Origin of the sequence: Rugamonas fusca, from assembly GCF_014042365.1 — a bacterium.
GTDB classification, from domain to species: Bacteria; Pseudomonadota; Gammaproteobacteria; order Burkholderiales; family Burkholderiaceae_D; genus Rugamonas; species Rugamonas fusca.
The window spans coordinates 114490-170866 of sequence record NZ_JACEZS010000001.1; the positions used below are offsets into that span (position 1 = coordinate 114490).

Below are 56377 nucleotides of genomic sequence, written 5' to 3' on the forward strand. Positions count from 1 at the left end.
GACGGAACCGGGCGCCGGCTCCGACCTGCAGGGCATCAAGACCTCCGCCGTGCGCGACGGCGACGATTACATCCTCAACGGCTCCAAGACCTTCATCACCAACGGCTGGCTGAGCGACCTGGTGATCGTGGTGGCCAAGACCGATCCCACGGCCGGCTCCAAGGGCATCAGCCTGTTCGTGGTGGACACCACCATGCCCGGCTTCAGCAAGGGCAAGCGCCTGCACAAGATGGGCATGAGCGCGCAGGATACCTCGGAACTGTTCTTCGACAACGTGCGCGTCCCGGCCCGCAACCTGCTGGGCGAGGAAGGCCGTGGCTTCTACTACCTGATGAAGGAACTGCCATGGGAGCGCCTGCAGATCGCCGTGACCGGCATCGCCGCCGCCCAGGCCGCGCTGGACTGGACCATCGCCTACACCAAGGAGCGCAAGGCCTTCGGCAAATGCATCGGCGACTTCCAGACCGTGGCCCACAAGCTGGCCGAGATGAAGACGGAAATCGCCGTCGGCCAGGTGTTCGTGGACCGCTGCCTGGAGCTGATGAATGCCGGTAAGCTGGACGCCGAAACGGCCTCCATGGCCAAGTACAATATCTCCGACCTGCAGTTCAGCGTGATGGACCGCTGCGTGCAGCTGTTCGGCGGCTACGGCTACATGCATGAATACCCGATCGCCCGCGCCTGGGCCGACGCGCGCGTGCAGCGCATTTACGGCGGCACCAACGAGATCATGAAAGAACTGATCAGCCGCACCCTTTAATCTTCCAACCGCAAGGACCGACGACATGGAAGCATACATCTACGACGCCGTGCGCACGCCGCGCGGCAAAGGCAAGAAGGACGGCTCGCTGCACGGCACCACCCCGGTGGAGCTGGCGGCAACGGCGCTGCGCGCGCTGCGCGACCGCAATGAACTCGACACGTCCAATGTGGACGACGTGATCCTGGGCTGCGTGACGCCGGTGGGCGAGCAGGGCGCCTGCATCGGCCGCGTGGCCACGCTGGCGGCCGAATACGACCAGAGCGTCTCGGGCGTGCAGGTCAACCGCTTCTGCGCTTCCGGCCTGGAAGCGTGCAATATGGCGGCCGCGCTGGTCATGTCCGGCCAGGCCGATATGGCCGTGGGCGGCGGCGTGGAAGCCATGTCGCGCGTGCCCATGGGCGCCGACGGCGGCGCCTGGGCCGTGGACCCGCGCTGCGCCATGCCCGGCTACTTCGTCCCGCAGGGCATTTCGGCCGACGTGATCGCCACCCTGTGGGGCTACTCGCGCACCGATCTTGACGCCTACGCCGTGGAAAGCCACCGCCGCGCCCAGCGCGCCGTGGACGCGGGCTGGTTCGCCGGCTCCATCGCCCCCGTGCGCGACATCAACGGCCTGCTGGTGCTGGACCGCGACGAAACCATCCGCCCGCAGACGAGCATCGAATCGCTGGCCGCGCTCAAGCCATCGTTCGCCGACATGGGCGAGAAATACGGTTTCGATTCCGTGATCCGCCAGCGTTATCCTGAAATGGAGCGCATCAACCACGTGCACCACGCCGGTAACAGCTCGGGCATCGTGGACGGCGCGGCCGCCGTGCTGTTCGGCAGCGCCGAAGCGGGCGCCCGTTCCGGCCTCAAGCCGCGCGCCCGTATCCGCTCGTTCGCCACCATCGGTTCCGAGCCATCCATCATGCTGACCGGCCCAAGCTACGCGGCCGAGAAGGCGCTCAAGCGCGCCGGCATGAACGCCTCCGACATCGACCTGTTCGAGCTGAATGAAGCCTTCGCCGCCGTCGTCCTGCGCTTCATGCAGGTGATGAACGTGCCGCATGACCGCATGAACGTCAATGGCGGCGCGATCGCCATGGGCCATCCGCTTGGCGCCACGGGCGCCATGATCCTGGGCATCCTGCTCGACGAACTGGAACGGCGCGACCTCAATACCGGCCTCGCCACCTTGTGCGTGGGCGCGGGCATGGGCATCGCCACCATCATTGAACGGATTTAAGGAGAGCGGCATGATCAATTTTGAACTCGACGCCCAGGGCATCGCCACGCTGACCTGGGACATGCCAGGCCGCAGCCAGAACGTCATCAACGGCGAGAGCTGCGCCGCGCTGTTCGCCGCCATCGAGCGCGCCGTGAGCGACCCGGCTGTCAAAGGCATCCTGATGACGTCGGCCAAGGCGGACTTCATCGCCGGCGGTGACCTCGAATGGCTGCAATCGGCCGACGCGGCCCCCGAACTGTTTGCCCGCACCACGGCCCTGCACAAGGCCTTGCGCCAATTGGAAACCTGCGGCAAGCCCGTCGCCATGGCGCTGCCCGGCACCACGCTGGGCGGCGGCCTGGAAGTGGCTCTGTGCGGCCACTATCGTGTGGCGGCCGACAAGCCGTCGGCCCGTTTCGGCCTGCCGGAAGTGACGCTTGGCCTGCTGCCGGGCGGCGGCGGCACCCAGCGCCTGCCGCGCCTGATCGGCGTGCAGAACGCGCTGCCGCTGCTGCTGGAAGGGAAGCGCCTGAAAGCGGCGGACGCGCTCAAGCTGGGCATCCTGAACGCCGTGGTGGCCGCCGGCACCGAAGTACAGGCGGCCCGCGACTGGCTGCTGGCGCAGACCGGCCCCGTGCAGCAACCGTGGGACACGAAAGGCTACAAGATCCCCGGCGGCGCCATCGTCAGCCCGGCCGTGCAACAACTGATCATGGCCGCCAACGCCATGCTGCGCGCCAAAACCTACGGTAACTACCCGGCGCCCGAGCACATCCTGTCGTGCGTGTACGAAGGCTTGATCACCGACCTCGATACGGGCCTGAAGACGGAAGCGCGCTATTTCGTGCACGCCGTCCTGAGCCCGCAGGCCAAGAACATGATCCGCAGCCTGTTTTTCGGCATGAACGAGGCCAACAAGCTGGCCGCCCGTCCGGCCGGTGTGCCCAAGCAGCGCTACAGCCGCGTGGGCATCCTCGGCGCGGGCATGATGGGCGCCGGCATCGCCTACGTGACGGCCAAGGCAGGCATCACGGCCGTGTTGCTCGACACGTCGCTGGAAGCGGCGGAACGTGGCAAGGACTACAGCCGCAAGCTGCTGGAAAAGCAGGCCGCGCGCGGCCAGATCACGCCGGAGAAGGCCGCCGCGCTGCTGGAGCGCATCGTGCCCACCACCGACTATGCGGCGCTGGACGGCGCCGAGATGGTGATCGAAGCCGTGTTCGAGGACCGCGCCATCAAGGCCGACGTGACCCGCAAGAGCGAAGCGGTGCTGGCGCCGGATGCGATTTTCGCGTCCAACACCTCGACCCTGCCGATCACCGGCCTGGCCGAAGCGAGCGCCCGTCCCGCCAACTTCATCGGCCTGCATTTCTTCTCGCCGGTCGACAAGATGCCGCTGGTGGAAGTCATCATGGGCAAGGGCACCAGCGACGCCACGCTGGCCCGTTCGCTGGACTACATCGCCGCCGTCGGCATGACGCCCATCGTGGTCAACGATGCGCGCGGTTTCTACACCAGCCGCGTGTTCTCGACCTACGTGATGGAAGGCTTGCAGATGCTGAAGGAGGGCGTGCGCCCGGCCCTGATCGAGAACGCCGGCCTGCAAGCGGGCATGCCGGTCGGCCCGCTGGCGCTGACGGATGAAGTGTCGGCCGAACTGCTGGTCAAGATCGAGAAGCAGACGGCGGCCGACCTGGGCGACGCCTATCGTCCCCGTCCCGGCCTGGAGGTGGCGCAGCGCATCGTGGCGTTGGGCCGCATCGGCAAGAAGGTGGGCCAGGGCTTCTACGATTATCCGGAAGGCGGCAAGAAGTCGCTGTGGTCAGGACTGGCGGAGCTGTTCCCGCCGGCCGCCGAGCAGCCCGATGTCAGCGTGCTGGTGCAGCGCCTGATCGCCGTGCAGGCGGTGGAGACGGTGCGCTGCATGGAGGAGGGCGTGCTGACGACGGCGCGCGACGCCGACATCGGCGCTATCCTGGGCTGGGGCTTCCCGCCGTTCCGGGGCGGTACCATCGGCCATATCCACAGCACCGGCATCGCGGCCTTCATCGGCCAGTGCGACGCATTGGCGTCGCAATTCGGCGAGCGATTTGCACCACCAGCGCTGTTGCAGACGATGGCCGATAACGGCCGCACCTTCTACAGCCGTTAAGTCCGGCGGCCCTCCGACGGGCTGACTGACAACCTCGCGGGGCCGCCAATGTGCGGCCCCGTGTTGTTTTCGCATCAATCTTTTTGTTGGTGGACGACAAATCTAGACACACTGTCTAATCGTGTGTACTATCGTTTGCAGAAGGTGCCGCGGGGCGCCGAACGAATCTTCGCAAGGAGTGGCGTGTCGATGAACAAAGCAATCGTGACCTGCAGCCTGACGGGCGTGCTGACCGATCCCAAACAACACCCGGTGCCAGTGACGGCGGACGACATGGCGCGTTCCGCCCGCGATGCCTTCAACGCCGGCGCCTCCATCATGCACGTCCACTTCCGCAACCAGCAGCCGGGCAAGGGCCACCTGCCGACCTGGGAGCCGGACGTGGTGGAACACATCGCCCAAGCGATACGCGATGCCTGCCCTGGCGTGATCCTCAATTTCTCCACCGGCGTGGTGGGACGCGACATCGCCGGCCCCGTGGCCTGCCTGGAGCGCTGCAAGCCGGAGATGGCGGCCATGAACGCGGGCAGCCTCAATTACCTGAAGACCACCTCGTCGGGCGCCTGGGCCTGGCCACCCATGTTGTTCGATAACCCGGTCGAGAAGATCGCCGCCTTCCTCAAGGTGATGCAGGAGAACGGCGTGATCCCGGAATGCGAGTGCTTCGACGTGGGCATCCTGCGCTCGATCCCCATGCTGCGCGCGGCCGGCTTGCTGCGCGACCCGTTGCACGTGTCGCTGGTGCTGGGTGTGGCCTCCGGCATGCCGGCCGACGTGGATCTGTTGCAGGTGCTGATGAAGTACATTCCGTCCGGCGCGCAATGGCAGGGCATCGTGATCGGGCGCGAGGAAGTGTGGCCGCTGCACCGCCGCATCGCGGAGCTGGGCGGTCATCTGCGCACCGGCCTGGAAGACACGTTCTACCTGCCCGACGGCGCCAAGGCCACCGGCAACGGACAACTGATCGAGGCGCTGGTGGCGACGGCCCGCACCGCCGGCCGCGAGATCGCCTCGCCGGTCGAGGCACGTGCCATGCTGGCCACCCACTGATCCACGCGAGAGGAACACGTCATGAGTTTGAAAGGCAAAACCCTGTTCATCACCGGCGCCTCGCGCGGCATCGGCCTGGCGCTGGCGCTGCGCGCCGCGCGCGATGGCGCCAACGTGGCGGTGGTGGCCAAGACCACGGAACCCCATCCCACGCTGCCCGGCACCATCTACACGGCGGCCGCGGAAATCGAACAGGCAGGCGGACGCGCGCTGGCAATAGCGTGCGATATCCGCGACGAAGAACAGATAGCAGGCGCCGTAGAACAGACGGTGGACCGCTTTGGCGGTATCGATATCTGTGTGAACAACGCGTCGGCCATCAGCCTGGCGCGTACGCTGGCGCTTGATCCCAAGCGCTATGATTTAATGCATGACATCAATGCGCGCGGCACCTACATGGTCAGCCGCGCGTGCGTGCCCCGTTTGCGCGAGTCGGACAATCCGCATGTGCTCAACATGTCGCCCCCGCTCAACCTGGTGCCCGCATGGTTCGCCCCGTATCCCGCCTACGCCATGGCAAAGTACGCGATGAGCATGTACGCGATGGCGATGGCCGAGGAATTCCGCGAGGACGGCATCGCCTTCAACACGCTGTGGCCGCGCACCATGATCTTCACGGCGGCGGTGCGCAACCTGCTGTCGCCATCTGGCGCGGCGCGCAGCCGCAAGCCCGAGATCATGGCCGACGCGGCCTGGCACATCCTGACCCAGCCCGCGCGCAGCACGACGGGCCGCCACTTCATGGACGACGAAGTGCTGATCGCCCACGGCGTGACGGACCTGCGCAAGTATCGCGCGGTGGAAGGAGAGGGCGGCTTGCAGGCCGACCTGTTCGTGCCCGAGGACTGGACGCCGCCAGCCGGCGTGCTGGTCTGACCCAATTGACCTGATTCCATCCCATTTCCGAATTCGAGGAGACGTTCCATGTTTGAGAGCAGAGAACACGCCGACTTGCGCAAGACCGTAGCCAAGTTCGTCGACCAGGAAATCAATCCCCACGTGAGCGAGTGGGAAGCGGAGAAGATCTTCCCCGCCCGCGCGCTGTTCAGGAAGCTGGGCGCGCTGGGCCTGCTGGGCATCACCAAGCCGGTCGAATTTGGCGGCATGGGGCTGGACTACAGCTACGCCATCGCCTTCGCCGAAGAGCTGGGCCGGATCGACTGCGGCGGCGTGCCGATGGCGATCGGCGTGCAGACCGACATGGCCACGCCGGCGCTGGCCCGCTTCGGCTCGGACGGACTGCGGCGCGAATTCCTGGCCCCGTCCATCGCCGGCGAGCTGGTGGCCTCGATCGGCGTGAGCGAGCCGGGCGCGGGCTCGGACGTGTCGGGCGTGAAGACGACGGCCCGCAAGGACGGCGGCGACTACATCATCAACGGCACCAAGATGTGGATCACCAACGGCATGCAGTCGGACTGGATCTGCCTGCTGGCCAACACCTCGGACGGCGCGCCACACAAGAACAAGTCGCTGATCGTGGTGCCCATGAATACGCCGGGCGTGCAGCGCGCCAGGAAGATCGACAAGCTGGGCATGTGGTCGTCCGACACGGCGCAGCTGTTCTTCGACGACGTGCGCGTGCCGCAGCGCTACCTGATCGGCCAGGAAGGCGCCGGCTTCCAGATGCAGATGCAGCAGTTCCAGGAAGAGCGCATGTTCGGCGCCGCCATGTGCGTCAAGGGGCTGGAAAAGCTGGTGCAGACCACCATCGACTACACGCGCGAGCGCAAGGCCTTCGGCGCTTCGCTGCTCGACAACCAGGTGATCCACTTCCGCCTGGGCGAGCTGCAAACGGAGATCGAAGCGCTGCGCGCGCTGATCTACCGCACCGGCACGCTGTACCACGCCAATCCGGACAGCCTGGAAGTGGTCAAGCTGGCTTCCATGTGCAAGCTGAAGGCGGGCCGCCTGTCGCGCGAAGTGACGGACAGCTGCCTGCAATACTGGGGCGGCATGGGCTACACGTGGGAATCGCTGCCGGCGCGCCTGTACCGCGACTACCGCCTGACCTCCATCGGCGGCGGTGCGGACGAAGTCATGCTGGGCATTATCGCCAAGCTGATGGGCACCCTGCCGGGCAAGCGCGGAGCCTGATATGGCCATCATCGCTTCGCAGCTCGACACGCAGTCGGAGAGCTACGCGCGCCAGCGCGAGGACATGCTGGCGGCGCTGGCCGAAGTGCGCGCGGCCGAGGACATGGTGCGCGCCACAGAGGCTGCGCGCCAGCCGCAGTTCCACCAGCGCGGCCAGCTCACCCCGCGCGAGCGCATCAACCTGATGCTCGACCGCGGTTCGCCGTTCCTGGAAATCGCCTCGCTGGCCGGCCTGCGCCAGCACGACGACAAGGATGGCTCGCTCGCGGGCGGCAATACCATCTGCGGCATCGGCTACGTGGGCGGGGCGCGGGTGATGCTGAACGCGTCCAATAGCGCCATCAAGGGCGGCACCGTCACGCCCTGGGGCATGCGCAAGACGCTGCGGATGCAGGAAATCGCGCTGGCGCAGAAGCTGCCGCTGATTTCGATGATCGAGTCGGGCGGCGCCAACCTGCTGTACCAGGCCGAGATCTTCACGGACGGCGGACGCATCTTCGCCAACCAGGCGCGCCTGTCGGCGGCGGGCATCCCGCAGATCACGGTGGTGCATGGCTCCAGCACGGCCGGCGGCGCCTACATGCCGGGCCTGTCCGACTACGTGGTCATGGTGCGCAAGCGCGCCAAGGTATTCCTGGCCGGGCCGCCGCTGCTGCTTGCGGCCACCGGCGAAGTGGCGAAGGATGAAGACCTGGGCGGCGCCGAGATGCACTGCCAGGTGGCCGGCACCAGCGAATTCCTGGCCGAGGACGACGCGGACGCCATCCGCATCGCGCGCGACATCGTGCGCAGCCTCGATTGGAACAAGGATCGCCCGGCCGCGCCGGCGGCGCAGGTGCGCAAACCACTGTACGACGCCGAAGAATTGTGCGGCCTCGTGCCCGTCGATTACCGCAAGCCCTACGATTGCCGGGAAGTGATCGCGCGGCTGGTGGACGGCAGCGACTTCCTCGATTTCAAGGACGAATACGATGCCCACACCGTCTGCGGGCGCGCGTCCATCCATGGCATGGCGGTGGGGATCATCGGCAACAACGGCCCCATCACGGCCCATGGCGCGGCCAAGGTCGGGCAGTTCATGCAGCTGTGCGACCAGGCGAACATCCCGCTGGTGTTCCTGATGAATACCACGGGCTTCATGGTTGGCAGCGAGAGTGAGCAGGGCGGCATCGTCAAGCACGGCTCAAAGATGATCCAGGCCGTGGCCAATATCCGCGTGCCGCGTATCACGGTGGTGATCGGCGCCTCGTTCGGCGCGGGCAATTACGGCATGTCCGGGCGCGGCTTCGATCCCGATTTCATTTTCGCCTGGCCCAACGCGCGCACGGCCGTCATGGGCGGCGAGCAGGCGGCCAAGGTGCTGTCCATCGTCACCCGTGAAAAGTGGCTGAAGGAAGGGCGGGCCGTATCGGAGGCCGAGGAGGCGCAACTGGCCAAGATGGAGATGGGCGTGGTGCGCCAGTTCGAGGCCGAGTCGCACAGCCTGGCGGGCACCGCGCGGCTCTACGACGATGGCTTGATCGACCCGCGCGACACGCGCCGGGTGCTCGCCTACACGCTGGCTATCTGCCGCGAGGCGAAACTGCGTACCACGCAGGCCAGCAGTTTCGGCGTCGCCCGATTCTAGGAGCGTTCCATGCAGACTATCGAAGATTCCGCGCTGCAGGCACGCCGCGAAGGCGCCGTGCTGCACCTGACGATCAACCGCCCGGAAGCGCGCAACGCCATGAATGCGCAGCTGCTGGAAGAGCTGATCGTCGCCTTTGAAGCCGTCGCCGCCTGCACGGAAGTGCGGGCCGTGGTGCTGCGCGGCGCGGGCGGCAATTTTTGCGCCGGTGGCGATGTGAAGGACTTCGCCCGGCTGCGCCGCCAGGAGGCCGCACCGGGGACAGATCCCGTGGCCGCGTTCAACCGCCGTTTCGGCACGCTGCTGGAACTGGTGAATGGCGTGCCGCAAGCGGTGGTTGTCGTGGCCGAAGGGGCGGTATTGGGCGGCGGCTTCGGCCTGGCCTGTGTGGCCGACGTGACGATCGTGCGTAACGACGCCAGCTTTGGCTTGCCCGAGACGAGCCTGGGCGTGATTCCGGCACAGATCGCGCCCTTCGTCGTGCAGCGCATCGGCCTGTCGCAAGCGCGGAGGCTGGGCGTGTGCGGCGGGCGGTTTGATGGTGCGGAGGCTTATCGGCTCGGGCTGGCCCATTTCGTTGAGTACAGCGACGCGGCGCTGGGCGCGCGCGAGGCGCAGGTGCTGGCGCAGATCATGCGCTGCGCGCCCGGCGCGAATGCCGTGACCAAGCAGATCATGCTGGCCGTGGGTGGCGAACCGCTGGGGCAGGTGCTGGACCGGGCGGCAACCCTGTTTTCAGCCGCGTTGAACGGGCCGGAAGCGGCCGAAGGCACGCAGGCGTTCGTGGAAAAGCGGCTGCCGCAATGGGCGGCGGCCGGCAATGTGGAGACGGGTGAAGCAGATGTTCGATAAAGTCCTGGTCGCCAATCGCGGCGAAATCGCGCTGCGCGTAATCCGCGCCTGCAAAAAGCTCGGCTACGCGACGGTGGCCGTCTATTCTGAAGCGGATCGCGACGCCCTGCATGTGGCGCAGGTCGACGAAGCCGTGGCGATTGGTCCCGCGCCGGCCGCGCAATCGTACCTGGTGATTGAAAAGCTGGTGCAGGCGGCGCTGGATACGGGCTGTGGCGCCGTCCATCCCGGCTACGGCTTCTTGTCCGAGAGCGCGGCGTTCGCGCGCGCCGTGCAGGCGGCGGGACTGGTGTTCATCGGCCCGGACCCGGAAGCCATAGCCGCCATGGGCAACAAGAGCAACGCCAAGGCGCTGATGCTGGAAGCGGGTGTACCGTGCGTTCCCGGTTGCCATGACAATGCACAGGGCAACGATCAGGACGATGCATTCCTGGCTGCGCAGGCGCTGAAAATCGGCCTGCCCGTGATGGTCAAGGCGGCGGCCGGTGGTGGTGGGCGTGGCATGCGGCTGGTGCACGAGCAGGCGCAACTGGCCGCCGCCATTGCCTCCGCGCGCAGCGAGGCCGCCAATGCGTTCGGCGATGGCCAACTGCTGATCGAAAAGGCCGTGCTCAACGCGCGCCACGTGGAGATCCAGGTGTTTGGCGACCGGCACGGCAATGTCGTGCACATTGGGGAACGCGATTGTACGGTTCAGCGCCGGCACCAGAAAGTGGTGGAGGAGTGCCCCAGCCCGGCCGTGGATGACGTACTGCGCATGCGCATGGGCGCGGCCGCCGTGGCTGCGGCGCGCGCGGTGCGCTATGTGGGCGCGGGCACGGTGGAGTTCATGCTGGCCGAGGACGGGCAGTTCTACTTCCTGGAGATGAATACGCGGCTGCAGGTCGAGCATCCCGTCACCGAGATCGTGTACGACCTCGACCTGGTGGAATGGCAGTTGCGCGTGGCGCAGGGCGAAGCCTTGCCGCTGGCGCAGGAGGCGATCCTGGCACGGCGCAAGGGCTGGGCCATCGAGGTGCGCCTGTGCACGGAAGACCCCGCACAGGGATTCCTGCCGCAGACGGGAACGCTGCTGACGTGGCGTGCGCCAACCGGGCCGCGCATGCGGGTTGATCATGGCTTGCGCGAGGGCGGCGTCATCGCGCCCAATTACGATTCCATGCAGGGCAAGCTGATCGCCAGCGGCGCGGATCGCGAACAGGCGCGCCGCACGCTGTTGCGGATGCTGGACGAGACGGTGCTACTGGGCGTGCCGAGCAACCGCGACTTCCTGCGCCTGGTGCTCGCCCATCCCGCGTTCGCGTCGGGCCGGTTCTCGACGGACTTCATCGCGGAACACTTCCCGGCTGGCCAACTGGTGGCCGCGCTGGCAGGCGACACGGTGCACCGCGCACTGGCCGCGCTGCTGTTCTACCGGCAGGATGCCGATGCGCTGGCCCAAGGCGAAGGGCTGGACTGTGAATTGATGGAGTGGCAAAGCTCCGCCGCCGCCGCCGTGGCGGTGCGACTCAGGTGTGGCGACGGCGTGTTCAAGGCCAGCGTGCGGCCATGTGGCGCTGGACGTTACGAAGTTCAGACGGAAGAAGGCGGCGTCACGCTGGTACTGGAGCGCACTGGCCAGCTTGTCCGCTTCGTTCACGACGGCGTGGCGCAGACTGCGCAGGTGGCAAGGGCGGGCGCGACCCTGTGGTTGAGCTGCCGGGGTGCGACGCTGGCATACCAGGACGTGACGCTGGCGCCAGCGGCCCGTGGCGGCGCTGCCAGCGATGGCCGCCTGCTGGCACCGATGGATGGCAAGATCATTTCCGTGCTGGTGGAAGCGGGCGGCGCGGTCACGAAAGGCCAGCCGCTGGCGGTGCTGGAAGCGATGAAGATGGAGTTTTCCGTGACCAGCCAGGTGGACGGTGTGATCGAGGCGCTGGCCTGCAAGCCTGGCCTGCAAGTCAAGGCGCGCCAGCTATTGATGACGGTGCGGGAGCCGGCCCCGGAATCGGGGACGTAACACCATTCTTCAATCGGGCGTGTGCCGGGCGACCGTCTCCAGCACCACGTCGCGCAGCCGTCCGACCACGGGACCGGGATCGGATGCGCCAAACAGCAGGTCCAGCCCGACCTTGGGCAGCGGTGGCAGGGCGGGCGTATCGAGGGTGCGCAGCCGGGAAGGCAGACCGACCTCCGTGCGCACCGTCACGCCCAGCCCCGCCGCCACGGCGGCCCAGACGCCGCCCAGGCTGGGACTGGTGAAGGCCACGCGCCACGCGATGCCGGCCTTGTCCAGCGCATGGGTGGCGGCCGTGCGCATCAGGCAAGGCGCGTCGAACAGCACCAGCGGCACCGGCTCGGGGCTTGCGATCAGCGCCTGCGGGTCGCAGTCATGCGTGCCTATCCAGCGCATGCGCGTCTCGCCCACCGCTTCCGCATGGGGGCGCGGCGCACCGGCATTCCAGGCCAGCGCCAGGTCCAGCTGGCCCGCCGCGATCTGCTCCGCGAGCACCGCATTGCGGGCCACGCGCGCCTCTATCCTCAGCCTGGGATGGGCGCGGGCGAAGCGCCCCAGCACATCGGTCAGGATGTGCTCCCCAAAATCCTCCTGCATGCCGAGCCGGATGCTGCCTGCCAGGTCCACGCCGCGCACGGCCGTCGCCGCTTCATCGTTCAATTCCAGCAGGCGGCGCGCGTAGCCGAGCAGCGATTCACCGGCCGCCGTCGTGGCCATGCCGCGCCCGGCCTTGCGCAGCACGGGCGTGCCAAGTTGGTCCTCCAGCTTCTTGAGCTGGGCGCTCACGGCCGACGTGGAGCGGCCCAGGCGGTCGGCCGCCTTGGCAAAGCTGCCCAGATCCACGCCCGTGACGAAGCAGCGCAGGATGTCGAGGTCGAAAGTGATTCTACGCATGATTGTCCTGATTTTCGGGATTGTCTATTCAGATATTCCTGATTTTCAGGATCAAGATAGTCGCGTATCGTGTCCCTGTCAAATCAACACATGGAGAACGACCCTATGACGACAGGTTCCACCGCAGGACAACAGAGCATGGGCGCCATCGCCCCCAAACTGGCCGAGCTGACCGACAAGGTGCTGTTCGACGACGTCTGGCAGCGCCCCGGCCTGTCGCTGCGCGACCGCAGCATGGTGACGGTGGCGGCGCTGGTGGCCATGTACCGCCTCGAACAACTGCCGTTTCACCTGGCGCGTGCGCTGGAAAACGGCGTGACGCGCGACGAGCTGGTGGAGCTCATCACCCACCTGGCGTTCTATTCCGGCTGGCCCACGGCGGCATCGGCCATCAACCTGCTGAAGCAAAACCACTGAAGGAGCACATCATGCCCATGAGCCGCATTTCGCTATTGAAGGGAAAATCGCCCGAGTACCTGCGGGCCGTGTCGGACAGCCTGCACCAGGCGCTGGTGGACACGTTCGGCGTGCCGGCGGACGACCGCTTCCAGGTCATCCACCAGCACGAACCGTATGAAATGAGCTTCGACCGCCACTACATGGCCGGCCCGCGCTCGGACGACTACATGCTGATCAACGTGACGGCCGGCCGCGCCCGCAGCACGGCCGTCAAGCAAGCGTTCTACGGCCGGCTGGTCGAACTGCTGGCCGAGTCGCCCGGCGTGAGTCCGCAGGACGTGATGGTGGTCATCACCACCACCCAGGCGGACGACTGGTCGTTTGGCGGCGGTGAGCTGTATGCACCCGGCGCCGCGTGGCAGAACGCGATGGCGGAGGCGCAGCCATGATGGCGATGCAATACAGCTTCGTGCTGCCGGCCGACTACGACATGGACATCATCCGCCACCGCATCGCCAGCAAGGGCCATATGCTGAACGATTTTCCCGGCCTGGCGTTCAAAGCCTACCTGAGCGCCGACAGGAACCGTGGCGGCACGGCCGAGAACCTGTATGCGCCGTTCTACCTGTGGCGCGAGCCGGAAGCCATGCATGCCTTCGTCAATGGTCCAGGTTTTGCGGGCGTGGCGCAGGCGTTCGGCTGGCCATCGATCAAGACGTGGACGGTGTGGCATAGCTGGCTGTCCGAGGACGTGGCGTCAGCCCGTCAAGCACGCCGCATTGTCAAGCCGATCGCGCCCTACACCGCGCTGGCGGCGTTGCGGGAGCAGGAGCAGGTGGCAGCGAACGCGCTGCGCGACGGTGGTGCGCTGGCCGTGGTGGTGGGATTTGAGCCGGGCAGCTGGTCGCTGGTGCAGTTCTCGCTGTGGCGCGACGCAATAGAGTTGCCACCGCAGCCGCAGGAACAGCGTTACGAGGTCGGCCATATGTCGGTGCCTTAGCCCCGGGGAGCCGTGCTCACCATGCGTTGACTCCCGGTTCTTTGGACGGGAACCAAAAATTTGGGCGGCGATGTCAAAATCCCATGTTATTCTCATGGCGAGACAACGGCACCGGACCCCGAGAACGTCATGGCGAAGCACTCATCCATTTCTACCACCGCGGCCGCGCTGGCGTGGCTGCTCACTTTTGGCGCTACGGCCTGGGCCGCGCCTTCTGTCCGCCTGGCGATGGCTGACCAGCCGGTGCGGGTGATCCGTGCCGCCGATGTGTACCAGGCCGTCAACGGCACGCCACTGGAACAGGACGACATCGTCGAGACCGGGGCCGGCGGGGCTCAGCTTGAGCTCGACAGCGGCACCATCGTGGCCGTCGGCCCACAAACCCGGCTCTACCTGTCTGCAATCGGCGCCGCACCGAAAGGCAGCACCGAGCTGGCGCTGCTGCAGGGCTGGATCAAGGTGCAGACCGGCGCCGGCCGCGCCATGGTCGCCGCCGAGGCGCTGCAGGCCAGCGTGGGGGGCGGCGCGGTTGTCGTCTTCAGCCGGCCGGGGCGCGATGCCCTGTTCGCCGATTCCGGTGAACAGCTGGCCGCGCCCGTCACCGGGCCGGGCAAGGCCGGCCCCATGCAAAAAGTGGCGTCCGAGAGCTATGTGCAGGCCGACGCCGGCAAGCCCCTGGTGATGCAGCCCCGCGCCGATCCGCAGTTCCTGCGCGATATGCCGCTACCATTCCGCGACCGGCTGGCGCCCGCGCCGCAGCCGGCCAAGCCGGTCAAAGTGCCGGCGCAACGCCAGCGCGCCGTCGATTTCGCCGACGTCGAAGGCTGGTTGCGCTGCAGCCTGGCCGTGCGCAAGCATTTCGTGGCGCGCTTCCATGCGCGGCTGCAGGATCCCCGTTTTCGCCAGCAGCTGGACCAGGCCCTTGGCCATGGCAGTGAATGGCAAGCCGTGCTGCATCCCGTCGTCAAACATCCGTCCACGCCGTAACGCCGGCGCCGCAACCTTCATCCAACCTCGCAGGAGCCGATATGAAGTTGTCCATCGCAAGCAAGTTCAATCTGGTGTTCGTGACCATTTTCGCCGTCGGCTTCGTGGCCGCCGGCTTCATCGCCGACAGCCTGCTCAAGCAGAGCGCGCGCGAGGAGACCTTGCAAAATGCCCGCTTGCTGCTGGAGGCGGCCAAGAGTGTGCGCGGCTATACGGCCAAGCAGATCCAGCCGCTGCTGGCCAACCAGATGAAGTACGAGTTCCATCCGCAGTCGGTGCCGTCGTATTCGGCGGTGGAGAACCTGAACGTGATCCTCAAGGCCTATCCCGATTTCTCGTACAAGGAGGCGACGCTGAACCCGACCAACCTGCGCGACAAGGCCACCGACTGGGAGGTCGACATCGTGCAGAAGCTGCGCAAGTCGCCGGAACTGACGGAGTATTCGGGCGAGCGCGAGACGGCCACCGGCCGCAGCCTGTACATCGCGCGGCCGCTGCAGATCAAGGATGGCGCCTGCCTGAGCTGCCACAGCACGGCCGCCAACGCGCCCAAGACCATGGTCGACATCTATGGCCCCAACAATGGCTTCGCATGGCAGCTCAACGAGATCGTCGGCGCGCAGGTGATTTCCGTGCCGATGGCCGTGCCGCTGCAGCGCGCCAACGCCATCTTCCGCACCTTCATGCTGTCGCTGCTGGGCGTGTTCGTGGTGGTGCTGATCGCGCTCAACGTGATGGTGCACCTGCTGGTGACGCGCCGCATCACCCACCTGGCCCAGGTGGCCGACCAGGTCAGCATGGGCAAGTTCGACGCCGAGGAGTTCCAGGTCAAGGGCGGCGATGAACTGAGCGCGCTGGCGCAGTCGTTCACGCGCATGCGCACCAGCCTGGCCAGCGCCTTGAAGATGCTCGATGAATAAGCGACCAGGAACCCGATGACAGAAAAGATAGGCAAGTACCGGATCGACGGCAAGCTCGGTAGCGGCGCCATGGGCGTGGTCTACCGGGCCTACGACGACAACATCGCGCGCGTGGTGGCGCTCAAGACCATCCGCACCGAGCTGCTGGACGGCCATTCCGGCGCCGAACTGGTGGCCCGCTTCCGCAATGAGGCGCAGGCGTCTGGCCGGCTGGTGCATCCCAATATCGTGGCCGTCTACGATTATGGCGAGGCCGATGGCGTGACCTACATCGCGATGGAATACGTGGATGGCAGGCCGCTCAACGACTTCCTGGCGCCCGACGTGCCGATGGACTTGAGCGCGAGTGTGGCCTGCATGTCGCAGTTGCTGGCCGCGCTGGACTATGCGCACGCGCGCGGTGTGGTCCACCGCGACATCAAGCCTGCCAATCTGCTCATCACGCCCACGGCCCAGGTCAAGATCACCGACTTTGGCGTGGCCAAGATCGAATCGTCCACGCTGACCCAGGTGGGCGACGTGATAGGCACGCCGAGCTACATGTCGCCCGAACAGTTCCGCGGCGAGCGCGTGGATGGGCGCTCCGATATTTTTGCTGCCGGCATTCTGCTGTACCAGATGCTGACGGGGGCGCGGCCGTTCACCGGCGCCGCTTCGGTGGTGATGCATCAGATCCTCAACACCATGCCGCCCCCGCCCAGTGAGCGGCACGCCGGCCTGCATCCCGCGTTCGACGCCGTGCTGGCGCGCGCGCTGGCCAAGCGGGTGGAAGACCGCTACCAGACGGCGCGCGCCTTCCTTGCCGCGCTGACCGACGCCCAACTGCAGCACACGGGCGGGGTGCCGCCCGGCGAAGAGGACAACGAGCGCACCGTGCTGGCGTTCAGCCGTCCCGCCCCGCGCCCTGCGCCGCCGCCGCACACGGGCGCGGGCGGCCAGCACCATAGCGCCGCCGGGTCCAGCGGGGCAGCGGGCAGCGTGGGCCATACCGCTTCGTTGTCGGCGTCGGCGCCGCAGTGGCTGGTGGAAGTGGCGCCCGAGCTGCAACTGGCGTTGTCGCTGCAAATCGGGCCCATGGCCAAGCTGCTGCTCAAGAAGGAGGCGCACGACGCGGCCGACCTGGACGTGTTGTGCCGCCGCCTGCTGGTGCACATCACCACCGAGCAGGGACGTGAGGCCTTCCAGGCCAGCGTGCAGACCATCAAGCGGAAAATGGGCCTTGGTACGGCCGGCACCACGTCTCTGGCGCGCAGCGGTGCGAGCCTGCCGCCTTCGCAGCTGAGCCAGGTGGCCAGCGGCGGCACGGCGCTGCAACTGAGCGCCGAGGTGATGGAACACGCGCAGCAAAAGCTGCTGCCTTACGTGGGGCCGATCGCCAAGGTGCTGGTCAAGCGCTTCGCCAAGGTGACGGGCGATCCGGCGGAGTTCCACCGGCTGCTGGCCGAGCAACTGCCTAATGAGCAGGACCGCGCCAAGTTCCTCAGGGAGATGGGGGGGTGAGATCGTCGCCGGGCATGGCGTCGTGGCAGACGACGCCAGGCTTGTTGCCGTCCCGCTCGCGCTCCGTAGGAGATGACGAATGGGGTACGTCCCCAATTTCAAATTTCGGTATGTACCCCAAATGTGTCCAGCTTAGATATCGCGGCCGTTGTAGTGCTGGACGGGGATGGCGTCCAGGTCGATGCCTTCGAGGCAGCGGATGTTGATGGCGGCGACCTCATTGCCTTGCGGGTCCACGCCTTCGCCGTACGGGTGGATGCCGCACACGGGGCAGAAGCGGTGCTTGATCACGTGCTTGTTGAAGGTGTAGGTGCTGGCCGCGTCCTCCGGCGTGCGCAGGCGCAGTTCGGCCTTGGGGACGAACCACAGCAACGAGCCCTTGCGCTGGCAGATCGAGCAGTTGCAGGCCAGCGCCCCCTTGATTTCACCTTCCACGTCGAACGCCACTTTGCCGCAGTGGCAGCTGCCTTGGTATTTCATGGACGACCTCCCAATAAGTTGTTGTGTCGATAATTCTTGCATAATTTTCCACAGATCGCCAGCACACCATGCCTGTTTGCTTAAATGGCAATAAATACGCTTCCTATCGGGCAATTCGCATCTGTTTGATGCACATCAAGAAATTTCCGCTAACACATCGTTACTATGAGCGCTTTGATTTTGGGCAAAGAAGGCGAGCATCATGCGTAACGATGGCGCGAAAGTGAAAAGTATTATTGCCAACGCGTCGCTGTACCGCATGCTGACGCCGCAGCAGGTTGAACGGGTCGCCCAGCACACGAACGTGGTGCGGGCGGTGGCCAATACTGCCGTGGTCCAGCAGGGCGACCAGGCGCTGGGCACTTTTTGGGTGGTGTACGGCCAGGTCCACATCGGCATCCACAGCAAGCAGGGCGTGGTGCGCAACCTCGCCATCCTCGGCGGCAGCACGTGCTTTGGGCTGGGCGAAATGGTGATGGGGCAGGCGCACCAGACCTGCGTCAAGACCACGGCCGACACCATGCTGCTGCATACTGACCGCGAGGTCATCTTCGAGATCGCGGACGAGAATCCCGCCTTCGCGCGCGAAGTGATGACGTGCCTGGGCCGCCAGTTCTGCAGCCTGGTGCGCGACGTCGGCAGTTCCGCGCTGAGCGCCCACCAGCGCGTGGCCGATTACCTGATGCGGCAAGTCGATGAGCGCGTGCCCAACGCGGAAATCGCGCTGGTGGCCAACAAGGGCGCCATCGCCGCCCGTTTGAGCCTGACGCCGGAGACCCTGTCGCGCGTGTTCCGCGACCTGAGCCAGGACGGTCTGATTGAAGTGAACAAGCGCCGCATCACGGTGCGCGACTGGGACCGCATCGAAGCCATGCTGGCCTGAGCGCCGCCCATCGGGGCGGTTTCAGTCGTGATGGCGGGTGTGTTCGGCGCGCATCCCGTCCATGGCCCGTACCAGTTCGTCGTAGCGGGGCCGCAGCAACTTGTCGAACATGGGAAACAGGATGCCTTCTTCCTTCAGGTTGTGCTGCTCGGTGGTCAGGCGGAAGGTGTCGGCGTGGTCGGAAAACTCGATCACGTCGCGGCGCTTGATGGCCATGCTCATGCGGTACATGATTTCGCACAGTAGCTGGTGTTCGGCGTGCAGCGACTGGGTGGGCGCCGCCGTGTTCGCCAGCAGTTGCTCGAACGCGGGGTAGATCACGCGTTCCTCCATCTCCACGTGGCGCCGCATGGCTTCGGCGAAGGCGAGAAAGGATACAGCCGCCTGTTCCCAGTCTTGCGCCGCCACGAGGCTGACAGCGTCGGCGTACAGCCCGTCGCAGCGGTCGTGGTCGTGCGCGAGGTAGTTGCTGACCTTATGCATGGGTGCTTTTCTCCTGTCGTCGGTACGAAGAAAATTATCCCCCTTCTTTATTCGCCATGACCTTGACTTGTGATAAAGAAATTATAAATGGATGTGCATGCCATGCGCATGGCTCAGATGCCTAGCTGGCGCGCCGCCAGTTCCTTCATGATTTCTTCCGCGCCGCCGCCTATCATGCATACCTTCACTTCGCGGTAGATCCGCTCGCTCGCCATGCCGCGCATGTAGCCCATGCCGCCCAGCGTCTGCACGGCCTGGTCGGCGCAGAACTGCATGGTTTGCGTGGCGTGGTTCTTCAGCATGCATACGTCGGCCACCCAGTCCGGGCCCGTTTGCTGGCGGTCGGCCCGCCCGGCCACGGCATTGAGCCAGGCACGCGTGGATTCGATGCGCATCTTCATGTCCACCAGCTTGTGGCGCACCACCTGGTGATGGACCAGCGCGGCGCCGAAGGTCTTGCGCTCGCGGGCCCAGGCCAGCGCCTCGTCGTAGCAGCATTCGGCCATGCCCAGCGCCATCGCGGCCAGCGACATGCGCTCGCCATTGAAGTTGGCCATCACGATCCTGAGTCCCTTGCCTTCCTCGCCGATCAGGTTGGCGGCTGGCACGCGCACGCCGTCAAAGCGCAGGTGGGCCGTGTCGGAGCACAGCCAGCCCATTTTCTTCAGGCGCGCGCGCGACAGGCCGGGCGCGTCGCCCGGTACGGCCAGCAGGGATACGGCGCCCGCGCCGCCATCGTCCGCCCCCGTGCGCACGGCCACCGTGATCCAGTCGGCCCGCATGCCGGAGGTGATGAATACCTTTTCGCCGTCGATCACGTAGCTGTCGCCGTCGCGCCGGGCCGTGGTGCGCAGCGTGGCCACGTCCGAACCGCCGCCCGGTTCCGTGATGGCCAGCGCGGCGATCTTGCGGCCGGCCAGCACGTCGGGAATCACGCGCTGGCGCAGTTCCGCGCTGCCGTGATGCAGGATGGGCGGCAGGCCGATGCTGTGGCTGAAGGCGCCGGCCATCACGCCGCCGCTGCCCGTGTGGCGCGACAGCGTGACCGACAGCGCGATGCGCAGCGCCCACGGCGCCGGGGTGCCGCCCAGCTCCTCCGGATAGCCCATGCCCAGCCAGCCCAGTTCGGCCAGCTTGCCGTACAGGGCGCGCGGGAATTCGCCGGCTTCCTCCCAGTCTTCCAGGTAGGGCCGCACTTCGCTGGCGGCGAAGCGGCGCGCGGCGTCTTCGATCGCGGCGATGTCGGCGGGAGTAAAGCCATGCATGGTGCTTCCTTGTGCTGTTGTTGACAAATTACCATGCTAGCGGAAGATGGTGGCCAGGTCTAGACATGATGTCCAATACTGTGGCGTAATGGGCGCATGCTTACGCGTTGCCACGGCACGCGTGGGCGGGGCGCTACAATGGCGCCTGTCGTGGCCGGTCCCGGTAGAGCGGCCTGTATGCAATCCGAGAAAGAATAACCAGATGCGATCTGTCACCCTCCGTCCGCGCAACGATGGCGCCGACAAGCCTTCCGCCACCATCGCCAGCGTGATCAGCGCCTGCGAGCGCTTGCTGAACAAGGGCGAGAGCTTCACCACGCTGTCGATCGAGCAGTTGGCCAAGGAGGCCGGCATCGCGCGCGCCACGTTCTACCTGCACTTCCGTAACAAGGGCGAGATCGTGCGCCACCTGATGGCCCAGGTGGGACGCGAAGTGCGGCACGCGGCCAAGGCCAAGCTGGCCAACCTGGACCAGTTTGGGCGCGCTGAATTCCTGTCGTTCATGGAGGATGCCGTCGATATCCAGTACCGCCATCGCGCGGCCATGCGGGCCACGGTGGAACTGTCGGCCTACGATCCCGGCGTGGCCGAGATCTACCGCAGCTTCGTGGACGAGGTGGTGCACGACTTCCGCCGCATTATCGTCAAGCTGGAGGCGGCCGGCGGCGCCCATCCCGACGTGCGGCCCGAGGTGGCCGACATTTTGAGCTGGGCCACGGAGCGCAGCTGCGCCCAGATGCTGCGCGACGAGGACACGCCGGAGCGCCGCCAGCAACTGGCTGAGCTGCTCACGCACGTGGTGTGGAGCGCCATCGCCCGGCCCGCGTGGGAGCCGGGCACCAGGACTTGATCAGGTTTTCAGCTTGATCAGCAGGTTCAGCAGCTTCATGGCGCGTCCCGTGTAGGGCGGCTGGAACAGCATCTGGATCGCCGACACCGGCCCCTGGTAGAACACCGGCCGCAGCTTGGAGAAGGTGTTGAAGCCTTCGCGCGAGTGGTAGTGGCCCATGCCGCTGGGGCCCACGCCGCCGAACGGCAGGTCGTGCTGGGCCACGTGCAGCAGTGCTTCGTTGACCGACACACCGCCCGACATCACGTGGGTGATGTAGAACTGTGCCAGCGCCTTGTCGTTGGTGTACGGGTAGATGGCCAGTGGCCGGTCGCGGCGGTTGATGTAGTCGGCCACCTCGCGCGCGTCGCGGTAGGTGCGCACGGGCAGGATCGGGCCGAAGATCTCGCGCTGCGACAGCAGCATTTCCGGGGTTGGATTGAGCACGATGTGCGGCGCGAACTTGCGCAGCGCGGCATTGGGCTGCTGGTCGCCGGCCAGGTTGATCAGGCGGGCGCCCTTGGCGCGCGCGTCTTCCAGCGTGTGCGTCAGGCGCTCGTAGGAACGCTGGTCGATGATGGACGTGAAGTCGGCGCCGTTGATGTCGGGGTAGCGCTGCGCGAACAGCCGCTTGCAGTGGCCGACGAATTCGTCCACCGCCGCTTCGGGAATGAACACGTAGTCGATGGTGGTGCAGATCTGGCCCGCGTTGAACAGCTTGACCCACAGGATGCGCTCGGCCGCCGTCTTGACGGAATAGTCCGGACCCACGATGGCGGGCGACTTGCCACCCAGTTCCAGCGTGACGGGCGTAAGGTTGCGGGCCGCGTTGGCCATCACGGCGCGGCCGGTGGCGCCGGAGCCGGTGAACAGCAGGTGGTCGAACGGGATCGACGAGAAGGCCGGGCCACGGCCGTTGCCGTCCTCGAAGAACTTGAGCTTATCCTCGGGGAAGTAGTTGGGGCTGATGCGCATCAGCAGTTCGGCCAGGTGCTGCGAGTTCTCCGACATCTTGACCATGGCGCGGTTGCCGGCCGCGAAAATCGAGGCCAGCGGGCAGAAGGTCAGGTTGAGCGGGAAGTTCCACGGCACGATCACGCCCACCACGCCCAGCGGCTGCGGTATCACGCGGTTGGTGGCCAGCGGGTGCACCATGATGTCGATCTTGCGGCGCTGCGGGCGCATCCAGCCTTTCAGGTCCTTGATGGAATCCTTGATCGTTTCAAGCACGACGAAGAATTCGGCGAACAGGGTTTCGAACTCGGAGCGGTTGCCGTAGTCGCGGTTGATGGCGGCCACCAGGTCTTCGCGGTTCTCCTTGAGCATGCGCGCCAGTTGCTGCAGGTCGCGCTTGCGTTCGGCATAGGTGGGTTCAGGGTGGGCCAGATAGGCCGCGCGCTGGCGCTCGAAGCAGGACTGGAATTCAGCCGGAATCTGGACCTGGTCCAGGTGCGTGGTGGGTGCGTTCATGGTCGTTCCTTCTTATGTGTGGGTTCAGGCGTGGCTGCGCAGTTCGCGGCGCAGGATCTTGCCAACGGCGGACTTGGGCAGCGCGTCGACGAAGGCGATCTGGCGGGGCACCTTGTAGGCGGTCAGTTCCTTGCGGCAGAACTCGGCCAGTTCCGCTTCCGTCAGTTGCGCTTGTGGCGCGCGCACCACATACAGTTTCACGGCTTCGCCGGTCTTCTCGTCCGGCACGCCCACGCACGCGCATTCCTGCAGGCCGGGGCAGGACGACGCCACGGCCTCGATCTCGTTGGGGAACACATTAAAGCCCGACACGATGATCATATCCTTTTTGCGGTCCACGATCTTCAGGAAACCACGTTCGTCGAACTGGCCCACGTCGCCGGTGCGGAAGTAGCCGTCTGCGGTGAAGGCGGCGGCGTTCGCTTCCGGTTGCTGCCAGTAGCCGCGCATCACCTGCGGGCCCTTGACGCACACTTCGCCGGGCATGCCGGGCGCCGCTTCGTTGCCGTCGTCGTCGAGCAGCTTGATGTGGGTGTCCGGCAGCGGCAGGCCCGTCGTGCCGGTGAACGACGTGATGTCGCCCGGCGTGAAGGTGACGATGGGGCTGGTCTCGGACAGGCCATAGCCTTCACGGATGAAGCGGCCGGTGATGGCCATCCAGCGCGCCGACGTGGCTTCGATGACGGCCGCGCCGCCGCCAGCGGCCAGGCGCAGGCGCGAGAAGTCCACTTCGCCGATGCGCGGATGCGCCACCAGGCCGGCGTACAGGGTGTTCACACCCGTGAAGGAGGTGGGGCGGGCCGCTTTCATCACGTCGATGAAGCCGTCCATGTCGCGCGGGTTGGGCACCAGCCAGTTGTGCGCGCCCACCGTGAAGAAGCTCAGGAAGTTCACGGTGAGGGCGAAGATGTGGTACAGCGGCAGCGCCGTGACGATGGTTTCCTCGCCCGGAATCACGCAGTCGGTCACGATGGCCTTGAACTGCAGGATGTTGGCGACCACGTTGCGGTGCGACAGGGCCGCGCCCTTGGACAGGCCGGTGGTGCCGCCCGTGTATTGCAGGAACAGCAGGTCGTCGCCCGCCAGTGCGACGGGTTCGAATGGCAGGCTGGCGCCTTCGCGCAGCGCGTCGGCCAGCATGACGGCCGACGTCAGGCGGGCATCGACGGGCGGGCTGGGAAGCTTGGCGGCCGTGCCGTCGCCGGGCGTGGCGATGATGACGGTCTTGAGTCTGGTGTGCGGCATCACCTCGGCCACCGTGGCCGAAATGCCGCTGAAGGCGACGATGGTTTCCACGCCCGCGTCGTTCAACTGGTGTTCCAGCTCGCGCGGCGTGTACATGGGGTTGACGTTGACCTGCACGGCGCCAGCGCGCGCGATGCCGAGGAAGGCGATGGCGAAAGCCAGCAGGTTGGGCGACATGACGGCGATGCGGTCGCCCTTCTTCACGCCCAACGTGCGTTGCAGGTAGGCGGCGAAGTCGCGCGACTGGCGCTCGACGTCGGCGTAGCCCAGGGTCTGGCCCAGGCAGGTGAAGGCGGGCTGGCTCGCGTAGCGCGCCATCGCTTCCTCCAGCATGGCGGTGACGGATGGGTAGGAATCGGGATCGATATGGTCGGGCAGGGTGGTGCGGTCTTGCATGGTGTGCTATCCGGTTGTTGTGGTTATGTTGTGGTTGTGGGCACGTGTCTCCGTGAGTGAATGATTGTGGGGCACAAGGAGGCGCCGCACCAGTGTTGAACGCGCCAAAAATTTGTCTTAAAATGCCACAATGAGCAAGCCAGCCACCACGCCAGCCCCTTCGTCCGCTACCACGCCAACGGCGCAAGTGGCGCAAGTGGCGCAATCGGCCCATTCCGTGTCGGCCGTGCAGCCGGCGGGCAGCATGCTGCCGTCCGCGTGGTTCGAACCGTGCATACACTCGGCTTACGTGCAGATCCTCGCCAAGTTCCTCCATGCCCGAGGGCTGGCCTTGCCTTGGCCGCAGCCGAGCCAGAGCAGGCTGTTGCCGTTTCTGGACGTGCTGCCGCTGCTCGATGCCGTGCAGGCGGCATCGCAGCCGGACTTCGGCATCGAACTGGGCATGGCCATCCCGGCGGCCGCGCACGGCTTGAAGGGGATGGCGGCCATGTCCAGCCCCACCTTGTGGGTGGCGATGGAAACCTTTGTCCGCTATGCCCGCATTCGCGACCACCTGTTCCAGTACCGCTGCCAGCGCGCGGGCGGCTACGCCACGCTGGAACTGCATCCGCGCGTGCCGCTGCACCAGTACACGCGCTTCCTGCAAGGGGCGACCGTGCATGCCACGTTTAACATCTTCCGCGCCATCGCGGACGAGGCGGCGCTGCGCCAGGCCATCGTGGTGCTGCCGTGGGACGCGTCGACCGCGCCGGGCAGCGTGCCTGCCGCGCCCTGGCAGGTGGCATACGGCGGCAAGGTGCCCGCCATCCGCTTCCCGCTCGCCATCGCGGACGAGCCTTCACAGACGGCCGATGCCGACCTTCATGCGCGCATGTGCAAGGCCGGCGACGAGGAATTGACCCGGCTGGCCGGCAGCATCGGCGCGCGCGTGCGCCACCTGATGCACCAGGGGCAGCCGGCCTGGCCCACGCTGGCCGAGATCGCGGCCCGGCTGGCGCTGTCGCCGCGCACGCTGGTGCGCCGGCTGGAGTCGGAAGACCTCAGCTACCAGCAACTGCTGGACGAGGTGCGCAACGAGCTGGCGTGCTGGTACTTGCGCCAGTCGGCTCTGCCGATGGGCGATATCGCCGAGCGCACGGGCTTTTCCGACCAGGCCAATTTCACCCGCGCGTTCGGACGCTGGCAAGGGCAGACGCCGCGCGAATACCGCCGTCGCTTCCAGGTGGACGGTCAGCCCGCATGATCTTTCCTGTTGCGATGATGTAGAATCGGAAAGGTTGCTAAACCATTCCGTACGACGCACCGCCGAAAGCGCGTCATACCCGCAGGCTCACCTACGCTTTCGCTTTCTGCAGGGAGAACGGTACATGCATGCAATGGGATCGTATACAAACTGGTTGGTCGTGGGCGCCGCCATGAGCGCACTGGCCGCCGCGCTGCACCTTGCCATCATCATCGGCGGCGGACCATGGTATCGTTTTTTTGGTGCCGGTGAGCGCATGGCGCGCGCGGCCGAAGCGGGGCGGCGCTATCCTGCCCTCGTCACACTGGGCATCGCGGGCGTCCTGTTCGTTTGGGCGGCCTATGCGCTGTCGGGGGCGGGGCTGCTTATGCCACTGCCGTTCCTCAAATTTGCGCTGACCGCCATTGCTGCCGTCTACATGGTGCGCGGCCTGGTCATCGTACCGCTGCTGCTGGTGGCGGCGGACAAGATGACTTCCTTCGCCGTGTGGAGTTCGCTGATGTGCCTGGCCTACGGCATCGTCCACGTGGTGGGTCTGGCGCTGCTCTGGTCCCGCTTGTAAGCTTGCCCGCCGGCGCCAGCCGGCGTTGTTTTATGCGCTGATTTTGTATACAAAATCTGTTGACAATGAATTCACCTGGGCGCAATATCGTCGACAACAGGTTTGCCCCCACCCTGGCGAATTCCTGACAACGTCGATCGCCATCCGATCCCGTCCTGCGCGGCTCCCGCCGCGGCGTCCCACCCGCAGTACCGCAATATCAGCTTGACCACTACATAAAAATCGATGGAGACAAAGTTATGAGTAACTTGCTGTACCAGGTCGAGGATCGGCCGCCCGTATTGACAACATTCCTGCTGGCCGCTCAGCACATGCTGGCTGCGCTGGGCGGCATCATCGCAGTGCCGCTGGTGGTGGGGGCCGCCCTCAAGCTGCCGGCTGACCAGATCATCACCCTCGTGAATGCCGCCTTGCTCGGCTCCGGCATCGTCACCCTGATCCAGTGCAAGGGCGTGGGCCCGGTTGGCATTCGCCTGCCCTGCGTGATGGGCACCAGCTTCGCCTTCGTGGGCGCGGCCATCAGCGTGGGCCTAGAGCACGGCGTGCCTGGCATCCTCGGCTCCTCCCTGGTTGGCTCCGCGGTAATGATCGTGGGGAGCTGCTTCATGCCCCAGATCCGCAAGCTGTTCCCCCATGCCGTCACGGGTGTGGTGGTGACCATGATCGGGCTGTCGCTGGTGCCGGTGGCGGTGGACTGGGCCGCCGGCGGCCACGCGCCGGGCGCCGTGTATGGCGCGCCGCGCAACCTGGGCATCGCCGTGTTTGTGCTGGCCACCGTCATCATGCTGGTGCAGTTCGGTAAAGGCATCCTCTCGGCCGCCGCCGTGGTGATCGGCATGTTCGTCGGCTACCTGCTGTGCGTTGCGCTGGGCATGATCGACTTTACCCAGGTGAGCAATGCCCAGGTATTCGCGCTGCCGCAGCCGCTGCATTACGGGATGACGTTCCCGGTGGCCGGCATCGTGGCCATGGCCGTGGCCTTCCTGGTGACGATGGTGGAAACCACGGGCACCTTCATGGCCCTGGGCGCGGCCACCAACACCAAAATGCGCGGCAAGACGCTGGCGCGCGGCATCCTGTGCGATGGTGTCGGCTCGGCGTGTGCGGCGCTGTTGTCCAGCCCTCCCGTCTCCACCTTCGCCCAGAACGTGGGAGTGGTGTCGCTGACGGGCGTGGCCAGCCGCCACGTGGTGGCGCTGACCGGCGTGATGCTGCTGCTGGCCGGCCTGTTCCCTGTGCTGGGCGCCCTGGTCGTCACGATTCCCCAGCCGGTGCTGGGCGGCGCCGGCCTGATGATGTTCGCCATGATCATTTCGGCCGGCGTGCAGTTGCTGAGCAAGGTGGAAAACACCAAGCGCAACGGCATCATCATGGCGGTGGCCATCGGCTGCGGCCTGGCCGTGACGGTGCGGCACGAGCTGCTGTCGCAATTGCCGCCTTTCGTCAAGGAGATCTTCGGCCATGGCATCACCGTTGGCGCGCTGGTGGCCGTGACGCTGAACCTGGTGCTGCCGGAGCGTCCCGTGGAACTGGACGAGGACGAGGAGGAGGAGGTGCCGCAAGCTTTTTTGGCGCAGGAACGCGAAGCAGCGTAAACTAGCGATCCGCAGTATTTCCAGGACCGGCGCGCGATGGCCGGTTTTGGCCTTTCACATTGTTTCCGCAGTGCGCGTGCGCTGTTTCCGCAGTGTTTTTTTCATTCTTCTTATTCCGACAATAAAATGACTAAGACTCTCTTGATCAAGAACGCCCGCGTTGTGGTGACCATGGATGACGAACGGCGCGAGATCGCCGGTGGCGCTGTGTTCATCCGTGACAATGTGATCGTGCAGGTCGGCCCCACGGCCGATTTGCCGCAGCAGGCGGACGAAGTGATCGACGCCGCCAACCACGTGGTAATGCCTGGCCTGATCAACACCCACCACCACATGTACCAGAGCCTCACGCGCGTGATCCCGGCCGCGCAAAACGGTGAGTTGTTCAACTGGCTGACCAACCTGTATCCGATCTGGGCCAACCTGACGGCCGACATGGTGCATGTGTCCACGTTGACGGCCATGTCGGAACTGATCCTCTCCGGTTGCACCACCAGCAGCGATCACCTGTACATCTACCCCAACGATTGCCGGCTCGATGACAGCATCGCCGCAGCGCGCAAGATCGGCATGCGCTTCCATGCGGCGCGCGGTTCGATGAGCGTGGGCCAGTCCAAGGGCGGCCTGCCGCCGGACCGCGTGGTGGAGGAGGAGCGCGCCATCCTCAAGGATACCCAGCGCCTGATCGAAACCTACCATGACGCCGGCCGCTACGCGATGGAGCGCATCGTGGTGGCGCCATGCTCGCCGTTCTCCGTGTCGCGCGACCTGATGAAGGAAGCGGCGGCCATGGCGCGCAGCTATGGCGTTTCGCTGCACACCCACCTGGCGGAGAATGCCAACGACATCGCCTACAGCCGCGAGAAGTTCAACATGACGCCGGCCGAATACGCCGAGGATTGCGGCTGGGTGGGCCACGACGTGTGGCACGCGCACTGCGTGCAGCTCGATGACGACGGCATCTACATGTTCGCCCGTACCGGCACGGGCATCGCGCACTGCCCATGTTCGAACATGCGGCTGGCGTCTGGCATCGCGCCGATCCGCAAGATGCTGGACCAGGGCGTGCCCGTGGGCCTGGGCGTGGATGGTTGCGCCTCCAACGATTCCGGCCACATGCTGGGCGAAGTGCGTCAGGCCATGCTGCTGCAGCGCGTAGGTTACGGGCCGGACGCCATGACGGCGCGCCAGGCGCTGGAAGTGGCCACGCTGGGCGGCGCCAAGGTGCTCAATCGCGACGACATCGGCGCGCTCAAGCCGGGCATGGCGGCCGACATCGTGCTGTTCAAGCTGGACCAGATCGGCTTTGCCGGTGCGCTGCACGATCCGGTGGCGGCGCTGGTGTTCTGCACGCCGTCCAACGTCTCCTACAGCATCATCAACGGCAAGGTGGTGGTGCGTGACGGCATACTCGCTACCATCGACCTGCCGGTGGTGATCGAGCGCCACAACGCGCTGGCGCGCGAGCTGGCGCTGGCCACCGGCGCCTGAACAAAATTGGGGGGGGATTGGGGACGGACCCCATTTTCACCCCCCAATTTTGCGGCTACATCAGCAGGGCCGTCACCAGGTCGCGCCGCCCCTCGGCGGCGCTGCCGTCAAAGCGCAGGGCCGCCTCCACGTGGCTCAGGTGATGCAGCATCAGGCTGGCGGCGCGTTCGGCGTCGCCGGCCTTGGCCGCTTCCAGGAAGGTGGTGTGTTCGTCCGATGAGCAGACGGCGTCCCGGTCCGACTGGTACAACATGGTGATCAGGGTGCTGCGGGCCACCAGTTCGCGCAGGATTTCTTTCAGCACGTGGTTGCCCACCACGTCGGCCAGCAGCACGTGGAAGTCGCCCAGCAGCTGCGAGCGCTGCTTGGAATTCTGGTCGCCGGCCAGCGCCTTGCGCTCCGCCTTCAGGTGCTGTTCCAGCTTGCGGTAGTCGCCCGGCTTGGCCTTGGCGACGAATTCGCGCGCCAGCGCGCCTTCGATGAGGCGGCGCGCGGCGAAGATGTCACGCGACTCCTGTTCGCTGGGCTGGCTCACGAACGCGCCCTTGTCGGGCACGATCTGGATCAGCTTATCTTTCGACAGGCTCAGTAGCGCGGCGCGGATCTTGGTGCGGCTGACGGAGTACAGGCGGCACAGCGCTTCCTCGCGCAGCTTGGTCCCCGGCGGCAGCTTGCGCGCCGCGATGGCCTCCGCGATGTGGTTGGCGATGTCGCCGGAACTGGCGGCGCCGCTCTGGATGTGGTCCGCCGCCGCTGGTGCGTTGCTCATGGCGAGCACGCTCAGTGTATGCGCTGGGCGGTAGGCTTTTCCTGCTGCACGAGGATGAAGGGGCTGACCACCACGGCCCACAGTTCCGCGTCCGCCTCCAGCCAGCTCTGGGCCTGCTGGTCCGACACCTTGGCCACCAGGCCGGCGTTCATCCACTGGCTGATGTTGGCCTTGTCGTCGTGCGAGATGCGCACGGCCACGTCCACCAGGTCCAGCGAATTGGCCACCCACACCACGTTGCCGGCGGCGAAATGCTTGAGCAGCTCGGTCCACGGCAGGCGGGCGGTTTCGCGGTTCACTTTGAGGCGCAGGTCGGTGTCGTTTTCTGGTTTGGTTTGCATACGTTGTTCGGTAAGGAGTGCGGCCGGTGGCCTTCAATGGCAGCCATGTTAACCGATCGTCCGCTCATTGGCGATCATTGGCGATATCCGGGCGACGAAGATTGTTGATTACTCAATTATCTGTGGCGGGCGCCACGCGTTCGATGCGCGGCTCCGGCGTGCCGTGCCAGCTCAGTCGATACACATCGCCCTTGCGCGCATTGCCCACCAGCGCCGGGCGGAAGCAGGCCAGGTTGGTGCCTTGCGGGCGCCGCGCGCTGGGATAGATCACACCCATCGAGCCGCCATCGAGCAGGCGGGCCGCCAGTTGCTGCGAGTCGATGTAGCTGGCCGGGTCCAGGCAGCTTGCGTAGCGCGGTTGCGCGCGCAGGTCGTGGAACGTGGACGTGAAGTCGGCCAGCATGGTCTGGTAATTGACGGCGTCGTCGAAGCGGTTGATCTCCATGTACTCCACCGTCTTGTGGAAGGTCACTTCGGCCAGCGCCGTTTCGACGTCAAACGCGCAATACCACGCGCCGCGCAGGCCGTCGTTGAAGCGGCTGCCTTCCGGGCGGGCGTAGGTAAAGGCGGCGTTGATGATGCGGAAGTTGGGCACGCCGAACACCAGTTCGTCCATGCTGATGCCGGGCGCGCCGCCATGCTGCGCCACCAGGCGCGCATTGGTGGCGTTGTCGAGATCGAACAGGTCGTGCAGGTGGTCGTCGCTTTCGGCCAGCGGCGCCAGCACCGAGTCCTCCACCTCGGCGAAGCGCGAGGGCAGCAGGCGGCAGGTGTCGAACTGGCGCAACGTGGTCAGGGGCGGGGTGAGGCAGGGGATCAGGCTGACCGGCACTTACAGCCCTCCGCGGCGCGCGTCGAGCAACTGGCGCGTGGTCTGCATGGCCAGCAGGCCGCCGCCCAGCATGTGGGCCAGCGGCGTGCGGCCACCGAAAATCTGGTTGGTGTTGGGCAGGCTGACCCACTCGTCGGCCAGCTTGTCGCCGTACAGGATGTGCAGCGCCTTGTAGATGCCCAGCAGGTAGGAGATGCGCGTGATGCGGTCCACTTCCAGCACCCGTTCCGGGTTCTTTTTCCATTCGTAGTAGGCGCTGGAGGACAGGCCGCCCAGCAGCTCGCGGGCGTCGTCGTCGCGCAGGTTCCAGGCGGCCACGAGCCGGAAGAAGCCCTTCAGGGCGGACTTGGAAAGGCGCTCGCGCTCGGCCTTGGCGTTCAGGTCGACCAGTACCGTGGGTTCGAAGCGGCTCTTGGGGTAGGCGTAGGTGGGATGCATATATCCTCCGTTTATGGATTCTTTATACTCCTTTTTTGGATGCCTGGCAATCGTGCGCATGGTTTCCCCTCCGAGCGCCCATGATGGGGCAACGTTGCAGGGAAGGGTTGACTTGGCGCAACATCTTGCAATGAGGATTTTGTTGCTTTGGTGGTAAGCCGGCCTTATGCCGGCTCCGCGTGCTCCACCAGCAGCTGCACCTTGGTGACGCCGTTGTATTCGTTGGCGTCGAGCCGGAACGCGACGCGGGCCCGGTCGCCCAGCGCGTCCACGTGGCCGAACCAGATGGCGTCGTAGCGGGCGCCGTTCTTCTCCAGCAGCAGCTTGAGATGGCGCTCCTTGAGGATGCGCTGGCTCACGACGCGGAATTCATCGCAGAACACGGGGGGCGCGAAGCCCTGGCCCCACACCTGGCCATCCATCAGCGCGATGAAATTGGTGGTGTAGCAGTCGTCCTCCAGCGGGCCGTCCGTCTCGATCACCCGTTCCAGCTGCTGTTCGGTGAGCCAGGCGCGGCCCACTTCCTCGAACGCGGCCGAGAAGGCATCGAACGCTTCGGCGCGGATGGTGAGGCCGGCCGCCATGGCGTGGCCGCCAAACTTGTCGATCAGGCTGGGCGCGCGCTTGGACACGAGGTCGAGCGCGTCGCGCAAGTGGAAGCCGGGGATGGAGCGGCCCGACCCCTTGAGCCAGCCGTCCGCGCCAGGTGCGAAGGTGATGGTGGGGCGGTAGAACTTCTCTTTCAGGCGCGAGGCCACGATGCCGATCACGCCCTGGTGCCAGCTGTCGTCGAACACGCTGATGGTGCTGCTGTTGGCCGGCTCAAACCGGTCCAGGTGGAGCAGGGCCGCGTCCTGCATCTCGGCCTCGATCTCGCGTCGCTTGAGGTTGATCTCGTTGAGCTGCTGGGCCAGTTCCCAGGCGCGGCCCTCGTCGTCCGTGATCAGGCATTCGATGCCCAGCGACATATCCTCCAGCCGGCCGGCCGCGTTCAGGCGCGGGCCCAGCGCAAAGCCCAGGTCGAATGGGTTGGCGTTGCGCGGGTCGCGCCCGGCCACGCGGAACAGCGCCGCCACGCCCGCGTGCATGCGGCCCGCGCGCATGCGCTTGAGGCCTTGCGCCACCAGGATGCGGTTGTTCGGGTCCAGCCGCACCACGTCGGCCACGGTGCCCAGCGCTACCAGGTCCAGCAGGCTGTCCAGCTTGGGCTGGGTCTGGGCGTCGAACACGCCGCGCCGGCGCAGTTCCGCGCGCAGGGCCAGCAGCACGTAGAACACCACGCCCACGCCGGCCAGGTGCTTGCTGGGGAAACCGCAGGCCGGCTGGTTGGGATTGACGATCACGCGCGCGTCCGGCAGCGTGTCGGCCGGCAGGTGGTGGTCGGTCACCACCACTTCGATGCCGCGCCGGTTGGCCTCGGCCACGCCGTCGATGCTGGCGATGCCGTTGTCCACCGTGATGATGATGTCGGGCCGCTTCTCGCGTGCCGTCAGGTCGACGATTTCGGGCGTGAGGCCGTAGCCGTACTCGAAGCGGTTGGGCACGATGAAGTCCACCTGCGCGCCCATGGCGCGCAGGCCGCGCAGGGCCGTGGCGCAGGCGGTGGCGCCGTCGCAATCGTAGTCGGCCACGATCACCATGCGCTTGCCGGCGGCGATGGCGTCGGCCAGGAACACGGCCGCGGCATCCACGTGCAGCAGGCCCGATGGCGGGATCATGGCGGCCAGTTCGCTCGACAGTTCCTTAATGTCGGTCAGCCCGCGCGCCGCGTACAGGCGCGCCAGCACGGGGTGGACGCCGCCCTGGCGCAGCATTTCGGAAGTACGGAACGAGCAGGGACGGGTGGCGATGCGGGTCATGTCGATAACTTGGTCAGGGTGGGCTTGCGCCAGAATTTGTGTTGCGCCAGTTTGCTGGTGGTGTAGCTGGCGCTGGTGTGGCGATGGCTCAGCACCAGCGTGGCGCGGCTGACGCGGCCATCGCGCAGGGCCGCCAGCAGGGGCGCGAACCATTGCTGTTCCAGCGCGCGCATGTGGTCCAGCCAGGCCGCCCACTCGCCGGCGATGGCCGGTTCGATCAGCTGGCCCAGCACGGCCATGGGGTGCGTGCCGCCCTTGGCCAGCAGCGTGTCGAAGGTGGCGTCGCGCAGCGGCGCCGGGCTGATGGCGCGCAGCCAGGGCTGGCCCGCGATGACGGCGGGCGCGGACGAAGGCTGGCCGCCCGAGGCGCCACCCCACAGCCAGAACGAGTTGACGGGCGGCAGGCCGCGCGCCTGGCGGGCTTCGTTGACGGGGTGCTCGTACCACAGCATCTGGATTTCGTTCTGCAGCTTGCGGGCGGCGATGGCGTGCTCGCCTTCGGGCATCCAGTCACTCAGGTTCATGCCGGTCACGCAGTCGGGCGAGGCGGTGCGCAAGCCTTGCCAGGCGTCGGCGCGCATGAACCAGGTGGTGGCGTCGCCATAGATCAGCGGCTGGCCCAGTTCCTCGAAGTAGGGACGGGCCGATTCGTACAACGCGCGCGCTTCGGCTTCGTCCAGGCGCAGTTGGCGCGGATCGGCCAAGGTCAGGTGGGTGCGCGCCATCTGCACGTGCACCGGGTGGACGATGAACCAGTGGCCTTCGGCCGCAGCCGGCACTGCGCCAAAGCCGGCCAGCACGGCGGCGGCCAGCGGGGCGCTTTGTTCGGCCTCAACCGTGCCCTGGGTGGCTGGCGCCGCTGCCGTCAATCCCAGCGTGTGCGACAGCCACGTTTCGTAGGGCAGCGCGCGGGCGCCCGAGTCGATCGTCTCCCTGCGCTCGGTGGCGGTGCGGGAGAGCAGGGCCGCCAGGGCAGGAAGCTCAAGGGCGCGGTGCAGGTCGGGGGCGAGTTCGGACGGCGGCAGAGCGAACGGCAAGGCAAGGGTAATCTGGGTCATGCAGCATTGTAATTTATCTGCGGGCAGGGATGTAGGGGCGGACATCCTTGGTTGACTGCAGCATACTTCTTGCAAGTAACTTCAGTTGCATATATTTAATATTTTTCTTGCATTGGTTGAAATTCAAAGTATAATTCGACAACAATGATGCAAATTTGATATTCGCCGACAACAATTCCAGGGAGCCTACATGAAGTTCAGCAAGATCTTGGCCGCAGCCGCGCTGTGCGCCGCCACCGTGCCAGCTTTCGCCGCCGTTTCCGTCTTTGATTTCTCCAACCTGGAATATGTGGGCGGCCACAATACCGGCCTGCTGCCTTCCGAGGTGCTCAACAGCGGTTACTGGGGCTGCACGGGCGGCGATATCTGCAGCTCGAACATCGATGGCCGCGGCCACACCCTGGGCGGCGACCTTGTCTACACGGTGAACGGCATCAGCGCCACGGCCACCGCCAAGTACCAGACTGGCAGCCACTGGCATGACGCCACTGTCGTCCAGGACCACGAAAACGGCTATAACGCCGCCCATAAGATTGGTGCAGGCCTGGGCGTCTACCACGTGGCCGGCGACAACGGCGACGACAACATCACCAGCGGCGAAAAGCTGACGCTCACTTTCGCCGGCCCCGTCAAGCTCAGCTCCGTGATGCTGCGTTCGGACGGCCATGACACGAACTGGGACCACAACGCCACGTTCCTGTTGAACGGCACCTCGTACAAGCTGGCCGACACCATTTCGCCGGCCGCCCTGACCGGTTCCGTGTTCACCTTCCAGTTCGGCGGCACCAAGCCGGACCAGTTCTACCTGGGTGGCGTGACGGTATCGGCCGTGCCTGAGCCATCGAGCTATGCGATGCTGCTGGCCGGCGCAGCGCTGCTGGGCTTCATGGCCCGCCGCCGCAAGCGGCAAGCTTAAGAACGGATTAAGCGTATCGCACACCCCGCCCGGAAATGGGCGGGGTTTTCGTTTTGGGGCGTAGAAACGCCCGCTGGCGTCCCATGAAATGCTGTTTATATGGCACACTGCGGGCTCGCGAACATTCCACTGTTTTGGGACCCCATGAGTATCATGCAGAAACTGCCGTTTGAATGGCTGGTCGGCTTGCGCTACACGCGCGCCGGCAAGCGCAGCGGCCGCAATAGTTTTATCTCTTTTATTTCGCTCATCTCCATGGCCGGCATCGGCCTGGGCGTGGCCGCGCTGATCGTCGTGCTGTCCGTGATGAACGGCTTCCAGAAGGAAGTGACGGACCGCATGCTGTCGGTGCTGGCCCACGTTGAAATCTTCGACGCGCGCGGCTCCATGCCCGACTGGCAGTTCGAGGCCGCCGAGGCACGCAAGAATCCGGAAGTGATCGGCGCCGCCCCGTTCGTGGAAACGCAGGGCATGCTGATCCGCGACGATGAGCTGCGTCCCGCCGTGATCCGCGGCGTGCTGCCGGAGCAGGAGCCGACCGTGTCGGACGTGTCGCGCCAGGTCAAGCGCGGCAGCTTCACGGCCTTGCAGCCGGGCGCCTACAACATCGTGCTGGGCATCGAGCTGGCGCGCGCGCTGCATGTGGGCCTGGGCGAGAAGGTGACGCTGGCGCTGGCCGAGGGCCAGGCCACGCCGGCCGGCGTGCTGCCGCGCCTGCGTTCGTTCACGGTGGTGGGCATCTTCGAGGCGGGCCACAACGAGTTCGATTCCGGCCTGGCTTTTGTCCACATCACGGACGCTGAAAAGCTGCTGCGCATGGACGCTCCGTCCGGCCTGCGCCTGCGCCTGTCCGACATGCACCGCGCGCCGCAAGTGGCGCTGGATCTCAAGCGCAGCATGCACCCTGACCTCATCATGCGCGACTGGTCCAAGCTGAACGCCAACTGGTTCGCCGCCGTCCAGACGGAAAAGCGCATGATGTTCATCATCCTGACCCTGATCATCGCCGTGGCCGCGTTCAATCTCGTCTCCACGCTGGTGATGACGGTGACGGACAAGCAGGCCGACATCGCCATCCTGCGCACGCTGGGCGCCTCGCCCCGCTCGATCATGAAGATTTTCATGATCCAGGGCGCGCTGGTGGGCATCCTGGGCACGGCCATCGGCGTGACGCTGGGCGTGACGGTGGCGCTCAACGTGGACGTGATCGTGCCATTTATCGAACATTTATTGGGAGTGCAGTTCTTGTCGAAGGATATTTACTACATCAGCACCGTGCCGTCCGACCTGCGCTGGCCGGACGTGTATAAGATCGGCGCCGTGGCCGTGCTGCTGGCGTTCGTCGCCACGCTCTATCCGAGCTGGTGGGCGGCCCGTGTGAAACCGGCGGAGGCGCTGCGCTATGAGTAATCCTATGGGTAATCACGACATCCACAATGGTGCGCCGGTGCTGTCGTGCCGGGGCCTGGGCAAGACCTTCACGCAAGGGGCCTACTCGGTGCAGGTGCTGAACGGGATCGACATCGACGTGCGGCGCGGCGAGCGGGTCGCCATCGTGGGCGCTTCCGGTTCCGGAAAATCGACGCTGCTGCACTTGCTGGGCGGGCTCGATACGCCCACGCGCGGCAGCGTGACCCTGCTGGGCAAGGACTTCGCCAGCCTGAGCGAAAAGGCGCGCGGCGATTTGCGCAACGCCTCGCTGGGCTTCGTCTACCAGTTCCACCACCTGCTGCCGGAGTTTTCCGCGCTGGACAATGTGGCCATGCCGCTGATGATACGACGCACCAAACGCAGCGAAGCGCTGGACGCGGCGCAGCAGATCCTCGGCCGCGTCAACCTGGCCAAGCGGGTGACCCACGTGCCCGGCGAATTGTCCGGCGGCGAGCGCCAGCGCGTGGCCCTGGCGCGCGCGCTGGTCACGCAGCCTGCCTGCGTGCTGGCCGACGAGCCGACCGGCAACCTCGATCACGCCACGGCCCAGCAGATTTTCGATTTGATGCTGGAACTGTCGCGCACCCTGGGCACGGCCTTCGTCATCGTCACGCACGACATCGAACTGGCGCGCCGCTGCGACCGCATCCTGCGCCTGACCGACGAGGGCTTGCGGCCAGCCGAGGACTGATCATGTGGATCGACACCCACTGCCACCTGGACGCGCACGAATTCGGCGACGAATCGGCCGCCGTGGCGGCGCGCGCGGGGCAGCAGGGGGTGTCCATGATCGTGATTCCGGCCGTGGAGCGGGCCAACTTCGGCACCGTGGCCGGCCTGGCGGCACGGGTGGACAACGCCTGCTATGCACTGGGCATCCACCCCATCTACGTGCCCCAGGCCAGCGAGGATGACCTTCAATTCTTGCGCGAGCAGGTCGCCGCCAGCATGGGCGACGGGCGCATGGTGGCCATCGGCGAAATCGGCCTGGACTTTTTCATTCCCATGCTGAGCGAGCCGGCCATGCGCGAAAAGCAGGTGTTCTTCTTCCGTGAACAGCTCAAGATCGCGCGCGAATTCAAGCTGCCCGTGCTGATGCACGTGCGCCGCTCGCAGGACGTGGTGCTCAAGCACGCGCGCCAGATCCAGCCCGCCGGCGGCATCGCCCATGCGTTCAACGGCAGCATGCAGCAGGCGCAGGGTTATATCGAGCTCGGTTTCAAGCTGGGCTTTGGCGGCGCCATGACCTTCACCCGCGCCTTGCAGATACGGCGGCTGGCCGCCGAGTTGCCGCTGTCGTCCATCGTGCTGGAGACGGACGCGCCGGACATCTCCCCCAGCTGGATCCATCCCGGCCGCAACGCGCCTGAGCATTTGCCGCGCATCGGCGCCGTGCTGGCTGAGCTGCGCGGCATCGGCGTGGATGAGGCCGCGGCCGCCACCAGCGGCAACGCGCGCGCCGTGTTGCCGCGTATGGCCGCGCTCTAAGCGGCTGGGGCTGGCCGGCGACCGCTGGCGCGCGCGCTGCCAGTGCACGGCAGCGCACGGCGCTCGTGGCAATCTGCGGGCCGCGTCAACGCAAGGGCTGCCGCCTTCAGCCGCGTTGGCCATCGACCTTGTCGCCGCCGCGGCCGGAACTTCGCTTCGTTCTCGTGGTCAAAACGGGAATGTCTTCCAGTGGAGTAAACCCATGCCCGGCAAGATTTGTGGCGCCGTTCCCGTGCTAGCGTCCAGGACTGCGGCCGTCGCGCGGCGCGTGCTGTCCAGGCTGGCGGCCGCCGCGTTCGCCGTGGTGGCCGTCTCGCAGCCGCTTGCCGCGCCGGCGGCGCCATTCCAGTGCGCGCCCGTGTTGCCCAGCGCTTCCAGGACGCCACCTTACGCGCGCGTGCCGGGCAAGGAGCTGTGCGAAGGCTACTTCGAGCAGACCGTATCGCAGCCCTTCATCGAGCTGCTGTCGCTGACAAGGCATCGGCCCGATGCCCCGCAACTGGCGGCCGCCACGGTACTGCACATCCGCGCGCGTGCCGCCACACCGCTGGCGTTGGCCATCCGGCCACTACGGCCCAGTCCGTTCTACCGGGTTGATGGCAGGCTGTCCCCGGCCGGGGCACTGGAGTGGAACCCGGCGCCCATGCTGGCCAGCACAGGGTTGCGCATGTCGGACCTCGGTTTTCTCGCCCGCGCGGCGTCGCCCGATCCCGATCTGCCGCTAATCGCGCCGCTGTCGCTCTTGCCGGTTGCCGATGCCGACGGCCTCGCCTACGTCGTGCTGCGCGTCTCGGTGCCGGTCGCCTCCATCGCGGCGCGCCAGTACCGGCCCGGTGCCGGGGCCGGCAGTTGGCGTGAGTTGCCCGGTACGCCGCTGCTCGAATGGGACACCATCGTGCTGCCGGTGACGCTGGCCGGCGATGGCGCCGAGCTGCGCGTGGACGTGCGCGCGCTCGGCGCGGACGGCAGCCTGCTGCCGATGCTGCAGTTCGCTGTCGTCGGCCAATGAACCGCCATGGCTGCCGACGACACCACCGGCTTGCGCGACCTGCGTGCCGGCGTCGCGCGCCGTTTCGCGGAGCGGGCCGGCATGGCGGACGCGCCGCTGGCGGAGCTACGCGATTTGCAGGAACGACTGCTCCTGCTCGACGCGGCCATCGCCCGTCTGCCCGATGCCGGGCGCCGCCGCCGACGCGCGACGTGGCTGGCGCTGGTCGCCGTTGCGGCCGTGCTGTCCCTGGCCGCGCTGATACCCGTGCCCAGCGTGCCATTTTCGCTCGATGCCGAAGCCGGCACGGTACGCCTGCACCTGGCGGACCGCGGCACGCTGGGGCCGCAGGCGGTAGCGGGAGAGCTGCGGGTGGACGGTTATACGGCGTTGGAATCGCCCGCCGCCGACCTGTTGGGACGGCCGGGGGCGCAAGGGGCCGGCCGGCTGGTCATCGGTGCCGCCAGGCTCAACTTGCGCCGTATCAGTTATCCGGCCGGCGCCGACATCGAATTGGCCACCGATGCGGCTGCGGCCATCATGACGTTGCACGGGCAGCGGGGGCCGGTGAGCGTCGATATCGAATGGTCCGGCCGCGCGGCGATCCGTTTTGGACAAGGCGGCCAGGTGTGGCAGGCCGACTATCCCTTCGCTGAACGGCTACGCGCGCTGGCGGCGGCGCCGGTGGGCACGCCGCCGCCCATGATCGTCACCTTGGCCCGGCCGGCGCAGACCGGGTACAGCTGGACGTCGCTGCGTCCGCAGGCGGTGCGCTTTGTCGAGCGCCGCCTCGATGCGGGCACGGAGGCCGGGATACTTTCGAGCCTGCGCAAGGCGCACCTCGTGTTGCAGGCCAGCGCCGCCGAGGTCACGCTGGGTGAGGGCAACGACCTGGAACTGGACGGGCTCGAACTGCAGCGATGCGATATTGTGCTCGGTCCGGTGGTCAGGGTCAAAATGGCCGGCACCGCGCGCAGTCTGCTCACGCGCACCGGCCACTTCGAGCGTTCGCTCAAACCCAGCCTGCTGGAATATGCGGCGCGCCACAAGACAGTTGCGCTGCTGTGGAGCGCCGCGCTCATGTTGTGGGGGGCAGTGCAATGGCTGCAACGGCTTGCCGGCGAGGGCGGCTGACGCTGCCTGCGTTCCTGATCGCGCTGGCGCTGGCGCCGGTTGTGGGCGGGCGCGCCGACACCAGTTTCGACACCGGCCCCGAACTTGGCCAGCGGCTGCTGCGGGACGTGGTGCGGATCGAGGCACGCGACCTGGCCGAGCATGGCTTCGGGCTGGTCGTCGGCGTCGACCGCGACGATGTCTACATTGCGACGGCCCGGCATGTGGTGGCGCGGCGTGCGCCGGCCGGGTTGGTGGAGCCGGAGCGGGCCAGCCACGCGATTGCGGTCAGCTTTTGCGCGCTGCCGGGTGCACCGCGCCAGCTTGCGGCCATGCTCGATGGCTTTGACGGCGCCGACGACGACCTGGCGCTGCTGCGTGCCCCACGTCCGTCCGCTTATGTGCCCGAACTGAAGGCGCTGGCGCCGGCCGGGAAGGACGGTGTCGGTGACCAGGTCTGGCAGTTGGGCCGCGAATCGGATTGCGTAGTGGTGCCCACGCCGGGCGTGATCGCCGGCCGTCCGGACACGCGCCACACCGTGCGGGTCGACTTGCACGGCGCGCTCGGTGGCGCCTCGGGCGGGCCACTGGTCAGCGGATACGGCATCGTCGGACTGGTCAAGCGCTCCGATAACGAGGTGATCCGGGCACATGCGATTGCCGCCCTGGCGGCGCGGGTGCGGGCGCTGGCAGGTCCGCCGTTTCTGCTCGGCGAAGCGGGCAATATCCCGCCGGGCGATCCGCAGGCCGCCGTAGCAGACCTGACGGAAACGCTGAACGGCTACCTGTTCGCCGCGCGCGACCTGAACACCTTGTTGCGCCAGGAGATAGTGCCCAGGCCGACGTTCGCCCAGATGGTGCAACGTTATAACGGTAGCGTCAATCGCTTCAAGGCGGCGCGCGACAAGTACGACGGCACGCTGCAACGCAACTGGCCGGCCGGCACCCTGCCGCAATGGCAGGCGCTGCGCGAGCGGCTGTGGCGGATCCACCTGCGGTTCTTTGGCCTCAACGGCCAGAGTACGACGACGATCACCGGGACCGAACGTGCGCCGCCGCCGGTCCGGGAGCAGATGGCGGCGCTGGAGCCGGAGCTGGCGGGCTTGCAGAGCGATATCGCCCGCTTCGCCGAACACCTCGGAAAAAGGAGTATCGATCATGCGGAACTTTCTCAATAGTCGGTCGTGCGGCCGGGCAGCAGGGATTGCCGGTGTGCTGGCGGCGTTGCTCCTGCCGGCGCTGCTGATCAGTAGTTGCGGCGGCGGGGTGGGGGAGGCGCTGGTGGTGCCCTTCATCACGTTCCAGTTCGAAGGCGTCAATACGGACGCGGCGGGCGTACATGAGCAGGTCCGGCTCAATCTCGCTTCCGATGACGTTGCGCAGGGCAAGACCCGTGGCGCGATAACGGCGAGCATCGCCATCGGTCAGCAGTCCAATACCGCCGTCACCGGCTCCTACGTTGGCAGTGCCCTGCAGCTGAACGTGCCGGGCGCGACGGCGCCGCTGGCGCCGGCCTACACGGGGCAATTTGTCGAGCCCGACACCATCGTCTTGACGCCAAGCACCGGCGGCGCGCCGACCCTCACCGTGGTGCGGGCCGACAACTCGTTCCGGCCGCTATTGCATGACAGCCACTGGAGCGGCAAGGACGGCGCCACCGGCCAGGTATGGAAAGTCCACTTCGAAACCGACCCGGCGTTCGATGACCGTGCCACCGAGTTGCTCAAGGGCGAGGAGAGTGTGGGCGGCCAGGCGGGCACGGTGAGCGGGTACGCCGTGATGCGCCGCATCGAGCTCGACGTGGTGCGCGGCGGGCAAACGGTCCACCTTTCCGGGCGCATGGGGCCGGCCGGGCAGACGCCACCGGCCAATCCGCCGAACCCTGTGCCCGCCCAAAGCATCAGCTTTAGCGACGGCAGCACATTGACGCGCGATTAGGGACAGGGTTAGACCCTGAGCAAGGCGCGGCAGGACAAAGTGGGGCACAGTGGCCTTTTGAGCTGCCTGTCGGGCCATGCGTAGCGCAATCCTGGGCTTTGTTGGCGGCGTCACCCTGTTGCAAGGCAGCGCGGCGCTGCCGGACCGCGGCAGCATGATTGCTGGCTGCGCGATCGCTGCGCTGTTACTGTTGCTGCGGCGCCGGACCGCGACAGTGCTGGCGGGGGCGCTGCTTGGCGCGGTCTGGGCCGCGCTGCTGGCGCATGCGGCGCTGGCGCCCCGACTTGCCGCCGCCGACGAAGGACGCGATATCACGCTGGTGGGCGTGGTCGATAGCCTGCCGTACCGCTTTGACGGCGGGGTGCGCTTTACGTTCACAGTCGAACAGGCTGGAAATGTCCACGTGCCGCCGCGCGTCTCGCTGGCCTGGTATAGCGGCCTGCGAGGGCAAGTGGTGGAAGTGGGCGACGTGCGGCCAGGTGAGCGCTGGCGGCTGACGGTACGGCTGCAACGTCCGCATGGTAACGCCAATCCCTATGTAAGTGTGAGTTGGACAAAATTGCCATAAAAGGGAGAGTTCGTTGTATAGTGGACAAGTTTAGTGCCACTGAATTATCGTGGCATTACTTGTAAACTTCAACGCGACGGACTGACGTGACGGACGACCAAGAATTGCCCCTTCTCAGCAAAGCGAGGAAATTGATCCTTCCGAGCTTCGTGCTCACTGAGGTATGCGAGGCGTCAGACGCCGGCGCTGTGCAGATTGCGCTGCCCCTTAGCGCAAGTGGTATGGCGTGCTATGAGCGCCCAAAGCGAGCAATCACTGGCCTGCGCATCGATAAGAAGCCAAAGTGGAAGGCTACTGAATTCAATCTGTATCCCATAGTGTTAGACACGACAGGGCTGCCCTGGGTCGAAGCGAATCTCTATATTCTTTCTCGACTGGAGGAGGCACTTGAACCGTCTATGTCTACTTATGATGGTATCGCTGATGATTTGGCGGCCTACAGAAGGTTCATCGACGAAGAAGCGATCGACTGGCAACGATTTGCGGCGCAAAAACTAAGCCGGCCGACGTACCGCTATAGCAGTCATCTGCGTAGGGCCGTGGAAGCCCGTGTCGTCTCGGCTTCTGTGGCAAAGCGGCGGATGGGTTCGGTGATCGCTTTTTACTCCTGGATGACAAGGGAAGGACTATTGACGCCGGACTTTCCACCGTGGCGGGAATCGGATGTGTTTCTAAAATTAACGGCCGTGAATGGCCTTGAGTTTACTAGGCGAGTAACCACCACAGATTTATCGATTCTAACCAAGACGCAATTTGATCCTTATGACGGACGAATAGAGGACGGCGGTAAGCTGCGTCCTCTCTCGCATGAAGAGCAGCGGTGGGTGGTTGAAGCACTACTAGCGCAGGGCAATACAGAAATGACTTTGATACATTTGCTGGCCCTGTTCACCGGTGCTCGCATACAAACTGTTTTGACTTTTCAAGTTCAACACGTCCGCCAGCTAGCGGCAAAGCAACTCGACCCTCAAGTTTCATCAGAATCTCGGTGTCCTATTGGGCCAGGTAGCACCTATGGCTGCCGCTACGCGCACGCCGAGTTTTCTGCAAACGAGGACGCAATTACCCATTTTGATGGTGCTATTCGAGCTTATCCTGCTGAAGCATATTTCGACCGTATTGATACATCAATCGATAAGGCTGGAAAACACTCCGATTACTCTAAATTATTCCGCTTGGATGGGGGGCTCCCCATATCGGACTGGAAGCGTCTGTTAACGGACTATTTTCAAGGCAATGCACTTATCCCTGAGTACTTGGGCTCGACCATTGCGGAAGGACATACCGTGGATGAGCCCGCCGATGAAGAACCCGAATTGATCAACAGCGACGTCAAGCTAGCAGTCTTGGTGCGCTTAGATTGCGGTGCAATTGGCCCGTCACTGAGTTTGATACCTGAACTGTCGCACCGATGGGGCGAAAAGCTTATTCCTTTTGTCGAGGTTGGCATTGGCGCGACTGAGGCATTTTTAACAAAGCGACTTGACCTGAGCAAACTGACAGCGATCGGCTTCGAGGATGGCATCCTCAATTTGTCACGACTATGTTTTGGTACCAACGACCAATTGGATGCACTTTTTCGTGGAGTAGTTTCAGATCTTTCGGACGCGCTAGAGCAAGATGTTCAATCCGGCTTAGTCCTGCGTGCCGCCATTCCAATCGCGTGGCGCGTCCAGGATACGGTTGTGACTCTGAGCATAGCGGGGGAGGGACGGGCAGTAGTCGATGCGCTGCGGAAAGTGACCGACATCATTGATCCACTGAAGGAGCCTCATGAATGGATCGAGCCGGTTTCCAATTGGGTAAGAAAACTGGTGGCTGGTGAAAAGAATCCAGTTTTATGGCGAGGAGTACAGCGTGGCGTACTCGAAATCGGGAGGTCGGGCGTGGTCGGAATGAGGGCTCGTATGCCTGATGACCTAAGAAATGAGTTGATTGAGTCTGGCGACCTCAATATATCGAGCGATGTCAAAACAAGGGCTCACTAACACTCGCCTTAGGACGACGCCGAAATGCGAATGGCCCACCTAAGTGGGCCATTCTTGCTCTCTTGTTTCCGGGGTGAAGGCTCGCGCCAAGAAGCCCCAGAGCGACGCCGCAATTTCTACATCAGTTTTGGTGTCGGGCTAGTTCAGCTAACTAACGACGCGGCCGTGCATCCTTTTGTGACCGTGGATCGGCTAATGGACAAAGTCTCAATTCTTCGTCCATTTTGGCAGGCATTCAGATGGACATCTTTTGGTTTGCCCCCTTTTCGCGCGCGAAAGCACATACGGGGCAGCTGTTGGAGCTTGACGTAGTCCATTTTTTTTTATCTCGCACTTAGTATTGGCTTCGACTACGAAGTGTGGCTGCTGGAGCAGGGCTTGCGCGCCACCGGCTACGTGCGGCCGGCACCGGATAATCGTCGCCTCGCCAGTTTTGTGTTCAGCTTCGGGAACCTGGTGGAGCATTGCCGTGCGGTGCTGCGGTCGCGCATCCTGCGGGCCCTGCCGGAGGCGCCGTACGCCAACGTGATCGTGGCGCTGGTGGTGGGCGACCAGCGCGGCATCCCGCAATCGGACTGGAAAGTGTTCAACCGGACGGGAATAGGGCATCTCATTTCCATTTCAGGATTGCATATCACGATGGTGGCGGGACTGTTCTCGCTGGCCGTATCCGCCTTGTGGCGCCGTTCGTTCTTCACCCGTTGGCAGCTTCCGCTGATCCTGCCCGCGCAAAAGGTGGCCGCGCTGACTGGCGCCAGCGTGGCGCTGCTCTACGTGCTGCTGGCCGGCTTTGGCGTGCCGGCCCAGCGCACGCTGTACATGCTGGCCGTGGTGGCCGCGGCACTGTGGCTGGACCGCATTGCCTGCGTGTCCTATGTGTTGTGCGCCGCGCTGGGCGTGGTGGTGCTGCTCGATCCGTGGGCCGTGCTGTGGCCGGGCTTCTGGCTCTCGTTCGGCGCGGTGGCCGTGATCCTGTATGCGACGGTGGGCCGTACCGTCGTGCGTTCGACCAGGGACGCGCCGCTGCCGCGCCATCGCCGGCTTTGGCAGGCGCTGCGGATGGGCGCGAACACCCAGTACGCGGTGACGCTGGGACTGGTGCCCTTGTCCATGCTGCTGTTCGCACAGGTATCCGTCGTCAGCCCGCTGGCCAACGCGGTGGCGATACCGCTTGTCAGCCTGGTCGTTACGCCATTATCGCTGGCGGGCAGCGTGCTGCCCATGCCGCTGGCCGTGCCCGTGCTGGGACTGGCGCACTTCATCGTGCGGATGCTGGCCGCGTGCTTGCAGTGGTTCAGCGACCTGCCGTTCTCCGTGTGGACCGCGCCCACGCCGCCGTTCTGGCTGTTCTGCTGGGCCTTGTTCGGCACGCTCTGGATGCTGGCGCCGCGCGGCTGGCCCGTGCGCTGGCTCGGACTGGCGACCTGGATACCGCTGCTGGCCGCAACTCCCACGCACCCGCGCGAGGGCGCGCTGCGTGTGACGGCGTTCGATGTGGGGCAGGGCATGGCGCTGCTGATTGAAACGAGCGGCCACCGCCTGCTGTACGACACCGGGCCGCTGTACTCGGACGTATCCAACGGCGGCAACCGGGTCATCTTGCCGTACCTGGGCGCGCGCGGCATCGCGGCGCTGGACGGCATGATCGTCACCCATAGCGACAGCGACCATTCCGGCGGCGCGCTGGCCGTGCTGTCCGCGTTGCCGGTGGGCTGGGTGTTGTCATCGCTGCCGGCCGACCATGCCATCGTGCGCGCCGCCCGCCAGCACCGCCATTGCGCCGCCGGGCAGGGCTGGGAATGGGACGGCGTCCGTTTCGAGATGCTGCACCCGCTGGAAGCGAGCTATGCCGATGCCTCCCTCAAGCCCAACGCGCGCGGCTGCACGCTGAAGATCACGGCCGGCGGCAAGTCGCTGCTGCTGGCCGCCGACATCGAAGCGCCACAGGAGGCGGCGTTGCTGGGGCGCGCCGGCGCCGGGTTGGCGGCCGACGTGCTACTGGCGCCGCACCACGGCAGCGGCACCTCGTCCACCCCGGCGTTCCTGCTGGCCGTCCATCCGCAACTGGCGCTATTCCAGGTCGGCTACCGCAACCGCTACCACCACCCCAAGCCGGAAGTGTATGCGCGCTATGCGGCACTGGGCATACAACGGCTGCGGACCGACGAATCGGGCGCCATTTTGCTGGACTTCGGCGATGGCGTGCATGTCCAGTCCTACCGTGTTGCGCATCAACGCTACTGGTACGGGAAATGAGACCACAAAAACGGGCTTGCCAGCGCCGGCACAACAGTCTATAGTGAATGTACCGATCAGTACAATCTGTCCCGATGAGTACATTAACGGAGAATTTTCATGTCGACACGACCACCACTGCCCCCGTTCACCCGCGAAACCGCCGCCGAAAAGGTGCGCCTGGCCGAAAACGGCTGGAACACGCGCGATCCCGAGAAAGTCGCGCTGGTGTACACTGAAGATAGCTGGTGGCGCAACCGCGCCGAATTCGTCCAGGGCCGCGCGGCCATCATCGCCTTCCTGAAGCGCAAATGGAACCGCGAACTGGATTATCGTTTGATCAAGGAACTGTGGGCTTTTGACGGCGCCCGCATAGCCGTGCGTTTCGCCTACGAATACCATGACGATTCCGGCCAGTGGTATCGGGCTTACGGCAACGAAAACTGGGAATTCGACGGGAATGGCCTGATGCACCACCGTCACGCCAGTATCAACGAGCACCCCATCAAGGCGGAGGAACGCAAATTCTTGTGGGACAATAGCGGCCCACGCCCGGCGGATTATCCGAGCCTGAGCGATTTCGGTTTTTAAGGAAGGTATATGGCGAGAGTCATCGCGGAACGGGAAGACGTGATCCCGATGCTGGCGGAAGTGTTCCGCACCCATGGTTTCGAGGGCGCCAGCCTGGCGCGTATCACCGAAGGGACCAAGCTGGGCAAGGGCAGCATCTATCACTTCTTCCCCGGCGGGAAGGAGGAAATGGCCGACGCCGTGCTGGCCCATATCGACGATTGGTTCAAGCGGCATGTCTTTGCGCCGTTGAACGAAGCGGCGGATGCGGCGGCGGGCATCCAGGCCATGTTCGACGATGTGGAGCGGTATTTCCTGTCTGGCCGCAGGGTCTGCCTGGTCGGCGTCTTCGCGCTCGGCAATGAGCGCGACCGTTTCGCCGGCCGGGTCCATCATTACTTCGCCGCCTGGATCGACGCGTTGGCCGCAGCGCTGGTCCGGACGGGGCGCAAGCCGGAAGCGGCCGCCGCCTTGGCCGAAGAAGTCGTGGGCGGCATCCAGGGCGCATTGGTCCTGGCGCGTGCGTTCGACCGGACCGATGTTTTTAGCGCAAGCTTGCAGCGTCTCCGCGAGCGCCTGCGGTGAACGGAAATTAGAGCCCCTCCACCAACCGCGCCGCAACGCCTCCATTACAATAAAACGATCACTACCCAATGGAGACCGCCTTGTACCGCAAGGCGTTAGCATAAAAACATGAGCAAGCCCCAGCTGCATTTCGCCCACGCCAACAGCTACCCGGCCGGCACCTATCGCCAGTTTTTCGAGCACCTGGGCCGGGAATTCGACATCCAGGCGCTCGATATGCACGCCCATAATCCGCTCTATCCCGTCACCGATGGCTGGGATGCGCTGGTGGACGAGTACATTAACGACTTGACGACGCGCTACCGCGAACCCGTCATCCTGCTGGGCCATTCGCTGGGCGGCATGCTGAGCCTCATGGTCGCCTACAAGCGGCCGGACCTGGTGCGTTGCGTCGTCATGCTCGATTCGCCCGTGGTGGCCGGCTGGCGCGCGCTGTTCTGGCGGGTGATGAAGATGACCAAGGGCGCAGACAAATATTCGCCGGCCCGGTTCTCGGCCCGCCGCCGCTTCGTGTGGCCGGACGCGGAGGCCGCTTACCAGCACTTCGTGAGCAAGGACCTGTTCGCGGCCTGGGCCCCCGGCGTGCTGCGCGACTACATGGAGCACGGCCTGAAACCGCACCCGGAAGGCGTGCAGCTGCGCTTCACGCGCGAAATCGAGACGGCCGTCTACCGCAGCCTGCCGCACCACCTGGGCACGATGATGCGGGGCCGCTTCCCCGTGCCCGTCGGTTTCATCGGCGGCACGGATTCGTGGGAGACGAGCCAATCGGGCCTGGACCACACCCAGGCGCTGGTGGGCGAACATTTCCGCCTGCTGCCGGGCGGCCACCTGTTCCCGATGGAGTCGCCCAAGCTGGCGGCCGAAGCCACGTCCGAGATGATCAAGGCGCTGCTGGCCGATCAGCGCCGCGCGCGCAGCCCAAAAAAGCTGCCGGCGCATGCCTGAACCTCTTTAGACTTCAGCTCAGTGCCCGTTTCGCGTAAAATCGCGTGCAAATGCGCCGCGCCGCCGCGCGCGGACCTGCCGTTCCCACTTTTGAGGTACCTTTGCAATGACGATTAAGAGCGATAAATGGATACGCCGGATGGCGGAGCAGCACGGCATGATCGAGCCTTTCGAGCCTGGCCAGGTGCGCGCGCAGGACGGCCGCAAGGTCATCTCCTACGGCACCTCGTCCTACGGTTACGATATCCGCTGCGCCGACGAGTTCAAGATTTTCACGAACATCAACAGCACCATCGTCGATCCGAAGAACTTCGATTCGAATTCGTTCGTGGACGTCAAGAGCGACGTCTGCATCATCCCGCCCAACTCGTTCGCGCTGGCGCGCACCATCGAGTACTTCCGCATTCCGCGCAATGTGCTGACGGTGTGCCTCGGTAAATCGACCTACGCCCGCTGCGGCATCATCGTCAACGTGACGCCGTTCGAGCCGGAATGGGAAGGCTACGTGACGCTGGAGTTCTCCAACACCACCCCGCTGCCGGCCAAGATCTACGCCGGCGAAGGCTGCGCCCAGGTGCTGTTCTTCGAGAGCGATGAAGTCTGCGAAACGTCGTACAAGGACCGCAACGGCAAATACCAGGGCCAGCACGGCGTGACCCTGCCCAAGGCCTAAGGTCCAAGGCTTCACTCCGCGGCGCGGGCTGGAAACAGCACGCGCACGCCCAATCCCCGTCCATCGAGCCCGTCGCCCAGTTGCACGCTGGCGCCGTGGGCGTCCGCCACGCGCCGGACGATGGACAGTCCCAGGCCGCTACCCGGTTGATTCGCGTCCGCCAGCCGGAAGAAGCGGTCGAACACCCGTTCACGCATCTCGGGCGGAATGCCAGGGCCGGTATCGGCCACTTCCAGGCATACCTGCTCGCCGTCGCGCCGGCACGACAGGCGCACTACGCCCGGCTGCGGCGTGTAGCGCATGGCGTTGTCGCACAGGTTACGCAGCAGGATCAGGATGCTGTCCGGGTCCAGCATGCAGCGCGCGGGGCTCAGTTCCGTCTCCAGTTGCAGGCCGTGGCGGCGCGCCTGCTCACGCAGCGCCGGCACCTGCGTGGCCAGCAATTCGCACAGGTCCAGCGACTGCAGGGCAGGGTGGGCGCCCGTTTGCGGCTCCAGCCGCGACAGCGTCATCAACTGGTCCACCAGCCGGCTGGCCCGGTCCACGCTGGCGCCCAGGCCGGCCAGGAACTCATTGCGCTCGGCGTCGTTGCGGGCGCGCTGGATCACTTGCAGGTTGGTCTTGATGGCGGCCAGCGGCGTGCGCAGTTCGTGCGCCGCGTCGGCCGTGAAGCGCTGCTCATGTTCCAGCGTGCGCCGCACCCGTTCGAACAGCTGGTTGATGGCCCGCAGCAGCGGCTGCACTTCCGTCGGTGCGCCGTCCACGCTCACTTCGCGCAACTCATTCGGGGTGCGCTGGGCCACTTCGCTGGCGCTGCGCTGCAAGGCGCGGAACACGCGGTTGATGCTCCACCAGATGGCGCCCGCCAGCAGCGGCACGGCCAGCAGCGCGTAGCCGGCGATGCGATGGGCGAACTTGTCGCTGATCTCCTGGCGGTGGCTGGCCGGTTCGGCCAGCTGGATTTGCAACTGGCCTTTGCCGTCCCAGCTGGCGTAGGTGCGCCAGCGGCGGGGGCCGATGCTGGTCCATCCCAATCCGTCCGCCTTGGCGAACGGCTGCTCGGGCGCGGCGGCGCTCTTGTAGAGCAGGTGGCCTTCCTTGTCCCATAACTGGAAGACCAGGTATTCACCGTGCATCAGGTCATCGTGCTCGTCCAGCGCCGTGGGGTCTACGCCCTGGCGTTCCTCCACTTCGTGCGAGGCCAGCGTTAGCAGCAGGTGGGCCGTTTCCGTCAACGACTGGTCGAACAATTCCTGGCTTTCGCGGTCCGCCTCCAGGTAAACGGTGAAGGCGCTCACGGCCCACACGGCGCAGGTGAGGCTGAGCAGCACCGTCAGCAGCGTGCGCCGCAGCGACCAGCTGCGTGGGGCCGGCACCGCCATCATGGCGCGGGGCCGGCCGGCGCCGGGTCGATCGTGTAGCCCACCGCGTGCACGGTGCGGATCAGCTCCTTGCCCAGCTTGCGGCGCAGGTGGTGGATATGCACCTGGATTGCATTGCTCTCCACTTCCTCGCCCCAGCTGTACAACGTCTCCTCTAATTGTTCGCGGCTCAGCACCCGGCCCCGGTTCTCCACCAGCATCAGCAGGATGCCGTATTCCTTGTTCGTCAGCGGCACGGGCTGGCCGGCGTTGCGCACCTGGCGCGCGGCCGTGTCGATTTCCAGCGTGCCGTGGGTGAGCAGTTCCTGCGTGCGCCCGGCCGCGCGGCGGCTGGCGGCGCGGATGCGGGCCGCCAGTTCGTCCAGGTCAAAGGGCTTGATGATGAAATCGTCCGCGCCGCCATCGAGGCCGGCGATGCGGTCGGGCACTTGGTCGCGCGCCGTTACGATCAGGATCGCGCCGCCATAGCCATTGCCGCGCAGGCTGCGCAGCACTTGCATGCCGTCCATCTGGGGCAAGCCCAGGTCCAGCAGCACGCAATCGTAATGGTGCAGGCGGGCGGCCGTCAGCGCGCTTTCGGCCGACTGCACCCAGTCGACCGCGTAGCCCGACTGGTCCAGCCCGATCTGGGTGGCCCGGCCCAGCTGGGGATCGTCCTCGACCAACAAGATGCGCATGGTGTCCTTTCCACAAACTTCATGATCTGCCGCGCAGACGTGCCGGGCGGCCCCCGGCTAGCATGATCCCATGGTAGGGAGCAGTTGTTAAGAAGCTCTTAACAAGTTTCGCCCAATATCCGCAGCATTCACCACACATCCACAGGCTGTCATGATATCCAAACCACTCCATCCTGCCGCGACCCGATGCGGCCAACTGTTGCTGCTGGCGGGCGCGCTGGTGGCCGGCTCCTCGCCCGCGGGCGCGCAAGGCGCGGCGGAAGAGATCATCAAGCTGGACGCCACCCAGCAGCGCCGCGCAGGCGTGCAGACCGTGGCCGCGGGCGCGCCGTCGCAGGACGGCGGCGGCCAGCAACTGGCCGGCACGGTGGTGGCGGCGCCGGAGGGCACGGCAGTCCTGAGCAGCATCGTGGCAGGCGTGGTGCAGCAAGTCCATGTGAGTCCGTTGCAGGAGGTGCGGGCCAATACCCCGGTCGTCACCCTGTTCAGCCAGCAGCTGGTGGAGTGGCAGCGTGACTACCTGCAATTGGCCACCCAGGCCACGCTGGCGCAGCGCAAGCTGACCCGCGATGAGGCCTTGTTCGCCGATGGCGTGATCGCGCGCTCGCGGCTGGAGGAGAGCCGGGCCGCCGCCACCCAGGCCGCCGTGATGGCCAGCGAGCGGCGCCAGGCCCTGCGCGCGGCCGGCATGGGGCAAGCCCAGTTGCTGCGATTACTCGAAAAGCAGGCCATGTCGCCCGCGCTGACGCTCACGGCGGGCGCCGCCGGCACCCTGCTGGAATTGCCGCTCTCGCCGGGCCAGCGGGTGGAAGCGGGCGCGCCGCTGGCCCGCATCGCCAAGTCCGGCGCGCTGTGGCTGGAGTTGCAGGCCACGCCCCAGCTGGCCGCGCAACTGCGGGTGGGCGACGCGGTACAGGTGGCCGGTTGCGGCGCTGCCCGCGTGCAGGCGCTGTCGCCACATCTTAACGCCGGCAACCAGAGCGTGCTGGTACGGGCGCGCATGGAGCACGATGGCGGCTGCGTGAAGTTGAACCAGTATGTGCAGGCCACGGTGGCGGCCAAGCCGGCCGGCGGCGTGCTGCTGCCAGCATCGGCCCTGGTGCGGCGCGGGGCGGCCAGCTATGTGTTCGTGCAGCGCACTACGGGCTTCACGCCGGTGCCGGTCACGGCAACGCCAGCGGGCGCCGACACCATGTGGATCCAGGGCAGGCTGCCGGCCGGCAGCCAGGTCGCAGTGCGCGGCGTGGCCGCCATCAAGGGCGCCTGGCTGGGATTGGGCGCGGAAGGGGGCAAGTGATGCTCGAACGCCTGATCGCATTCGCGCTGTCGCAGCGCCTCCTGATGCTGGTGTTGACGCTGCTGCTGGGCGCGGCCGGCGTGCAGGCGCTGCGTGGCCTGCCGATCGACGCCTTTCCCGACGTCTCCGGCACGCAGGTCAAACTGATCATGAAGGCGCCCGGCATGACGCCGGAGGAAGTGGAGGCGCGCATCGTGGCGCCGATCGAGCAGGAATTGCTCGGCATTCCGCGCCAGGTCATGCTGCGTTCGCAGTCCAAGTACGCCATCGCCGATGTGACGCTCGATTTCCAGGACGGCACGGACGTGTTCTGGGCCCGCCAGCAGGTCAGCGAAAGGCTGGCCGGCGTGCTCAAGGATCTGCCGTCCAACGTCGTCGGCGGCCTAGCGCCCATCACCACGCCGCTTGGTGAAGTGTTCATGTTCACCATTGAAGGTCCATTGTCATTGACCGAAAAGCGCACACTGCTTGACTGGACCATCCGTCCGCAACTGCGCGGCATCGCCGGTGTGGCCGAAGTGAACACGCTAGGTGGCATGGTGCGCAGCTTCGAAGTGGTGCCGGACGTGACGGCCCTGGCCGCGCGGCGCCTGTCGCTGTCGCAGTTGCAGGCCGCGCTGGAGAACAACAACCGCAACGATGGCGCCGGGCGCCTGGGCGCGGGCGAGGAATCGCTGCTGGTGCGCAGCGACGGCAATATCCGCACGCTGGACGACGTGCGCGCCATCAGCGTGGCCTCACGCGAGGGCATGACGGTGCGGGTGGGTGACGTGGCCACCGTCCGTGTCGGCCAGTTGACCCGCTACGGCAGCGTGACCGAGAACGGCAAGGGCGAGGCGGTGGAGGCGCTGGTGCTGTCCATGCGCGGCGCCAACGCGCAGCAGGTGGTGAACGAGGTGCGCGACAAGCTGGCGCAAATCGGCAAGACCCTGCCCGCCGGGACCAGCATCAAGACCTTCTATGACCGGGGTAACCTGGTGGAACGGGCCGTGGGCACCGTCACCTCCGCCCTGGGCGAGGCCACCGTGCTGGTGGTGCTGCTGCTGTATCTGTTCCTCGGCAACCTGCGCTCGGCGCTGGTGGTGGCGTGCATCCTGCCGCTGGCCGCGCTGGGCACCTTCGTGCTGATGCAGGCCTATGGGCTGAGCGCCAACCTGATGTCGCTGGGCGGGCTGGCCATCGCCATCGGCATGCTGGTGGATGCGGCCGTCGTCGTAGTGGAGAACATTGAGGCGCACGGTAATGCACAAGGCCCGAAGCTGGCGCGCCTGCACGTGATCTACCGCGCCGTGCGCGAGGTGGCCTTGCCGGTGACGGCCGGCATGCTGGTCATCATGATCGTGTTCCTGCCGCTGCTGTCGCTGCAAGGACTGGAGGGCAAGCTGTTCGGGCCGGTGGCGCTGACCATCATTTTCGCGCTGGCCGCGTCCTTGCTGCTGTCGCTGACGGTGATCCCCGTGCTGGCCTCGCTGCTGCTGAAGGACCATCACGGCGACGCGCCCCGGCTGGTGCAATGGCTGGAGCGCCAGTACCGCAAGCTGCTGGCGGCGGCGCTGGCACATGGCCGCAAGGTGGCCGCGGGGGCGGTGGTCGCGCTGGTGCTGGCGGCCGTGCTGTTCCCCTTCATCGGCAAGTCCTTCATGCCCACCCTGGACGAAGGCGACATCATCATGCAGGTCGAGAAGCTGCCTTCGGTGAACCTGCAGGAATCGGCGCGGCTGGACATGGCGCTGCAGGAGCGCATCCTGGCCCAGGTGCCGGAGGTGTCGCGCATCGTCGCCCGCCTCGGTTCCGACGAGTTGGGGCTGGACCCCATGGGCCTGAACGAGACGGACAGCTTCCTCGTGCTGAAGCCGCGCGCCCAGTGGCGCAGCCAGGACAAGGAAGTGCTGATCGACGCCCTGCGCGCGGCCACGGCGGGCTTCCCCGGCCTGAACATCAGCTTTACCCAGCCGATCGAGATGCGCACGTCGGAAATGCTGTCCGGCGTGCGGGGTGACCTGGCCGTGAAAATCTACGGCCCGGACTTGAAGAAGCTGGGTGAACTGGCCGACGCGGTGGTGGCCGCCGTGCAGGCCGTCCCCGGCAGCGAGGACGTGCTGACCATCAAGAACAGCGGCGTCCAGTACCTGCAGGTGGAGCTGGACCGCGCCGCCGTGGGCCGCGCCGGCCTCCATGGCGACCAGGTGCAGAACGATTTGCGCACGCTGGTGGAAGGCCGCACGGTGGGTGTGGTGGTGGAGCAGGGCCGCCGCCTGCCCTTGCTGCTGAGGGGCCCGGACGAGTTGCAACGCTCGCCGGACCTGTTCCAGCAACTGCGCCTGCCGCAGGAGGGGGGCGAAGCACTGGCGCTGGGCCAACTGGCGGCGCTGCGCATGGTGGACGGCCCCGTCAAGGTGGAGCGCGAGAACGGGGCGCGCATGGTGGTGGTGCGCGCCAACGTGCGGGATCGCGACCTGGTGGGCTTTGTCGACGAAGCCAAGGCGCGGGTGGCCAAACAGGTTGCGCTGCCTCCCGGCTACCGCATGGCCTGGGGCGGCCAGTTCGAGAACCAGCAGCGTGCGGCGGCCCGGCTGGGCATGGTGGTGCCGGTGGCGCTGGCGCTGATCTTCCTGCTGCTGTTCGCCACCCTGCACAGCGTGCGCCAGGCCTTGCTGGTGTTCGTGAACATCCCGTTCGCGCTGGTGGGTGGCGTGGTGGCCCTGGCCGTGACGGGGCAATACCTGTCCGTGCCGGCATCCGTTGGCTTCATCGCGTTGATGGGTATCGCGGTGCTGAACGGGCTGGTGATGATCACCTGCTTCAACCAGTTGCTGGCGCGCGGCATGCCGCTGGCCGAGGTGGTGGTGGAAGGGGCGTTGCGCCGCTTGCGTCCCGTGCTGATGACGGCCTGC

51 protein-coding genes and 1 pseudogene (2 of these 52 running past the window's edge) are annotated in these 56377 nt (G+C 65.9%); 38 read left to right on the plus strand and 14 right to left on the minus strand.

The window, feature by feature from the left end; translation table 11 throughout:
* From H3H36_RS00415 to H3H36_RS00455, 9 genes are all read left to right on the plus strand, one after another.
* A protein-coding gene (locus H3H36_RS00415) for an acyl-CoA dehydrogenase family protein (RefSeq protein ID WP_182213007.1) crosses the window boundary here: on the plus strand, positions 1-760 show its 3' portion. The gene continues 377 nt to the left of window position 1, outside the view; 760 of the gene's 1137 nt are visible here — the last part of the coding sequence; its start codon lies beyond the left edge, outside the window; the stop codon is at positions 758-760.
* A gap of 25 nt (positions 761-785) precedes the next feature.
* Complete coding sequence (locus tag H3H36_RS00420) at positions 786-1991, plus strand: acetyl-CoA C-acetyltransferase (RefSeq protein WP_182213008.1); 1206 nt, start codon at positions 786-788, stop codon at positions 1989-1991.
* Between the two features lie 10 nt (positions 1992-2001).
* Positions 2002-4125, plus strand: a complete 2124-nt coding sequence (locus tag H3H36_RS00425; protein ID WP_182213009.1) for a 3-hydroxyacyl-CoA dehydrogenase NAD-binding domain-containing protein — start codon at positions 2002-2004, stop codon at positions 4123-4125.
* Between the two features lie 189 nt (positions 4126-4314).
* Positions 4315-5175, plus strand: coding sequence for a beta-keto acid cleavage family enzyme (locus H3H36_RS00430; RefSeq protein ID WP_182213010.1), 861 nt, complete (start codon positions 4315-4317; stop codon positions 5173-5175).
* A gap of 21 nt (positions 5176-5196) precedes the next feature.
* Positions 5197-6051, plus strand: a complete 855-nt coding sequence (locus H3H36_RS00435) for an SDR family oxidoreductase (protein WP_182213011.1) — start codon at positions 5197-5199, stop codon at positions 6049-6051.
* Between the two features lie 48 nt (positions 6052-6099).
* The gene (locus H3H36_RS00440; RefSeq protein ID WP_182213012.1) at positions 6100-7269 is read left to right on the plus strand and encodes an acyl-CoA dehydrogenase family protein; all 1170 of its coding nucleotides are present in this window, start codon (positions 6100-6102) and stop codon (positions 7267-7269) included.
* Between the two features lies 1 nt (position 7270).
* The gene (locus H3H36_RS00445) at positions 7271-8896 is read left to right on the plus strand and encodes an acyl-CoA carboxylase subunit beta (RefSeq protein WP_182213013.1); all 1626 of its coding nucleotides are present in this window, start codon (positions 7271-7273) and stop codon (positions 8894-8896) included.
* 9 nt (positions 8897-8905) lie between these two features.
* On the plus strand, positions 8906-9748 hold the full coding sequence (locus H3H36_RS00450) for an enoyl-CoA hydratase/isomerase family protein (protein WP_182213014.1): 843 nt from the start codon (positions 8906-8908) through the stop codon (positions 9746-9748).
* Positions 9738-11750, plus strand: a complete 2013-nt coding sequence (locus H3H36_RS00455) for an ATP-binding protein (protein ID WP_220459550.1) — start codon at positions 9738-9740, stop codon at positions 11748-11750. The genes H3H36_RS00450 and H3H36_RS00455 overlap by 11 nt, the downstream gene beginning before the upstream one ends.
* A 9-nt stretch (positions 11751-11759) precedes the next feature.
* Here the strand turns inward: H3H36_RS00455 and H3H36_RS00460 are convergent, their stop codons facing one another.
* Positions 11760-12641 (minus strand): LysR substrate-binding domain-containing protein, encoded by an 882-nt coding sequence (locus H3H36_RS00460; protein WP_182213016.1) that lies wholly within the window; start codon positions 12639-12641, stop codon positions 11760-11762.
* A gap of 105 nt (positions 12642-12746) precedes the next feature.
* On the opposite strand from H3H36_RS00460, the gene H3H36_RS00465 reads away from it, so the two are divergent.
* The 6 genes from H3H36_RS00465 (at position 12747) to H3H36_RS00490 (ending at position 17447) form a co-directional block, all read left to right on the plus strand.
* Positions 12747-13058, plus strand: a complete 312-nt coding sequence (locus H3H36_RS00465) for a carboxymuconolactone decarboxylase family protein (protein WP_182213017.1) — start codon at positions 12747-12749, stop codon at positions 13056-13058.
* Between the two features lie 11 nt (positions 13059-13069).
* Positions 13070-13489 carry a tautomerase family protein gene (locus H3H36_RS00470; protein WP_182213018.1) on the plus strand — a complete coding sequence of 140 codons (420 nt, stop codon included), beginning with the start codon at positions 13070-13072 and terminating at the stop codon, positions 13487-13489.
* Positions 13486-14040 (plus strand): DUF4865 family protein, encoded by a 555-nt coding sequence (locus tag H3H36_RS00475; RefSeq protein ID WP_182213019.1) that lies wholly within the window; start codon positions 13486-13488, stop codon positions 14038-14040. Before H3H36_RS00470 ends, H3H36_RS00475 begins: the two co-directional genes overlap by 4 nt.
* 129 nt (positions 14041-14169) lie before the next feature.
* Positions 14170-15027, plus strand: a complete 858-nt coding sequence (locus H3H36_RS00480) for a FecR family protein (protein WP_182213020.1) — start codon at positions 14170-14172, stop codon at positions 15025-15027.
* 41 nt (positions 15028-15068) lie between these two features.
* A complete protein-coding gene (locus H3H36_RS00485; RefSeq protein WP_182213021.1) occupies positions 15069-15947 on the plus strand; it encodes a c-type heme family protein in 879 nt (292 codons plus the stop codon).
* 15 nt (positions 15948-15962) lie between these two features.
* Positions 15963-17447 (plus strand): serine/threonine-protein kinase, encoded by a 1485-nt coding sequence (locus tag H3H36_RS00490; protein WP_182213022.1) that lies wholly within the window; start codon positions 15963-15965, stop codon positions 17445-17447.
* Positions 17448-17579: 132 nt separating this feature from the next.
* On the opposite strand, the gene H3H36_RS00495 is transcribed toward H3H36_RS00490, so the two are convergent.
* Positions 17580-17927, minus strand: a complete 348-nt coding sequence (locus H3H36_RS00495) for a GFA family protein (RefSeq protein WP_182213023.1) — start codon at positions 17925-17927, stop codon at positions 17580-17582.
* Between the two features lie 202 nt (positions 17928-18129).
* On the opposite strand from H3H36_RS00495, the gene H3H36_RS00500 reads away from it, so the two are divergent.
* Positions 18130-18810 (plus strand): Crp/Fnr family transcriptional regulator, encoded by a 681-nt coding sequence (locus tag H3H36_RS00500; protein ID WP_182213024.1) that lies wholly within the window; start codon positions 18130-18132, stop codon positions 18808-18810.
* Positions 18811-18831: 21 nt separating this feature from the next.
* Here H3H36_RS00500 and H3H36_RS00505 read toward each other — a convergent pair whose 3' ends face one another.
* Together H3H36_RS00505 and H3H36_RS00510 are read right to left on the minus strand one after the other, a co-directional pair.
* A complete protein-coding gene (locus tag H3H36_RS00505) occupies positions 18832-19293 on the minus strand; it encodes a hemerythrin domain-containing protein (protein WP_182213025.1) in 462 nt (153 codons plus the stop codon).
* 113 nt (positions 19294-19406) lie between these two features.
* Positions 19407-20558, minus strand: coding sequence for an acyl-CoA dehydrogenase family protein (locus H3H36_RS00510; protein ID WP_182213026.1), 1152 nt, complete (start codon positions 20556-20558; stop codon positions 19407-19409).
* Positions 20559-20760: 202 nt separating this feature from the next.
* Between H3H36_RS00510 and H3H36_RS00515 the strand changes: the two genes are divergently transcribed.
* Positions 20761-21408, plus strand: a complete 648-nt coding sequence (locus tag H3H36_RS00515) for a TetR/AcrR family transcriptional regulator (RefSeq protein WP_182213027.1) — start codon at positions 20761-20763, stop codon at positions 21406-21408.
* Here the strand turns inward: H3H36_RS00515 and H3H36_RS00520 are convergent, their stop codons facing one another.
* Positions 21409-22857 carry a coniferyl aldehyde dehydrogenase gene (locus tag H3H36_RS00520; protein ID WP_182213028.1) on the minus strand — a complete coding sequence of 483 codons (1449 nt, stop codon included), beginning with the start codon at positions 22855-22857 and terminating at the stop codon, positions 21409-21411.
* 24 nt (positions 22858-22881) lie between these two features.
* Positions 22882-24498, minus strand: coding sequence for an AMP-binding protein (locus tag H3H36_RS00525; RefSeq protein ID WP_182213029.1), 1617 nt, complete (start codon positions 24496-24498; stop codon positions 22882-22884).
* Between the two features lie 130 nt (positions 24499-24628).
* On the opposite strand from H3H36_RS00525, the gene H3H36_RS00530 reads away from it, so the two are divergent.
* From H3H36_RS00530 to H3H36_RS00545, 4 genes are all read left to right on the plus strand, one after another.
* The gene (locus tag H3H36_RS00530) at positions 24629-25741 is read left to right on the plus strand and encodes a helix-turn-helix domain-containing protein (RefSeq protein ID WP_182213030.1); all 1113 of its coding nucleotides are present in this window, start codon (positions 24629-24631) and stop codon (positions 25739-25741) included.
* A 172-nt stretch (positions 25742-25913) separates the two neighbouring features.
* Positions 25914-26303, plus strand: coding sequence for a hypothetical protein (locus H3H36_RS00535; protein ID WP_229219649.1), 390 nt, complete (start codon positions 25914-25916; stop codon positions 26301-26303).
* 239 nt (positions 26304-26542) lie between these two features.
* Complete coding sequence (locus tag H3H36_RS00540; protein WP_182213032.1) at positions 26543-27898, plus strand: uracil-xanthine permease family protein; 1356 nt, start codon at positions 26543-26545, stop codon at positions 27896-27898.
* Between the two features lie 126 nt (positions 27899-28024).
* Positions 28025-29389 carry an 8-oxoguanine deaminase gene (locus H3H36_RS00545; protein ID WP_182213033.1) on the plus strand — a complete coding sequence of 455 codons (1365 nt, stop codon included), beginning with the start codon at positions 28025-28027 and terminating at the stop codon, positions 29387-29389.
* A gap of 55 nt (positions 29390-29444) precedes the next feature.
* Here H3H36_RS00545 and H3H36_RS00550 read toward each other — a convergent pair whose 3' ends face one another.
* The 6 genes from H3H36_RS00550 to H3H36_RS00575 all read right to left on the minus strand — a co-directional run bounded on the left by H3H36_RS00550 (position 29445) and on the right by H3H36_RS00575 (position 34686).
* Complete coding sequence (locus H3H36_RS00550; protein ID WP_182213034.1) at positions 29445-30158, minus strand: GntR family transcriptional regulator; 714 nt, start codon at positions 30156-30158, stop codon at positions 29445-29447.
* Between the two features lie 11 nt (positions 30159-30169).
* Entirely contained in the window at positions 30170-30499 is a 330-nt protein-coding gene (locus tag H3H36_RS00555; protein ID WP_182213035.1) for a DUF2288 domain-containing protein, read from the minus strand.
* 112 nt (positions 30500-30611) lie between these two features.
* Positions 30612-31331, minus strand: coding sequence for an RES family NAD+ phosphorylase (locus H3H36_RS00560; protein WP_182213036.1), 720 nt, complete (start codon positions 31329-31331; stop codon positions 30612-30614).
* Positions 31332-31769, minus strand: coding sequence for an antitoxin Xre-like helix-turn-helix domain-containing protein (locus H3H36_RS00565; protein ID WP_182164189.1), 438 nt, complete (start codon positions 31767-31769; stop codon positions 31332-31334).
* A gap of 164 nt (positions 31770-31933) precedes the next feature.
* On the minus strand, positions 31934-33628 hold the full coding sequence (recJ, locus tag H3H36_RS00570) for a single-stranded-DNA-specific exonuclease RecJ (RefSeq protein ID WP_182213037.1): 1695 nt from the start codon (positions 33626-33628) through the stop codon (positions 31934-31936).
* The gene (locus tag H3H36_RS00575) at positions 33625-34686 is read right to left on the minus strand and encodes a hypothetical protein (protein ID WP_182213038.1); all 1062 of its coding nucleotides are present in this window, start codon (positions 34684-34686) and stop codon (positions 33625-33627) included. Before H3H36_RS00575 ends, recJ begins: the two co-directional genes overlap by 4 nt.
* 190 nt (positions 34687-34876) lie before the next feature.
* Between H3H36_RS00575 and H3H36_RS27295 the strand changes: the two genes are divergently transcribed.
* The 15 genes and pseudogenes from H3H36_RS27295 to dcd all read left to right on the plus strand — a co-directional run bounded on the left by H3H36_RS27295 (position 34877) and on the right by dcd (position 50127).
* On the plus strand, positions 34877-35602 hold the full coding sequence (locus H3H36_RS27295) for an FxDxF family PEP-CTERM protein (RefSeq protein ID WP_182213039.1): 726 nt from the start codon (positions 34877-34879) through the stop codon (positions 35600-35602).
* Positions 35603-35746: 144 nt separating this feature from the next.
* Positions 35747-37012, plus strand: a complete 1266-nt coding sequence (locus tag H3H36_RS00585; RefSeq protein WP_182213040.1) for a lipoprotein-releasing ABC transporter permease subunit — start codon at positions 35747-35749, stop codon at positions 37010-37012.
* Positions 37013-37016: 4 nt separating this feature from the next.
* Positions 37017-37724, plus strand: coding sequence for a lipoprotein-releasing ABC transporter ATP-binding protein LolD (lolD, locus tag H3H36_RS00590; protein WP_375539557.1), 708 nt, complete (start codon positions 37017-37019; stop codon positions 37722-37724).
* A 2-nt stretch (positions 37725-37726) separates the two neighbouring features.
* Positions 37727-38521, plus strand: coding sequence for a TatD family hydrolase (locus H3H36_RS00595; protein WP_182213042.1), 795 nt, complete (start codon positions 37727-37729; stop codon positions 38519-38521).
* 202 nt (positions 38522-38723) lie between these two features.
* Entirely contained in the window at positions 38724-39530 is an 807-nt protein-coding gene (locus tag H3H36_RS00600) for a hypothetical protein (RefSeq protein ID WP_182213043.1), read from the plus strand.
* Between the two features lie 6 nt (positions 39531-39536).
* Positions 39537-40643, plus strand: a complete 1107-nt coding sequence (locus tag H3H36_RS00605; RefSeq protein WP_182213044.1) for a hypothetical protein — start codon at positions 39537-39539, stop codon at positions 40641-40643.
* On the plus strand, positions 40610-41800 hold the full coding sequence (locus tag H3H36_RS00610; RefSeq protein ID WP_182213045.1) for a trypsin-like peptidase domain-containing protein: 1191 nt from the start codon (positions 40610-40612) through the stop codon (positions 41798-41800). The genes H3H36_RS00605 and H3H36_RS00610 overlap by 34 nt, the downstream gene beginning before the upstream one ends.
* A complete protein-coding gene (locus H3H36_RS00615) occupies positions 41781-42560 on the plus strand; it encodes a hypothetical protein (protein ID WP_182213046.1) in 780 nt (259 codons plus the stop codon). Before H3H36_RS00610 ends, H3H36_RS00615 begins: the two co-directional genes overlap by 20 nt.
* A gap of 76 nt (positions 42561-42636) precedes the next feature.
* A complete protein-coding gene (locus H3H36_RS00620) occupies positions 42637-43128 on the plus strand; it encodes a ComEC/Rec2 family competence protein (RefSeq protein WP_182213047.1) in 492 nt (163 codons plus the stop codon).
* A gap of 86 nt (positions 43129-43214) precedes the next feature.
* Positions 43215-45116, plus strand: coding sequence for a site-specific integrase (locus H3H36_RS00625; RefSeq protein WP_182213048.1), 1902 nt, complete (start codon positions 43215-43217; stop codon positions 45114-45116).
* Positions 45117-45458: 342 nt separating this feature from the next.
* A pseudogene (locus H3H36_RS00630) lies at positions 45459-47372 on the plus strand (DNA internalization-related competence protein ComEC/Rec2); the annotation flags it as partial.
* A 99-nt stretch (positions 47373-47471) separates the two neighbouring features.
* The gene (locus H3H36_RS00635; RefSeq protein WP_182213049.1) at positions 47472-47942 is read left to right on the plus strand and encodes a nuclear transport factor 2 family protein; all 471 of its coding nucleotides are present in this window, start codon (positions 47472-47474) and stop codon (positions 47940-47942) included.
* A 9-nt stretch (positions 47943-47951) separates the two neighbouring features.
* Positions 47952-48506, plus strand: coding sequence for a TetR/AcrR family transcriptional regulator (locus H3H36_RS00640; protein WP_182213050.1), 555 nt, complete (start codon positions 47952-47954; stop codon positions 48504-48506).
* A 108-nt stretch (positions 48507-48614) separates the two neighbouring features.
* Positions 48615-49454 carry an alpha/beta fold hydrolase gene (locus tag H3H36_RS00645; protein ID WP_182213051.1) on the plus strand — a complete coding sequence of 280 codons (840 nt, stop codon included), beginning with the start codon at positions 48615-48617 and terminating at the stop codon, positions 49452-49454.
* A gap of 106 nt (positions 49455-49560) precedes the next feature.
* On the plus strand, positions 49561-50127 hold the full coding sequence (gene dcd, locus H3H36_RS00650; protein ID WP_182213052.1) for a dCTP deaminase: 567 nt from the start codon (positions 49561-49563) through the stop codon (positions 50125-50127).
* A gap of 11 nt (positions 50128-50138) precedes the next feature.
* Here dcd and H3H36_RS00655 read toward each other — a convergent pair whose 3' ends face one another.
* Positions 50139-51512 (minus strand): ATP-binding protein, encoded by a 1374-nt coding sequence (locus H3H36_RS00655; RefSeq protein ID WP_229219650.1) that lies wholly within the window; start codon positions 51510-51512, stop codon positions 50139-50141.
* On the minus strand, positions 51509-52186 hold the full coding sequence (locus tag H3H36_RS00660; RefSeq protein ID WP_182213053.1) for a response regulator transcription factor: 678 nt from the start codon (positions 52184-52186) through the stop codon (positions 51509-51511). The genes H3H36_RS00655 and H3H36_RS00660 overlap by 4 nt, the downstream gene beginning before the upstream one ends.
* A gap of 151 nt (positions 52187-52337) precedes the next feature.
* Between H3H36_RS00660 and H3H36_RS00665 the strand changes: the two genes are divergently transcribed.
* Complete coding sequence (locus tag H3H36_RS00665; protein WP_182213054.1) at positions 52338-53483, plus strand: efflux RND transporter periplasmic adaptor subunit; 1146 nt, start codon at positions 52338-52340, stop codon at positions 53481-53483.
* Positions 53483-56377, plus strand: partial view of an efflux RND transporter permease subunit gene (locus H3H36_RS00670; protein WP_182213055.1) — the 5' portion only. It continues 168 nt past the right edge of the window; 2895 of the gene's 3063 nt are visible here — the first part of the coding sequence; it begins with the start codon at positions 53483-53485; its stop codon lies off the right edge, out of view. The genes H3H36_RS00665 and H3H36_RS00670 overlap by 1 nt, the downstream gene beginning before the upstream one ends.

Excerpts from the sequence above, each read along its gene's own strand:
- H3H36_RS00485 (WP_182213021.1), top strand. The coding sequence starts at position 15,069 with ATGAAGTTGTCCATCGCAAGCAAGTTCAATCTGGTGTTCGTGACCATT.
- H3H36_RS00520 (WP_182213028.1), bottom strand. The coding sequence starts at position 22,857 with ATGAACGCACCCACCACGCACCTGGACCAGGTCCAGATTCCGGCTGAA.
- H3H36_RS00615 (WP_182213046.1), top strand. The coding sequence starts at position 41,781 with ATGCGGAACTTTCTCAATAGTCGGTCGTGCGGCCGGGCAGCAGGGATT.
- H3H36_RS00555 (WP_182213035.1), bottom strand. The coding sequence starts at position 30,499 with ATGCAAACCAAACCAGAAAACGACACCGACCTGCGCCTCAAAGTGAAC.
- H3H36_RS00440 (WP_182213012.1), top strand. The coding sequence starts at position 6,100 with ATGTTTGAGAGCAGAGAACACGCCGACTTGCGCAAGACCGTAGCCAAG.
- H3H36_RS00600 (WP_182213043.1), top strand. The coding sequence starts at position 38,724 with ATGCCCGGCAAGATTTGTGGCGCCGTTCCCGTGCTAGCGTCCAGGACT.
- H3H36_RS27295 (WP_182213039.1), top strand. The coding sequence starts at position 34,877 with ATGAAGTTCAGCAAGATCTTGGCCGCAGCCGCGCTGTGCGCCGCCACC.
- H3H36_RS00465 (WP_182213017.1), top strand. The coding sequence starts at position 12,747 with ATGACGACAGGTTCCACCGCAGGACAACAGAGCATGGGCGCCATCGCC.
- H3H36_RS00425 (WP_182213009.1), top strand. The coding sequence starts at position 2,002 with ATGATCAATTTTGAACTCGACGCCCAGGGCATCGCCACGCTGACCTGG.
- H3H36_RS00545 (WP_182213033.1), top strand. The coding sequence starts at position 28,025 with ATGACTAAGACTCTCTTGATCAAGAACGCCCGCGTTGTGGTGACCATG.
- H3H36_RS00500 (WP_182213024.1), top strand. The coding sequence starts at position 18,130 with ATGCGTAACGATGGCGCGAAAGTGAAAAGTATTATTGCCAACGCGTCG.
- H3H36_RS00430 (WP_182213010.1), top strand. The coding sequence starts at position 4,315 with ATGAACAAAGCAATCGTGACCTGCAGCCTGACGGGCGTGCTGACCGAT.
- H3H36_RS00665 (WP_182213054.1), top strand. The coding sequence starts at position 52,338 with ATGATATCCAAACCACTCCATCCTGCCGCGACCCGATGCGGCCAACTG.
- H3H36_RS00575 (WP_182213038.1), bottom strand. The coding sequence starts at position 34,686 with ATGACCCAGATTACCCTTGCCTTGCCGTTCGCTCTGCCGCCGTCCGAA.
- H3H36_RS00435 (WP_182213011.1), top strand. The coding sequence starts at position 5,197 with ATGAGTTTGAAAGGCAAAACCCTGTTCATCACCGGCGCCTCGCGCGGC.
- H3H36_RS00550 (WP_182213034.1), bottom strand. The coding sequence starts at position 30,158 with ATGAGCAACGCACCAGCGGCGGCGGACCACATCCAGAGCGGCGCCGCC.
- H3H36_RS00610 (WP_182213045.1), top strand. The coding sequence starts at position 40,610 with ATGGCTGCAACGGCTTGCCGGCGAGGGCGGCTGACGCTGCCTGCGTTC.
- H3H36_RS00595 (WP_182213042.1), top strand. The coding sequence starts at position 37,727 with ATGTGGATCGACACCCACTGCCACCTGGACGCGCACGAATTCGGCGAC.
- H3H36_RS00455 (WP_220459550.1), top strand. The coding sequence starts at position 9,738 with ATGTTCGATAAAGTCCTGGTCGCCAATCGCGGCGAAATCGCGCTGCGC.
- H3H36_RS00620 (WP_182213047.1), top strand. The coding sequence starts at position 42,637 with ATGCGTAGCGCAATCCTGGGCTTTGTTGGCGGCGTCACCCTGTTGCAA.
- H3H36_RS00510 (WP_182213026.1), bottom strand. The coding sequence starts at position 20,558 with ATGCATGGCTTTACTCCCGCCGACATCGCCGCGATCGAAGACGCCGCG.
- H3H36_RS00450 (WP_182213014.1), top strand. The coding sequence starts at position 8,906 with ATGCAGACTATCGAAGATTCCGCGCTGCAGGCACGCCGCGAAGGCGCC.
- H3H36_RS00515 (WP_182213027.1), top strand. The coding sequence starts at position 20,761 with ATGCGATCTGTCACCCTCCGTCCGCGCAACGATGGCGCCGACAAGCCT.
- H3H36_RS00445 (WP_182213013.1), top strand. The coding sequence starts at position 7,271 with ATGGCCATCATCGCTTCGCAGCTCGACACGCAGTCGGAGAGCTACGCG.
- H3H36_RS00530 (WP_182213030.1), top strand. The coding sequence starts at position 24,629 with ATGAGCAAGCCAGCCACCACGCCAGCCCCTTCGTCCGCTACCACGCCA.
- dcd (WP_182213052.1), top strand. The coding sequence starts at position 49,561 with ATGACGATTAAGAGCGATAAATGGATACGCCGGATGGCGGAGCAGCAC.
- H3H36_RS00660 (WP_182213053.1), bottom strand. The coding sequence starts at position 52,186 with ATGCGCATCTTGTTGGTCGAGGACGATCCCCAGCTGGGCCGGGCCACC.
- H3H36_RS00460 (WP_182213016.1), bottom strand. The coding sequence starts at position 12,641 with ATGCGTAGAATCACTTTCGACCTCGACATCCTGCGCTGCTTCGTCACG.
- H3H36_RS00470 (WP_182213018.1), top strand. The coding sequence starts at position 13,070 with ATGCCCATGAGCCGCATTTCGCTATTGAAGGGAAAATCGCCCGAGTAC.
- H3H36_RS00505 (WP_182213025.1), bottom strand. The coding sequence starts at position 19,293 with ATGCATAAGGTCAGCAACTACCTCGCGCACGACCACGACCGCTGCGAC.
- H3H36_RS00490 (WP_182213022.1), top strand. The coding sequence starts at position 15,963 with ATGACAGAAAAGATAGGCAAGTACCGGATCGACGGCAAGCTCGGTAGC.
- H3H36_RS00540 (WP_182213032.1), top strand. The coding sequence starts at position 26,543 with ATGAGTAACTTGCTGTACCAGGTCGAGGATCGGCCGCCCGTATTGACA.
- H3H36_RS00525 (WP_182213029.1), bottom strand. The coding sequence starts at position 24,498 with ATGCAAGACCGCACCACCCTGCCCGACCATATCGATCCCGATTCCTAC.
- H3H36_RS00585 (WP_182213040.1), top strand. The coding sequence starts at position 35,747 with ATGAGTATCATGCAGAAACTGCCGTTTGAATGGCTGGTCGGCTTGCGC.
- H3H36_RS00645 (WP_182213051.1), top strand. The coding sequence starts at position 48,615 with ATGAGCAAGCCCCAGCTGCATTTCGCCCACGCCAACAGCTACCCGGCC.
- H3H36_RS00565 (WP_182164189.1), bottom strand. The coding sequence starts at position 31,769 with ATGCATCCCACCTACGCCTACCCCAAGAGCCGCTTCGAACCCACGGTA.
- H3H36_RS00420 (WP_182213008.1), top strand. The coding sequence starts at position 786 with ATGGAAGCATACATCTACGACGCCGTGCGCACGCCGCGCGGCAAAGGC.
- H3H36_RS00605 (WP_182213044.1), top strand. The coding sequence starts at position 39,537 with ATGGCTGCCGACGACACCACCGGCTTGCGCGACCTGCGTGCCGGCGTC.
- H3H36_RS00640 (WP_182213050.1), top strand. The coding sequence starts at position 47,952 with ATGGCGAGAGTCATCGCGGAACGGGAAGACGTGATCCCGATGCTGGCG.
- H3H36_RS00475 (WP_182213019.1), top strand. The coding sequence starts at position 13,486 with ATGATGGCGATGCAATACAGCTTCGTGCTGCCGGCCGACTACGACATG.
- H3H36_RS00655 (WP_229219650.1), bottom strand. The coding sequence starts at position 51,512 with ATGATGGCGGTGCCGGCCCCACGCAGCTGGTCGCTGCGGCGCACGCTG.
- recJ (WP_182213037.1), bottom strand. The coding sequence starts at position 33,628 with ATGACCCGCATCGCCACCCGTCCCTGCTCGTTCCGTACTTCCGAAATG.
- H3H36_RS00495 (WP_182213023.1), bottom strand. The coding sequence starts at position 17,927 with ATGAAATACCAAGGCAGCTGCCACTGCGGCAAAGTGGCGTTCGACGTG.
- H3H36_RS00480 (WP_182213020.1), top strand. The coding sequence starts at position 14,170 with ATGGCGAAGCACTCATCCATTTCTACCACCGCGGCCGCGCTGGCGTGG.
- H3H36_RS00635 (WP_182213049.1), top strand. The coding sequence starts at position 47,472 with ATGTCGACACGACCACCACTGCCCCCGTTCACCCGCGAAACCGCCGCC.
- lolD (WP_375539557.1), top strand. The coding sequence starts at position 37,017 with ATGGGTAATCACGACATCCACAATGGTGCGCCGGTGCTGTCGTGCCGG.
- H3H36_RS00535 (WP_229219649.1), top strand. The coding sequence starts at position 25,914 with ATGAGCGCACTGGCCGCCGCGCTGCACCTTGCCATCATCATCGGCGGC.